General features: G+C 36.7%; 41 protein-coding genes (1 of these 41 running past the window's edge). 17 read left to right on the forward strand and 24 right to left on the reverse strand.

Annotated elements, in window-relative coordinates:
• A protein-coding gene (gene lpoB / locus H7355_RS06580; RefSeq protein WP_186645927.1) for a penicillin-binding protein activator LpoB crosses the window boundary here: on the reverse strand, positions 1–206 show its start. 421 nt of this gene lie to the left of the window's left edge; only the first 206 of its 627 coding nucleotides appear in the window; the start codon lies at positions 204–206; its stop codon lies off the left edge, out of view.
• A 172-nt stretch (positions 207–378) separates the two neighbouring features.
• Here lpoB and nadB point away from each other — a divergent pair, with 172 nt between their 5' ends.
• The gene (gene nadB, locus H7355_RS06585) at positions 379–2016 is read left to right on the forward strand and encodes an L-aspartate oxidase (RefSeq protein ID WP_222435672.1); all 1638 of its coding nucleotides are present in this window, start codon (positions 379–381) and stop codon (positions 2014–2016) included.
• Positions 2017–2043: 27 nt separating this feature from the next.
• The gene (locus H7355_RS06590) at positions 2044–3126 is read left to right on the forward strand and encodes a glycosyltransferase (RefSeq protein ID WP_186645928.1); all 1083 of its coding nucleotides are present in this window, start codon (positions 2044–2046) and stop codon (positions 3124–3126) included.
• On the opposite strand, the gene H7355_RS06595 is transcribed toward H7355_RS06590, so the two are convergent.
• The gene (locus H7355_RS06595) at positions 3104–3826 is read right to left on the reverse strand and encodes a recombinase family protein (RefSeq protein ID WP_186645929.1); all 723 of its coding nucleotides are present in this window, start codon (positions 3824–3826) and stop codon (positions 3104–3106) included. The two genes, H7355_RS06590 and H7355_RS06595, sit on opposite strands and share 23 nt — an antisense overlap.
• A 171-nt stretch (positions 3827–3997) precedes the next feature.
• On the opposite strand from H7355_RS06595, the gene ettA reads away from it, so the two are divergent.
• The gene (ettA, locus tag H7355_RS06600) at positions 3998–5668 is read left to right on the forward strand and encodes an energy-dependent translational throttle protein EttA (RefSeq protein ID WP_186645930.1); all 1671 of its coding nucleotides are present in this window, start codon (positions 3998–4000) and stop codon (positions 5666–5668) included.
• Between the two features lie 63 nt (positions 5669–5731).
• On the opposite strand, the gene H7355_RS06605 is transcribed toward ettA, so the two are convergent.
• Positions 5732–5950 carry a hypothetical protein gene (locus H7355_RS06605; protein ID WP_186645931.1) on the reverse strand — a complete coding sequence of 73 codons (219 nt, stop codon included), beginning with the start codon at positions 5948–5950 and terminating at the stop codon, positions 5732–5734.
• A gap of 384 nt (positions 5951–6334) precedes the next feature.
• Here H7355_RS06605 and H7355_RS06610 point away from each other — a divergent pair, with 384 nt between their 5' ends.
• Entirely contained in the window at positions 6335–6934 is a 600-nt protein-coding gene (locus tag H7355_RS06610) for a helix-turn-helix domain-containing protein (RefSeq protein ID WP_186645932.1), read from the forward strand.
• 200 nt (positions 6935–7134) lie between these two features.
• On the opposite strand, the gene H7355_RS06615 is transcribed toward H7355_RS06610, so the two are convergent.
• Positions 7135–7668: a hypothetical protein gene (locus H7355_RS06615; RefSeq protein WP_186645933.1), complete on the reverse strand. Its 534-nt coding sequence runs from the start codon at positions 7666–7668 to the stop codon at positions 7135–7137.
• A 197-nt stretch (positions 7669–7865) separates the two neighbouring features.
• Between H7355_RS06615 and H7355_RS06620 the strand changes: the two genes are divergently transcribed.
• From H7355_RS06620 to H7355_RS06630, 3 genes are all read left to right on the forward strand, one after another.
• A complete protein-coding gene (locus H7355_RS06620) occupies positions 7866–8600 on the forward strand; it encodes an alpha/beta fold hydrolase (RefSeq protein WP_186645934.1) in 735 nt (244 codons plus the stop codon).
• Positions 8601–8735: 135 nt separating this feature from the next.
• On the forward strand, positions 8736–9140 hold the full coding sequence (locus tag H7355_RS15895) for an MbcA/ParS/Xre antitoxin family protein (RefSeq protein ID WP_222435673.1): 405 nt from the start codon (positions 8736–8738) through the stop codon (positions 9138–9140).
• Positions 9137–9892: an RES family NAD+ phosphorylase gene (locus H7355_RS06630; protein ID WP_186645935.1), complete on the forward strand. Its 756-nt coding sequence runs from the start codon at positions 9137–9139 to the stop codon at positions 9890–9892. Before H7355_RS15895 ends, H7355_RS06630 begins: the two co-directional genes overlap by 4 nt.
• A gap of 51 nt (positions 9893–9943) precedes the next feature.
• On the opposite strand, the gene H7355_RS06635 is transcribed toward H7355_RS06630, so the two are convergent.
• The 14 genes from H7355_RS06635 to H7355_RS06700 form a co-directional block, all read right to left on the reverse strand.
• A complete protein-coding gene (locus H7355_RS06635; RefSeq protein WP_186645936.1) occupies positions 9944–10258 on the reverse strand; it encodes a hypothetical protein in 315 nt (104 codons plus the stop codon).
• 47 nt (positions 10259–10305) lie between these two features.
• Positions 10306–10908: an adenylate/guanylate cyclase domain-containing protein gene (locus tag H7355_RS06640; RefSeq protein WP_186645937.1), complete on the reverse strand. Its 603-nt coding sequence runs from the start codon at positions 10906–10908 to the stop codon at positions 10306–10308.
• Positions 10909–11512: 604 nt separating this feature from the next.
• A complete protein-coding gene (locus H7355_RS06645; protein ID WP_186645938.1) occupies positions 11513–12679 on the reverse strand; it encodes a metallophosphoesterase in 1167 nt (388 codons plus the stop codon).
• 6 nt (positions 12680–12685) lie between these two features.
• On the reverse strand, positions 12686–14011 hold the full coding sequence (locus H7355_RS06650) for a type II secretion system minor pseudopilin (RefSeq protein ID WP_186645939.1): 1326 nt from the start codon (positions 14009–14011) through the stop codon (positions 12686–12688).
• Complete coding sequence (locus tag H7355_RS06655) at positions 14002–14757, reverse strand: PulJ/GspJ family protein (RefSeq protein WP_186645940.1); 756 nt, start codon at positions 14755–14757, stop codon at positions 14002–14004. The genes H7355_RS06650 and H7355_RS06655 overlap by 10 nt, the downstream gene beginning before the upstream one ends.
• Positions 14757–15371 carry a type IV pilus modification PilV family protein gene (locus tag H7355_RS06660; protein WP_186645941.1) on the reverse strand — a complete coding sequence of 205 codons (615 nt, stop codon included), beginning with the start codon at positions 15369–15371 and terminating at the stop codon, positions 14757–14759. Before H7355_RS06660 ends, H7355_RS06655 begins: the two co-directional genes overlap by 1 nt.
• Positions 15343–16179 carry a prepilin-type N-terminal cleavage/methylation domain-containing protein gene (locus tag H7355_RS06665; RefSeq protein WP_186645942.1) on the reverse strand — a complete coding sequence of 279 codons (837 nt, stop codon included), beginning with the start codon at positions 16177–16179 and terminating at the stop codon, positions 15343–15345. Before H7355_RS06665 ends, H7355_RS06660 begins: the two co-directional genes overlap by 29 nt.
• A 5-nt stretch (positions 16180–16184) precedes the next feature.
• On the reverse strand, positions 16185–16643 hold the full coding sequence (locus H7355_RS06670; RefSeq protein ID WP_186645987.1) for a type II secretion system protein GspG: 459 nt from the start codon (positions 16641–16643) through the stop codon (positions 16185–16187).
• A 53-nt stretch (positions 16644–16696) separates the two neighbouring features.
• Complete coding sequence (locus H7355_RS06675) at positions 16697–17926, reverse strand: type II secretion system F family protein (protein ID WP_186645943.1); 1230 nt, start codon at positions 17924–17926, stop codon at positions 16697–16699.
• 2 nt (positions 17927–17928) lie between these two features.
• Positions 17929–19746, reverse strand: a complete 1818-nt coding sequence (locus tag H7355_RS06680; RefSeq protein ID WP_186645944.1) for a GspE/PulE family protein — start codon at positions 19744–19746, stop codon at positions 17929–17931.
• Between the two features lie 20 nt (positions 19747–19766).
• Complete coding sequence (gene gspD, locus H7355_RS06685) at positions 19767–22373, reverse strand: type II secretion system secretin GspD (protein ID WP_186645945.1); 2607 nt, start codon at positions 22371–22373, stop codon at positions 19767–19769.
• Positions 22370–23371 (reverse strand): hypothetical protein, encoded by a 1002-nt coding sequence (locus tag H7355_RS06690; protein WP_186645946.1) that lies wholly within the window; start codon positions 23369–23371, stop codon positions 22370–22372. Before H7355_RS06690 ends, gspD begins: the two co-directional genes overlap by 4 nt.
• Positions 23372–24313, reverse strand: coding sequence for a PDZ domain-containing protein (locus H7355_RS06695; protein ID WP_186645947.1), 942 nt, complete (start codon positions 24311–24313; stop codon positions 23372–23374). It abuts the gene before it with no gap.
• Between the two features lie 19 nt (positions 24314–24332).
• Positions 24333–25946, reverse strand: a complete 1614-nt coding sequence (locus tag H7355_RS06700; RefSeq protein ID WP_186645948.1) for a SpoIIE family protein phosphatase — start codon at positions 25944–25946, stop codon at positions 24333–24335.
• A 175-nt stretch (positions 25947–26121) separates the two neighbouring features.
• Between H7355_RS06700 and H7355_RS06705 the strand changes: the two genes are divergently transcribed.
• The gene (locus H7355_RS06705) at positions 26122–28053 is read left to right on the forward strand and encodes a methyl-accepting chemotaxis protein (RefSeq protein WP_186645949.1); all 1932 of its coding nucleotides are present in this window, start codon (positions 26122–26124) and stop codon (positions 28051–28053) included.
• 132 nt (positions 28054–28185) lie between these two features.
• Positions 28186–29649 carry a sigma 54-interacting transcriptional regulator gene (locus H7355_RS06710; protein ID WP_186645950.1) on the forward strand — a complete coding sequence of 488 codons (1464 nt, stop codon included), beginning with the start codon at positions 28186–28188 and terminating at the stop codon, positions 29647–29649.
• A gap of 92 nt (positions 29650–29741) precedes the next feature.
• Here H7355_RS06710 and H7355_RS06715 read toward each other — a convergent pair whose 3' ends face one another.
• From H7355_RS06715 to H7355_RS06740, 6 genes are all read right to left on the reverse strand, one after another.
• On the reverse strand, positions 29742–31697 hold the full coding sequence (locus H7355_RS06715) for a sulfatase-like hydrolase/transferase (protein ID WP_186645951.1): 1956 nt from the start codon (positions 31695–31697) through the stop codon (positions 29742–29744).
• A 114-nt stretch (positions 31698–31811) separates the two neighbouring features.
• The gene (rpsR, locus tag H7355_RS06720) at positions 31812–32057 is read right to left on the reverse strand and encodes a 30S ribosomal protein S18 (protein ID WP_130607207.1); all 246 of its coding nucleotides are present in this window, start codon (positions 32055–32057) and stop codon (positions 31812–31814) included.
• A gap of 123 nt (positions 32058–32180) precedes the next feature.
• Positions 32181–35156, reverse strand: a complete 2976-nt coding sequence (gene mutS, locus H7355_RS06725) for a DNA mismatch repair protein MutS (RefSeq protein WP_186645952.1) — start codon at positions 35154–35156, stop codon at positions 32181–32183.
• Between the two features lie 70 nt (positions 35157–35226).
• Positions 35227–37056, reverse strand: coding sequence for a translational GTPase TypA (gene typA / locus H7355_RS06730; RefSeq protein ID WP_186645953.1), 1830 nt, complete (start codon positions 37054–37056; stop codon positions 35227–35229).
• An 89-nt stretch (positions 37057–37145) separates the two neighbouring features.
• On the reverse strand, positions 37146–38264 hold the full coding sequence (locus H7355_RS06735) for a glycosyltransferase family 4 protein (protein WP_186645954.1): 1119 nt from the start codon (positions 38262–38264) through the stop codon (positions 37146–37148).
• A gap of 27 nt (positions 38265–38291) precedes the next feature.
• Positions 38292–39515, reverse strand: coding sequence for a class I SAM-dependent rRNA methyltransferase (locus H7355_RS06740; RefSeq protein WP_186645955.1), 1224 nt, complete (start codon positions 39513–39515; stop codon positions 38292–38294).
• 183 nt (positions 39516–39698) lie between these two features.
• Here H7355_RS06740 and H7355_RS06745 point away from each other — a divergent pair, with 183 nt between their 5' ends.
• The 8 genes from H7355_RS06745 to H7355_RS06780 all read left to right on the forward strand — a co-directional run bounded on the left by H7355_RS06745 (position 39699) and on the right by H7355_RS06780 (position 47695).
• The gene (locus H7355_RS06745; protein WP_186645956.1) at positions 39699–40610 is read left to right on the forward strand and encodes a dimethylarginine dimethylaminohydrolase family protein; all 912 of its coding nucleotides are present in this window, start codon (positions 39699–39701) and stop codon (positions 40608–40610) included.
• Between the two features lie 216 nt (positions 40611–40826).
• Positions 40827–41795: a pyruvate dehydrogenase (acetyl-transferring) E1 component subunit alpha gene (gene pdhA / locus H7355_RS06750; protein ID WP_186645957.1), complete on the forward strand. Its 969-nt coding sequence runs from the start codon at positions 40827–40829 to the stop codon at positions 41793–41795.
• A gap of 26 nt (positions 41796–41821) precedes the next feature.
• Positions 41822–42799 (forward strand): pyruvate dehydrogenase complex E1 component subunit beta, encoded by a 978-nt coding sequence (locus H7355_RS06755; protein WP_130607221.1) that lies wholly within the window; start codon positions 41822–41824, stop codon positions 42797–42799.
• Positions 42800–42823: 24 nt separating this feature from the next.
• Entirely contained in the window at positions 42824–44062 is a 1239-nt protein-coding gene (locus H7355_RS06760; RefSeq protein WP_186645958.1) for a dihydrolipoamide acetyltransferase family protein, read from the forward strand.
• A 99-nt stretch (positions 44063–44161) separates the two neighbouring features.
• Complete coding sequence (locus H7355_RS06765; protein WP_186645959.1) at positions 44162–45484, forward strand: pseudouridine synthase; 1323 nt, start codon at positions 44162–44164, stop codon at positions 45482–45484.
• Positions 45481–45936, forward strand: coding sequence for an NfeD family protein (locus H7355_RS06770; RefSeq protein WP_186645960.1), 456 nt, complete (start codon positions 45481–45483; stop codon positions 45934–45936). Before H7355_RS06765 ends, H7355_RS06770 begins: the two co-directional genes overlap by 4 nt.
• Positions 45937–45957: 21 nt before the next feature.
• Positions 45958–46974 carry an SPFH domain-containing protein gene (locus tag H7355_RS06775; protein WP_186645961.1) on the forward strand — a complete coding sequence of 339 codons (1017 nt, stop codon included), beginning with the start codon at positions 45958–45960 and terminating at the stop codon, positions 46972–46974.
• Positions 46975–47248: 274 nt separating this feature from the next.
• On the forward strand, positions 47249–47695 hold the full coding sequence (locus H7355_RS06780) for a ricin-type beta-trefoil lectin domain protein (protein WP_186645962.1): 447 nt from the start codon (positions 47249–47251) through the stop codon (positions 47693–47695).
• Positions 47696–47972 lie beyond the last annotated feature (277 nt).

A 47972-nucleotide genomic window follows, 5' to 3' on the forward strand; every position in this document is an offset into this window, starting at 1 on the left:
CAATTGAGAATCCAAGGAGCTGCTGTCATATCTTTAACCATTTTTTTAACTGTTACAGTCGCGTCCGTTGGATTCCATTTATCATCTAATATCTGTGCTTGATCGGGATCTCCGTAATCTCCTTGAAAAGATGTACAGCCTACGAGAGGGAGAGTGCCTGCAATAATGAGAGTTGAAACAGAAAATAATTTTCTTAGATTTAACATCAAATATTCCTTTCTTAGATTCATTAAAAAATAACCAGACATATGGATAAGTATTTCTTAAAGCTTACATTTGCAAGTATATGCGTTTTATTTGCAAGCTTGCAAGAGCAGGCTATCACGCTTAATGTTCTTTTTCGAGGTTATGGAGTTATGTAGTACAAAGGATTGAATTATGAAGAAAAAATCTTCACTCCAGGTTTTAGAGCATGTGATGTTTGATTTTCTTATTATTGGCTCTGGGATTGCTGGTGCTTCTCTTGCGCTCAAATTAAGTGCGCAGGGGAAAGTTGCTTTGCTGTGTAAGGAGTCTTTTTTTGAATGCAACACACGATGGGCTCAGGGAGGCATTGCCTCTGTGTTAAGTGAAGAGGATAATTATTCTTTGCATATTCAAGACACACTCAATGCAGGTGTAGGTTTGTGCCATGAAAATGTAGTGCAAAAAGTTATTTCTTCAGGACCGCGCTCGATTCAACAATTGATTGCCCTTGGGGTGCAATTTACACAAAATTCTCAAAATAATCGCTTTGATTCAGAATTTCACCTGACAAAAGAGGGGGGCCACAGTGCCCGTAGGATAATCCATTCTGCAGATATGACGGGCATTGCTCTGCAAAATACATTAGCGCAGAAAGTGAATGAAAATAAAAATATCACTTTATTAGAATTTCATACAGCAATTGATCTCATTGTGACTGATAAAGTCGCACCCGATTTTTCGCGCAATCGTGCTTTGGGGGCGTATGTTTTAAATGACAGAAATAAAAACATTTTTGCTATTCTTGCCAAAGCAACCGTCTTAGCGACAGGTGGGCATGGAAAACTTTATTTATATACAACAAATCCAGATGTTGCGACTGGAGATGGGGTAGCCATGGCTTGGCGTGCTGGGGCAAGAGTTGCGAATTTAGAATTTATGCAATTTCACCCAACATGTTTGTATGATCCCAAATCGAAGAATTTTCTTATTTCGGAAGCATTGCGAGGAGAGGGTGCGCTTTTAAAAACGATCTCTGGTGAAAGATTCATGGAAGATATTCATCCTTTGAAGGAATTAGCGCCACGGGACATTGTCGCCAGAGCAATTGATGAGCAAATAAAAAAATCGGGAGCACCTTTTGTTCATCTTGATATATCTCATAAAGATCCACATTTTGTAAAAGAGCATTTTCCAGGAATTTATACAAAATGTTTAGAAATAGGCCTAGATATTACGAAAGATCCTATCCCTGTTGTTCCCGCTGCACATTATAGCTGTGGTGGAATAGTAACGGATATGCGAGGGAGAACTGGAATTAAATCTCTCTGGGCTTTAGGTGAAGTTGCATGTTCTGGTCTGCATGGAGCAAACCGTTTGGCATCGAATTCTTTGCTTGAAGGCGTTGTCTTTGCGGATTTTGTTTTCGAAGATATCGTGAGTTTAATAGCGGATTTAAATCTATATAAAAATCCTGAAGTACCAAAGTGGGAGCTTGGAACAGCCGCAGAGCCAGATGAAATGGTTGTTATCAGTCAGCTTTGGGATGAAATTCGAAGGACTATGTGGAATTATGTTGGTATTGTTCGCACAGAAAAAAGATTGGCCCGTGCAGCTGCACGGATTGATCAAATCTGCCAAGAAATTGAAACGTATTACTGGAATATTATTCCAAGCCGCTCGCTCATAGAAGTTAGAAACCTAGCGACAGTTGCGCAACTTACTGTTAAATGTGCAAGAATGAGGAAGGAGAGCCGAGGAATTCATTATTCTTTGGACTGTCCATTTGCTGATGATAAAAAATACAAAAAAGACACAGTTGTTTTAAGTTAGATTAATATATACTAAAGTGGAGTATAAATGACACAGATTTCTTTAATTATCCCAACTTACAATGAAAGTAAAAATATTCCAATTTTACTTGATAAACTCGATCTTTGTTTATCTGGAATAAACAAAGAAGTAATAGTTGTGGATGATAATTCTCCAGATAAAACTTGGGAAATTGCCAGAAATCTTTCGTCTCAATATCCTTGGTTGAAAGTTATTCGGAGAATGACTGATCGCGGTTTGAGTTCTGCAGTCCTCACTGGATTTGAACAAGCTGAGGGCAAAATACTTGCTGTGATGGATTCTGATCTTCAGCACGACGAAGAAGCGTTGGTTTTATTTCTTTCTGCCTTTGAAAAGGGTGCAAATATTGTTGTCGGTTCTCGGAAAGTCAATGGTGGGAGTGTCGAAAACTGGAGTCCTATTCGCAAATTTGTTTCATGGGTGGCGACTGTTATGGCTCGCATAGCGTTGCCTTGTAAAGTAACAGATCCAATGAGCGGATTTTTTGCATTAGACCGGACAATTTATTTAAACAATAAAAATAAAATAAATCCCCGTGGATTTAAAATTTTATTAGAATTTTTAGCGCGGGCTGAAAATGCTCAAGTGCAAGAAGTTGGCTATACTTTTAAAGGACGTATTCATGGAGAAAGTAAGTTATCGAGTCGCGTAATTTATGATTATATTTTTGCACTATATGAATTGAGTCTTGGCCAATATATTCCAACCCGTTTTATTAAATATGGAATTATTGGTTTATCAGGCTTAATTATAGCAACATTTGTGATTTTCTTTTGTCAGAAATTCACTGCACTTTCCGATGCAACTGCCGTTACTATTTCAATTGAGTTGAGTATCTTAACAAATTTCTTTTTAAATAATTTTTGGACATTTAAAGAAAATAAGCTGACTGGTTTTTGGAAAACTTGCAGAGGACTTATAACATTTCATGCAATATGTTTGGGTGGTGCGTTTATAAATCAAGCCATAGCAATAAAAATGTTAGGGTATGGTGTCGATGTTTATTTATCTAATGCTCTTGGTTACTTAGTCGCAGCTATTTGGAATTATATGATTAATGTAAATATCACATGGAAAGTGAAGAGCTAGTTATATTTCTGCGGGATTTTATTCTTGCATGGCAAGTTAAAAATTGAATTGTTCTAATAAAAGATTGGCAAAAAAGGGTTTGCGCTTCCCCTCTGTTGTAAACTTTTTTGCTTTCTTTTTTCTTGCTAATGTTACCTAAAATATTGTGAACACTTCCTCTTGAAACATTTAATATACGTGCAATTTCAGAATGGTTTTTTCCTTCTTGTTGTAATGCACGCATTTGGTCAGCACATTTGAGTGCTTTGCCCAATCTTTTTGTTTTGGGTTCATTTGATTTAGCTATTATTGATAAATGCTGTTTATGTTGATTATTTTTTTCTTTTTCAAATATAGCGAAAGCATTTAAAATTTCGCTAAAAGTTTTATGTGTAGGATTTGAGGAATCGAGTGATTCTGATAAAGAAACAAAACTAACACCATATTGGGTTAATTCATTTAAGCTTAAAATAAGGTCACAAGTTGTTTCTGCCCAGCAATTTAAACTCCAAACTAGCACGACATCAATTTCTTTTTCTTTGGCAAGTTGCATTAACTTGTTGCGCTCGCTGACCTTCTTTTTTTTAACTGCAGTGTGATCTACAAACTCGTTTATAAATTTCCACCCACGATTTTGGATGTAATTATGTAAACTGCTTATTTGCTTTTGAGGCATCTTGTATTCTACGGTATCATTTTTGCTGTAAATAGCTACTTTCATTTAGAGGCCCTCCCTTAGCAGAACGCAATATAATAAGGGAAAGTCGATATGGCAATTTCTATTAAAATACTTAATTCAAACAAAAATAAAAAGATATCATTGCAGAAGGTTGTGTTTTTGTGGATGATACTGTGCGTTTTGATTTTGCAACATCAAACTTAGGAAATTACTATGGCTAACTATATTTTCAATATGGTCAAACTCCGCAAAAACATTGGCGGAAAAGATATTCTTAAAGACATCTATTTATCCTTTTTCCACGGGGCAAAAATTGGTGTGATCGGCTCAAACGGTGCTGGTAAATCAACACTTTTGCGTATCATGGCTGGGGTGGACAAAGATTTTGCTGGGGAAGCTTTTCCACAAAAAGGTACAAAAATTGGGTATCTACCACAGGAGCCACAACTTGATCCCACAAAAAACGTTGTGGAAAATGTGGAAGAAGCTGTAAAAGAAATAAAAGATCTCATCCGCAAATTCGACGCGCTCAACGAACGTTTGGGAGAGCCGCTGAGTGATGATGAAATGAATAAAATCTTAGAGCAAACTGCTCTGTTACAAGATGAAATCGATGCCAAAAATGGTTGGGATATCGATCGCACCCTTGAAATTGCAATGGATGCCTTGCGTTGTCCGCCCCCAGACGCCGATGTGAAGACCCTTTCAGGTGGTGAACGTAGACGTGTTGCTCTATGCAAACTACTCCTCGAAAAACCAGATCTTTTGCTTCTTGATGAGCCAACGAACCATTTGGATGCAGAAAGTGTACAGTGGCTTGAACGTTACTTAAAAGAATTTACTGGAACTTTAGTGACGATTACGCACGATCGTTATTTCTTGGACAATGTGACGGAATGGGTGCTTGAACTTGATAAAGGCGAAGGCATACCGTGGCAAGGAAATTATTCTTCTTGGTTAGGACAGAAAACCACACGTTTATCTGAAGAAGAAAAGCAAGAGTCCGCTCGACAAAAAACTTTAAAGCGCGAACTTGAGTGGATGAATATGTCTCCGAAAGCACGCCAAGCAAAAAGCAAATGGCGTATTTCAGCATATAATGAGCTTCTTAAAGAACAAAATGATCGCAGTGAAGGTATTCGCGAAATTGTTTTCCCACCCGCTCCACGTTTAGGAGATAATGTTGTGGAAGCAATCGACATTACTAAAGCCTTTGGTGACAAAGTCTTATTTGAAAATTTAAATTTCAAACTTCCACCTGGTGGTATCGTCGGAGTGATTGGGCCAAACGGTGCAGGGAAATCGACTCTCTTTAAAATGATTGCAGGTATTGAAAAACCTGAACAAGGTGAAATTAAAATCGGTGAAACTGTAAAAATCAGTTACGTTGATCAACATCGTGAATATCTTGACAGTGATAAAACCGTTTTCCAAGAATTGAGTGGTGGGAAAGATCTTATTCAAGTAGGCAGTCGAGAAATTCCTGCGCGTTCTTATATTTCTTCCTTTGGTTTTAGGGGAGCAGATCAGCAAAAGTCAGTTGGGAAGCTTTCAGGTGGTGAGAGGAATCGATTGAATCTTGCAAAAATGGTAATGAATGGCGGGAATCTTTTGCTGCTTGACGAACCTACAAACGATTTGGATGTAGATACTCTACGTGCCCTTGAAGATTCACTTGTTTCTTTTCCTGGTTGTGCTGTGGTTATTTCCCACGATCGTTACTTTTTGGATCGTATTGCGACTCATATTCTCGCTTTTGAAGGAGACAGTAAAGTCGTTTGGTTTGAAGGGAATTACCAAGACTATATGGCAGATAAAAAACGCCGTCTGGGTGATGATGCTGTCAACCCAAAACGTATTAAATTTAAAAAACTTATTCATTAAAGAATTTCAATGAATAAAGTTTTAATGGGCACTTAACTATACATTAAGTGCCTTTTTTTATGTCTAATGCATTTTATTTGGGTCTGAATTTATTGTTTCTTCTGCTGATGCGTCATCATTCAAATCACTTTCCGATTTGCTGACTCTTTCGATCATATTAGAAATCTTTCCGCCAAATTCAAAATAGAGTTTTGTATCATTCATTCTGAGATCAGAGTTATTTAAATATTTAATCATATCTATTAAATCACTTCTGATTTCACGACAAAGATCGCTTTTCATATCATATCCTTTTTTAAATAATATAATAAATTTTTGTTGAGTTAAAATCATTTTAATTTTTTGCTTGTAATAGAATGCTTTTAATCTAAAATTAAGAAATATTAAATCGATTTAAACTTAATTATAAATGAATATGTAAACTTAATTATAGTAATAATTAAAAACAATTAGAAATATTTTTCGGGTAAATACGCTTTCACTGATGATCTCCTATACTGATAAGTTGCTATTTAAATTCATCCGTGTTAGCTTTTCTTTGCGAGAGAGGGTGCATTTACGGATGTACTCTTTTTTTGTATTGTGTCCTTTGCTAAGTGTGTTCACTATGAGAATATAAAAACTATATTAATTTATTATTAACATTAATTAAAATGGATTGCAATTATGTTAGAGAAAAAAAATGAAAACGAATTAGATAGACTCGAAAGCACTGTCCGCAAACGTTTCGCAACTTTATTGCGAAGAGAACGCACACGGATGAATTTAACACAGACAGAATTTTCCAAGCTGATGGGGTTTAAAGGATTTAACCTCTTAGCAAAGTACGAAAACTCAGATATAGTGAATATTCCTCTATCAACCTACTATAAATTTGCAGAAATCACCGGCCTCAATTTTAAATATGTTATCTGTGATATTTTCTTATCGGATGTAAATGAAAATCAATATATTCCACAGAAATTTATTGATTTTATTTTTGCCGATTTTATGACTTACTATAAAGCTCCAGACAGTGAAGATGTTGGTAAATTGCTCGATATGAAAAATGCTTTTCGTATCGCTCTGATGTGGGCGCGCCTCCCTGACTTCCGAAAACTCTGTGTCGAAGAAGTTATTTTAAAAGAATTGTATATTGAAGAAGATGATGTAAATGAACAAAAATTCTTACGCAAGAAAACGATGAGTATCTTTGATGTTATGTCCGGTCGTGTGTCAAAAAAGAAAGTGGATGTAAAGGTAACAGAAATTGAGGAGAGCAATTAAAGCATTTAAGTTTCCTTAAATGCTTGAGTGGGGAGGGGATTACTCAATACCGAAGGTGTTAAACCATACCGCCAGAGTTATGGCTTCAAAATACTTTTCATTTATGAACTATACCACTATTTGGGTTTAAATTCAAACTTGCATGAGCTGTCGAAATACTAAAAAGTGCAGCAATACAAACTAATACTATTCTCATAAAATTACTCCTTTTCTTCATAAAAGCTGTAACAAAAAGTTTCTAAAAATTCTATTTCACCATCTTTTATACTCTTAAGACTAGCGACTTTACTAATATATTTATTCCTTAGATCAATAACTTCTTCGAAATCTTTTCTTGAAATATTTTTAGTATTATAAAAAACTATGTCCGAATTTTTTGCATTTTTTTCATTGATTTTATCTATAGCCGATTGCATCCATTGTGGCGAAGATTTCAAAAGAGTTTGTTTATCAAATCTAAACAAAATATTACCATGCAATGCTCTGTAACCGCCAGCGACTTCTTCTATCAAACCATCATTTAGAAGGGCAGGAAGAATTAGAATTCTGATTTTATCACAGGCAAGGTCGGAGTGGCCTTTATAGATATCAAGATTTTCCTTAATGCTCTCATAAACATCGATAACAAGCTTAGCCTCATAATGTGTGATAGTTTCATAACAGCAAGGGGCATTCTCTTTTGTAAGAACATAGAAATTCTTTTTGATTTCTTCGTCTAGTTGATTATATTCCACTCTTTTCCCCTCCTCAATTTCCTCCAAGAAATATACCAATTGGCCAGTTATGTCAATGAAAGGTTTAGTAATTTCAAGTGTTGTTATGATTTAATTAATTTAAAATAAAAATAAAAATATTTTTGTTTTTCGAATTTCAGGCTGGTAAGTTGAAAATTTTTTACGCCTCGGTTAATTGGAAATTAAGGAGATATTTTATGATCACCCTGCATTTTATTCATGGTTTTTTAGGATTCCCTTCGGATTGGGAGATCTTTAGAGAAAATATAAAGGGCTATAATTATAAATTCCACGCCATCGCCGATTTTTTGCCAAAATACGAAAAGAATGAAAATTTTTCTTTTAGAGATTGGGCAAATTGTTTTAACCAAGAAATTTTTGCAAAGAAAAATAATTCTGAGAAAAATGTTTTGGTAGGTTATTCTTTGGGTGGACGCCTCGCTTTACACGCACTCATTGAAAATCATGACTGGGATGCCGCTCTGATAGTCTCGGCAAATCCAGGTTTATGCAGTGAAAATGAAAAATATGCACGCATACTGAACGATAAAAAATGGGCAGAGCGCTTTTTAAATGATGATTGGGATGCAGTGATGCAAGCTTGGAACGGGCAAGGTGTTTTTTCTGGGCTGAACAATAATATCGTACGTGAGGAAAGTCAGTATAACAAAGCAGAACTTGCTTGTGCTTTAACCCACTTTTCCTTAGGGCGGCAAGAAGATCTCCGCCCGAACATTGAGGCACTGCAAATTCCCCTTCTTTGGCTTGCTGGGGAAAAAGATACGAAATTCGTCAGTTTTGCTGCTGAAATGAGTGCACTTAATAACAAAATCGAAAGTTTTGTAGTGAAAGATGCTGGTCACCGTATCCCTTGGGAAAAACCTGTGGAATTCAGTGAAAAGTTGCTTGAATTCGTCAAACGAGTTGGGTGAAAGCCGACTTTGTATAGGTTTAGTAGCTGAAAATTTAGAGATTATTCTCTGTATGAAATCATACTACCATTAAAAAGAATGCTTTATTTATGGCGTATTTTGCTGTATGATTTCATACATGGAAGTGGAGGGAGTATGACTCAGCATTTAAGCGATAAAAAACAGAAACTTTCAGAAGAAGAAGTTCTTGGGCAAGCATTTTGGGCTTTGGTTCACCATTATGGCTTTACCCGTGAACAACAGGCAGGCCTTCTCGGCATACCTAACTACCGACAACGACTTAACAAACTCGATAATGAAAAAATAATTCCGAAAGACGTCGACAAAAAAAATCGCGTGGGTCTCTTGCTTGGAATCCATAAAAATTTAAGAATTTTATTTCCTTATAACAGAGAAGTCGTCTACGGCTGGATGTCGAAACCGCAGTCTGCACTTGGCGGGCTTGTGCCCATCGACTTTATTCTCGAGGATCCTACTTATTCCTATGAACGCATGGCTATTGTGCGCAGAAGACTCGACTATATGCGATGTGCTGTATGATTGAGACAGAAGAAATTTTAAATTTAAAAACTAATTTCCACGGAACGACTTTTAGAAATATTTATACCATTTTTACCTCGCAGAATTTATTCGACGATCTGATTGGCTCAGATGCAGAAAGTGAAGCAATTTTACAAAAATATGAAAATGCTACGAGTGGAATTTCCCACGTGCTACCGCAAAAAAATCGTCTATTTGACTATAGCCAAGCCCACCCCTCCTGTATTTCTGGAAGTTTTTTACCCCCTTATTCTAAAGGTCGCTTTGGCGACGGCAATGGCTATGGAGTTTGGTATTCCGCTCTCGATGAAAAGACCTCTATTTACGAATCTTTTTATCATCAATGGAAATTTGCCCAAGAGCAATTCACCCATTTTCCCAACGAGCGAAGAATAACCGTGGATCGCAAGATGTTTGCCTGTTCACTCACATGCGAAAATGTCTTCGATTTTAGCAAGTCTTTACATTGGCATAGTCAATTGACATCTGACAATTACGATTTCTGTCATGAACTCGGGAAAAAAATGAAACCACTGGGGGGAGAAATGTTAATAGTTCCCTCTGCAAGAAAAAGCGGTGGTTTTTGTACACCCGTTTTCAGTCCAGACGTTATAATAAGCGAAAAAACAATTTATTATTTAAAGTATTATTTTTATTGTGATGGCAGAGCTGAAATAGAAAAAATTTCCAGAGAAAAAGAAATAGTAGCTGTGCCGTCACGTTGGAAAAAAGAAATAGAGATTCAGCTTTGATAATATATTTTTAATAATAAATAATAAAATATCCAGTAATGAATCGATTTTTCAATCCCTAGGTTTTATAACATTATTTTCATCTATAAATCCTTCCATACGTGCAAGCTGTAAAAGCGTCGCAGAAAGTAGTTTATCCAAATTGTCTGCAGATGATTTTAGCCAATGATGTACTTTTGCATCATCGGGGTATAACTCAATACAGCTATGAGTGTAGTTTTTAAATGCTCTTACTTCCGTTAAAATTTGCAAAAGTTTTTCTGGGCATTTGCATTCAATCATGTCTGAATATTGATTTAATAAGTGAACTGTGTCATCAGTCAGTCTGCCATCTTCAGAAATTAAGCTATTTGTTTCCTCTTTCATAATGATAAAACTCTCCACATGATTTAAATTTAATTTTACATAAATTCTTATAACTTATTCTTAATTAAATTCGTTGGAACAAGCCAAAAAAGAGTGTGCTTCCCCTTTTTTCCTTTAAGAGTAGTGTCTCCGATTTTAAAAAAATCTAAATTATTTTTGCATAAATCATAAGTTGTTTGTGAAACCAATATATCGACTGAAAAAAATCGAGTCATGCGTTCAATACGTGAAGCTGTATTGACCACATCACCGAAAACCGAAAATTCGTTATATGTGCCTGCCTCAATTTTTCCAAAGACGATTTCGCCAGAATGAATTCCAATCCCTAATGATATTATGATTTGATTCAAAATATAACGGTTGCAATTGATTTTCCAAATTTCATCGAGCAACTTTAAACTACAGTAACAAGCTTTCATTGCATGGTCTGAGTTTGGGCTATTAACCCCAAAATGGGCAAGCAAACCATCACCCATAAATTTATCAACTGTACCACCGCACTTTGTTACTACGTTACTTAAAGTTTTTAATACATAATTTGCAAAAACAAAAGCTTCCTCAGGATCTTTATCATCAAATAAAGTAGTAAAATTCATGATATCACAGAACATTATCGTAGCCTCTACGCGTTTTTTTGTAATAGATGACATAAATTATATATCCTAAATTTAATTCATTTCTTACAGTGTGACTTCTTTGTATCTTAGCTCAATTCGGAAAGTGTCTCATTGCTTACGTGCAATCTTTGGCTATGTAATAATAAAGACACTTCCCCCCTGAATGCAAAAAATATTTTATGGGTGTATAGAGGGTATCGCATTGTATTTCAAAGTTAAAAGATATTTTATAAAGTTTATGCAAAAACAAACCTTCATCCGTGGATTGCTTTATTCTCTTGTATATTTTTTGTGATTTTATCAATTTATTCTTTTAAAAATGAAAATATAATAAAAATAGGATATTTTAACGCTTATCCTTTAGTTTTTAAAAATAACAATGAAGAAGTTGATGGGTTTGTGATTAATAAATTGATAAAGTCTCTAGAAGTATCAAACCAGTATAAGATCGAATTTATAGAATATTGATCCAAATATCATGCAAATCATAAACCAAAAAATTGCTAAAGAGAAAAACAGTTTGATTTCTTTTTGTGATTTAAAATTAAATAATCATTAAACTTCTATTAGAAAGAACTTAGTCTTTATGTAAAAGACAAATCTTTCTTATGGCCTCATTCCTTTCAGAAATTTAAAATTAATTATCTTGACTCGGATAAAACGTCATAAGAGTGATCTCACAGACAGTACCTAAACGCATGGGGGGGCCCCAAAAACCTGTGCCCTGATTTACATAAATATGTTGATTAGCATTGATTTTATACAAACCTTTATTGTACTTCTGATCCTTTAAAACAATATACTCAAGTGGCCAGATTTGTCCCCCGTGTGTGTGTCCCGAAATTTGTAAGTCAATAAATGGAAAATCGAGCATAAACTTAGAATCTTTTGGTTGGTGAGCGAGTAATATATTTAGAGAATTATCGACTTCATAACCATTTCTTTGTAAGTGATACACTGCGGAATGCAATCGTCTGTCATTGCGGCGTGGAATTTTTTCATGACTTAGCCAATGTCTGTCTTCTATTCCAAGAATATTAATATTAAGATCTTCAAACTTAAAAGAGTGAGAAGCATTCGAAATCACGTGCCAATGAAAGCGTTCTGATAAATGTTGTTTCCAACTTTTTGGACCACTATAATATTCATGATTACCCGTGATATAAATTACTCCTTGTTTAGAACGAAGTTCTGCTAATGGTGCTACTTCTTTTTTAAGTTGCTTTACTGAGCCATCCATAAGATCCCCTGTGATAAAGATAATATCAGGAGAAAGTGAATTTATTTTTTTTGTTAATTTTATCATTCTTTTTCTGCCAATAAGACCTGAAACATGAATATCACTTATAACAATAATACGGAGTTTTTTTAAACTTTCAGGTAAACTTTTTGTGATAGGTATACGGGCTTCAATTACAGACGGAGCTTTTAAAGCTTTACGCATAGAATAGAATGTTAGGAATAATCCACTTAGAATAACAAAATATGTTAGATATCTATCATCGTAATTCATGAATTTTAAAAATAAACTGATAGGTGATGTGATAAGACAAACAATTAAAAATAAAAAAGCAACACCCATCCATAGAAACATAAAAACTTCAAATATTTTTCGCAGAAAATGTGGGACAATCCTTAAGATTAAAAAACCAAAAAAAGTGAGAGACCATAGACAAAAAAAAGTCATGACCCAGAAGGGCGAATTGCCAAATAAAGGCGATATGAGGCGAACAAATAAATAATAATGTCCCATTACAGTTACTGAAAAAGCTAATAAAATTGCAAATAAAAGTTTTATTAGCATTTTAATTTATTTCCAATAGCTATAGATAATTTGAAAACTTGGATTTGAATTAATCGGAGTGTTTTGATTTTGCGGATTAGGCTTATTTGGGTCGTTTTTATTTGGGTCGTTTTTATTTGGGTCGTTTTTATTTGGATCATTTTTATTTGGATCATTTTTATTTGGATCATTTTTATTTGGATCATTTTCTTTATTTTGAGGATTGTCACCACTGCCAGAATTGTTACCTTGTGAGCCAGCTTGTTGGAAGACAACCACGAGAGTCCGCTCAATATCATTGACTACACCCCTTGATTCAACTTTGAAAATATTATCGGATGTTCCAAAAAGTTTATCTGTAATACTTTCGCTGTCCTTGTTTTCCTTAAAAGCAGAGATATTTGTTTGAAACCATTCTTTTATTCCAGATTTTTTAAAAGAATTCGAAGCTCGATAATTGTCAAATTTATCCCAATCTACGTCATTAATATCCATCCGCTCAGGAGTTAGGACACTTGCAATCAATTCTGTAGGAGCTGAATTGATATTTAAGTTGTTAAGATCACCAGTGAGTGGCCAAATTGTGAAATAAGGAGAAAACATATTGTAAATATCATCTAGGTGAAAGCCAGGGATACGCCGCAATTCTTCGAGGGACTCAAGTGCAGCATGTTTGGGTTGATATTTTGGAGCTATTGTGGAGTAAGCATTTTGTGTCGCTGATTGGAGGTACCCATCGGTTACTGAAAGTTTTATATATACACTCATATTATCGACAAGTTGTTGAGGAGTGTATCCAAGAGTTTCTAGGAATTTTTCAGAATCTTGTGTAGAAAAAATACGTAAAAGTGCCTTTTGCGTCTCTGAATAATTACGTCCTTGTAAGGAATTTACGTTTAATTTTGCATTTTCAGATGAAATATTAAGAACAAAATAACCTTTGACGACTTTCAGCGCCTCTCTGATCTCCGGAGAAATGGAGTTTGAAAGATTGACACCAGAAAGTTTATCGACACTATCAAAACTATTGGAACCAAGCGGCTGACCATTTAATAAACTATACATATCTTTTGGAATGGGAAGAACAGGATTGTCTTGGTATTTCGCAGCAAGAGCATTTAAACCAAGTAAAAATTTTGCAAACTCTATTCCTGTCAATGCAGTGGTCTGGGCATCGAGTTCATTTCTTTGTTCAATCGTGCTTTTTACACTGACTTGTGTTTGATAAACAATATCCGCAATGACACCGAGAATCATAGCAATAAAGACAAGTATAAAAATAAGAGCAAAGCCTTTTTGTTTCTTTATTATATATTTTTGCAATAGTTTTTTAACAAATAATTTTATTGCCATTTAAAACTTCCAGATGGATTGAGAACATTGGGTATACCATTCGTGCTCATAATATAAACTGTGGTATCTAACATATATGTTTTTCTATTTTGTTGACTGACCGGGTTTGCTGCACTCAGCTGCTTGTCAAGAGAACTTTCGGGTGAATAGGATTCAAGATGAATTTTGACAAGTTTTGGCAGTTTATTTTGTGTGTCATTTGCTGTTGTATCCCATTCTTGTCTATATTCATTGCCATTCCAAAAGAGTACATGAAATTCTTTGATATCAGGATCCAAAATTTCTTTTAAACCCACATCATCACGTTCAATGCTTTCCGACATGTCTGTATCGACCGCTCTTATAAGTTGATTTTTATTTGAGTTTTGTGGATCAGGACGAATAAAGTAACGAACAAAAGCAAGATTACTTTGAGTCGAGTTAGCTATATATGATTTAAAATTTGAGGTTGAAAATACTAAATTATTATTTCGGTAATAAAGTTGTGGTACTATTTGCCGTGCACCTAGATTCAATGAAGTTAAAGATTTTTGATCTGATATGTATGCACTTTGCAAATCTTCATATATTTTTTTCATTGCCATATTGATAGAATGTTTTTGGTTATTATAATCTGTTACTTTTTCTCTTGTACTGAGCTGGGTGGTTAATATATTAATTGTCATAACGCTTAATGCGGCTAAAATTGACAGAGCTAAAATAATTTCCAGAAGAGAAAAACCATGTTGATTTTTAAGCTTATGCATTATTTATTTCCTTGATCAGGAGAGTTAGATTTTTTATCATCACCTCCTAGATTAGGCAGATTAACACCCTTTAAAGCATCTTTGTCGATAAAGAAAAATCCTTCTGTGATGCTGCGTTGTGTGGATGCATCTCTCCAGTTCACAAGAATTGTTACATTATTAAAGAAACTTTGACTTTGTGCCCCTGCAGGTGCATCGAGTAACGGAGTGATACTAGAAAAAGTTGCGCTGACATCGCTTTGTTCATTGCCATCAGGTGAAATGAGATTATAAACACCCATCGCACTTAAGAGAAATTGGGAAGGTTTTACTTCTTTTAATTCTTTTTTTATAAGGCTGATTTTAAATTGTTCGTCTGTTGCCCAAGGGAACTCAGCTTCATTTGGAACAGCGTTGGAGCCTCCAGTGTCTAAGACGTATTGCAATTGAGAAATAGCAGAACGCATAGCCCATGAGGCTTTCATATTGTCACCTGATATTTGTGTTGAAGAAATTATAGATGACTGCAATCCAACTATTGTGCCAATAACTATTGAAAGAATACCAATGGCAAGAATGCATTCTAAGAGAGAAAATCCGCTTTCATTATTTTTTAGGTGGCGTAAAATCTGCATTTTGAAAGCCTTCAAGCAAACGAGTTTGTCCCGTGAGCGTGTTTATATTGAGTGTGAATTTGGGACCATTGGCTTCAAGCAATGATGAGTCTTCAGCGCTTTTTGAAGTCATTTGGAGTGATGTGGGAGTCAATGTTCCATTTGGTAAAAAATAAATATATGCAAATTCCGTTTTATTTTTATCTACACTTTTAGCTACATCTTCAAATTTAATTTCTTTACTGATTAAACCGCTGGTAAATTTTGCCACAACAACACGGCCGAGGAATTTTTGCTTATAAATAATAGAATCATTGATTTCTTGCCAAATGATGGGTCGTAAAATTTCGCGTTGAACCACAGGAATACTTCGAATTGAATAAAACTTTTTGTTACTTGAAGAGCTTGTTGTCATTTCTCTGTTCATCTGCTGTTTCGCTTTGTCATCCAAACTTTCGAGCAGTCTTTTTCTTCTATCACTTTTGAGCAAAGAGTCAGATTCATCAACATTGTCTATGGCAGGCGGACGTCCTTCAAACCCTAAAGGAGCTTGTTCAACCCAATACTCACTTTTTTTGATATCGATCACCATACGGTGCAACCTGCCAGAAAAAATAGCGCTATTGTAGGCTGAGCGCACTTGGGCAGTGAAGTTTCGCAGAGAACTTGACATTTGTGAATCTATTGAAAGAGTTAAATTGGGTAAAATCACCCCTGCAATAGCGCCAATAATCCCAAGGACTATGATAATTTCTATCAGCGTAAAACCAGAATCTGCTAGAACTTTATTTTTAGCGAAAAGAGAAAACGGTTTTTTTTTAGAGAACAAAGATTTCAGTTTGGAGCTCCTGCTTCGACTGTTTTACAATCAAGTTTTTTACCGTTTAGGTAACAAAGTGATTCATTGCTTCCTGGTTGACCGTCTTTACCATTTGAAATAATAAGTGGACCTTTATTTGTTAATTTATAATCAAAGGTATTATCCCATCCGTCATGTAAATCTTGCTCTACTGCTATAGGCGTTCCAGGATTTGTAGTGAGTGCCTGTAATCCTTGTGCAGTCGTTGGAAACTTACCAAAAGAGAGTTGATATTGGATTAATTTAGATTGCAGCGTGTAAGCTTTTGTATCTGTAATACCAGATTTTGCATTGTCTGTTCCCCCAGATATACGGCTAACGATAACCCCCATTAAGGTACCAATAATGGCAACAACGATAATTATTTCTAATATGGAAAATCCTGCTTGAGCAGCGAGTTGTTTTTTTATTTTTAAATATTTATTGAGATTCATAAATTGCGCACTCCAATTGGCTAAAAGAAATTTTATTATACTGAATAACCTTGCTAATGCAACCCATTCATAGCTTCAAGCATGGGACCCATGACGGACATCACCATTAAAAATACCATTCCTGCCATAAAAACCATAATAATTGGTCCAAGTAATTTTGTTGTGATTTCAACTTGATTATTTACATCTTCATCGTAAACCTCTGATATATTAAATAACATATCTTCAAGTTGCCCAGTTTTTTCACCTGTACGTAACATATGAATAACCATTGTTGGAAATCTACCAGTACGTTCAAGTGCTGTAGCAAGTTTATCTCCATCTTGAACTTTAACAATGGCTTCATCGAGTGCTTTTTCCATAACACTGTTGCCGACAACTTTGCGGGTGAGTTGAAGAGCTTCAACAATTCTAACACCACTCGATAAAACAGTGGAAAGTGTTTTTGAAAAACGGGAAACTGTTACCTTTTGAATGAGTGGACTGATGATAGGCGCTGTGTATAAAAATAAATCAATCTTATATTTACCTTTTTCAGTTTTTGACCAAGAAAAAATAGCAAAACCAATGACGATAAAAATAATGAGAAAAGGTAACCACCAATTTTGAAGAAAATTTGATAAGTCATTCATAATTACCGTATACCAAGGTAACGTTACTTTAATAGACGTAAAAGATTTTATCATTTCTGGCATGATTTTTACAAATAAGAAAATAGTCACTAAAATAGCAACGACAATCATAAATGCAGGATATGTCAAAGCGCCTACAATTTTTCTTCTAATTTCGATTTGATAATTAATAAACTCAGACAATCTCTGCATTACAAGCGGGAGTGCGCCTGCTTTTTCTGCAGCAGCAATCATATTTATATAAATAGAACTAAAAACTTTTGGATATGTTCTATGTGCATCAGAAAGAGATTTCCCTTCTGAGACGAGTTCACGAATGCGAATATAAATTGCTTTTAATTCTTCATTTTCAACTTGCTCGGAAACGGCTCTGAGAGCATCATTTATATCAACTGCAGAGCGCAATAGAATTGCAAACTGTTTCGTAGCAAGCGCAAGATCTTCAGGTTTCGGCGGTTTACGATTGAGTTTTGTTAGAAAACTTGTGCTTCCTTCAGCGGCATTTGCACGATTGTCCACCTTCATTTCAATAATATAAATGCCTTGCTTTTTTAACTTGATCCTGGCATCTCGTGGAGATTCCGCTTCAATAAAAGCTTTTATTTTTTTACCTGTTTTTGCATATTGACCTTTGTAAGAATACAAGGGCATGGCTATGATACCTCGTTATCGCTTTCGGTTTGAGTGGCAAAAAGAGCTTCTTCAAGAGTTGTTTCTCCTTTGAGAAATCTTTCTTGCGCAGAATCTCTAAGTGTCTTCATACCACGCTGAACACACATTCTTTTTAAACTAGCACCGTCCGAACTTTTCAGTACGAAATTACGAATGTGTTCATCGAAAACGAGCAATTCGTATATTCCTATCCGGCCAGAATAACCTGATGATTTACATGCTTGGCATCCGTTTTCTTTCGCTTTATAGAAGACCTTACCTTCTGTTTGCTTCGCACTCAAACCCAACAATCCAAGTTCTTCCGCTGTGTGGACGGTTTGAACGCGGCAGGTTTGGCAGACTTTTCGCACCAAACGCACAGCTAGAATACCAACAACAGCTGTTGTGATTTGGAAAGGTTCAATACCAAAGTCGACAAGGCGTGTGACCGATGCAGCGGTGTCATTGGTGTGCAATGTGCTTAACACAAGGTGACCAGTAATCGATGCCTGCACAGCAATCTGCGCCGTTTCTGAGTCACGAATTTCACCAATTAAAATGATATTCGGGTTTTGTCTGAGGATAGAACGCAAAGCGGCTGCAAAAGTAAGTCCTGCTTTTTCGTTGACTTCTACTTGGCTCACACCAGGAAGTTGAATTTCGACAGGGTCTTCAACAGTTATGATACTCACATCGGGTTTATTAATCGACATGAGAGCAGAAGCAAGAGTTGTGGTTTTACCTGAACCTGTTGGGCCTGTGACGAGCACAATTCCGTGTTTTTGATTGATAATGGTCTTGAAGTTTTTCAAGAGCATTTTGGGCATACCTATGTCATCAAGATCCGGCATACCACCCGACTTATCGAGAATACGTAAAACTATGCGTTCACCAAATTTAATAGGAAGAGTGCTAACGCGCACATCGATTTCTCGAGTTCCTACTTTTAGAGTGATGCGTCCATCCTGAGGTAAGCGGCTTTCAGCAATGTTTAATTTTGCTAGAATTTTAATACGTGTCGTGACGCTTGATTGATATTTTTTAGGAATCACTCTCACTTCACGCAGACGTCCATCAATACGAAAACGCACGGAAACACGATCTTCAAATGGTTCTATGTGAATATCGGATGCTTTTTCAGTGATACTGCGACGAATGATTGCTGTAACTTCTTTGCGTACAGGCGCTTCTTCATTGTCTTGTAAAAGATTATGTGCAACATCGAGACCTTCAATTCCACCAATATCATCATCAGCAGTCAGCCCTTTACCTTGATCTGCAAGTTCTTGGCGCTCAAAAACATTGTTAATTGCTCCTTCGATAAAATCACGAGGAGCGACTATTCTTTTTATGTTTTTATTTAAAATAACTCTGAGATCGTCAATGCTAATTGTATCAAGTGGATTGGATACAGCAACTGTTACGTTAAGATCGTCTTCTGCAATTGGTAAAATCATGTGCTGTAAACAAAAACTAATATTTAAATTGCGAATAATTTTTGGATTGATTTCGTTATAAGGGAAATGTTCTTGATATTCTAAATTGAGAAAAATAGCAAGAGCTTTGGCTTTATCTGTTTCTTGTAAAACATCGCTTTCAACTAAAATATCACCAATATGAATATTATTTGTTGCTTGTTCTTCAAGAGCTTCATCAATTTGTTTTTGTGTGACACGAAATTTTTCAATTAAAATATCTTCAAACGTTTTATTTTTATTTAAAAGTTCAGGATACTCTTCAACACTCTTTTTTAATGTAATTTTTGAAAGAATATCCTCTAAGTTAACAATATTTTCTTTTTCGGATGTCTTTGTAGGCATAAGGCTTTCTCACCTCCATCTTATTGGTATGGAGGTGGTGGTGGTGGAGGTGGTGGTGAAGGAAAGCCAAAGCCTCCCCCGCTTGTACCTGAATTTGAAGAAGGTGCGTTGATTGGGTTTGGATCTTCACTTGGTAAAATAACTCTTTTTGTAACAGGTGCAGGTTCGAAAGTTTGATTTTTCTCACTTTCAATTTGCTCTTCTGTTTTTGGTGGAGCTATAGGTGCTTTTCCTGCATCTTCGCTAGGAAGTTTAGAATAAAACTCTTCTTCTTTAAATTTATCACCATAAAAAGCTTTTAAAAATAAATCTCTGTCTTTGATTTTTTCTGAATAAATTTTTTCAAGATCATCAGAGTTACGGACAATATGAGGTGTGACAAATAATGTGAGACTTGTTTTTCTTTTCACTTTGTTGATTGTTTTAAAGAGCCAACCTAAAATGGGGATATCACCAAGTAATGGAACTTTTGCTTCAGTAATTTTATGGCTGTCTTGCGTGATTCCACCTAAGACTGCAGTTTGAGAGTTTTGCACAATGAGTGTGGATTCTGCAGAGCGTTTGCTAATGGGATTTGGATATCCATTTTCTCCAGCAGGACCAGCATCATCAAGCTGTAAATTGATCTTCATTGAGACAAAATCAGTGCGCGATATTTGCGGAGTGATTTTTAATGAAGTTGTTACATCATATTTGTTCACTGATTGAATTGTACCTTGGCCATTCGGATTCGAGGTATTTGTGACAGTGCTATATTGCTGGTTAGACTGAAAGTTTGCTGTTTCGTTGTCTGAAACCATCATACTTGGTGTTTGTAAAATATTGGTATTGGAGTCTTGTTTTAAAGCAAACAAAAGGGCGCCAGGAGTTAAAGTGAATGGTCCAAGATTTATTGATTTATTACTTAGAATTCCGAGCATGAATTGATTTCCTGCTCCTTTTAAGGCGTCTATATTTGTTGTTGTATTTGTTTGTTGTACGACAAATGGAGCCGCTTGAGCAGCATTAAAGCCAAAGGGCATTATATATCTGCCATCACTTACAGTAGCTCCACCTAGAGTTGAAGGTCTCCAATTAAAATCATTTCCAACTGCCATATCAACTATACTAGCTTCAACATAAACCTGTGCTCTGCGTTTATCCAGCTGGGCAATGATTCCATCGAGTTCGTCATAGGCGGATTTACTGCCTTGAATAACAAGTGAATTTGTTGCCTTGTCCGCCGTAACTTTCACACCGTTTAAATCGGCAACAGCTTGAGGTTGTGGTTGAGGTCCTGAGCTGGGGGCGCCTGGAGAAGGTGGTGGTGGTGGTTGAAAATAAGCTGGACGAAACGGAGAATTTTGCGGGCGTGTGTTTTGGGTCAACGCTTGTAATGTTTGAGCAAGTTTTTCTGCATCGGCATAGTCGAGAGGTCGTACACGCACCATAGTTTGTGAGTTTTGATCAACTGCAGGTTTGTCTATGCGTTGAACAAAACGTACAATATCGTCCAGGCCGTTTGCTGGACCAACGAGGATTATCGAGTTCGTTCTTTCGTCGGCAAGAACCTTTTGCAAACTTAAAGAAGGACCGTTGCGATTACCAAAAATATCGTTGACTTTTGCTACAGCGTCTTTGGCATCCATGTAATTAATAGGTACAATAGAAACCAGAGGTTGGTTGGTTTTTGAATCTAATAATTTGATCACTTCGAGAATACGTCGAATACGATTGCCTGTGTCAGTAAGAATGAGCGAATTCGTTGTAGTGAAAGCTGCGTATTGCGTAATGCCAAGCAGAGGTCTGAGTTGGTTGATCACACTGTTGGCATCGATGTATTTGAGAGGAACAACTTGATTGATAATTTCGTCGGTTGAAGGTGACCAGTTTTCCCCATAATACGTTTTTATGTTAGAAGATTTAGCATTGGCAATCGGAAGTATTTTGACAACAGATCCTGTTTCCACTGTAGTGAAACCAGAAATATTAAGAGCACTTAAAAATGCTTGGTATGCTTCTTCTTTTGTCACTGGTTCTGGTGAAATAATAGAAATTCTTGAAGAGCCAGCAACTCCTTGCGCAAGGACGAAGTTTTTGCCTGTCCATAGACCAATTGTTTTTATAATATCGCTTAAATTTGCCCCATTTGGAAAGTCGATACTTACGAGCTCTTTGCCATGAGGAATTTCATCAGCTGGATTGACTTTTTTATTTTTATCTTGGGATTTTGCTGAATTTGCTGCGCTATCCTTTTGTTTATCCTGAATATGTGGTGATGAAATGGGTGGTTGCGGCTGAGTTTGTACACCTGTTTGGGGACTTGGAAATTTTGCTTGGTTTGGTGCTTTATTTGTTTGAGAATCTTTAGCATTGCCGTTAGAGGGCAAAGTGGGTTGATTGGGTGCTTTGTTGGGCTGCGGATTTTTCGGGTCAACATTCGCAGGACTAGCTGGTTGATTCGAAGATTTATTGAGATCTTTCGGAGGAGAGGGTGGTAAAGGAGGAATAGGAGGCGTTTGAGCAACAACAGCACTATTGAAAACAAGACTCGCAACAGTTGTCATTAAACTAAAATTAATTTTCCTATTGTATCCTATCCTTAAAAAGCTTTTATTTTCTGTTCTTTTTTTCAATATCTGATTCATCGAACTGTTACCTTTTTAGTCATATGCATACCCGCTCTACTGATTTCAACAATAATATTTGTTTCGTCTTGCATAGCTTCATATAATTTAAAGCCCTGAGAGGGATCCTCAAGTTTAATTCCATTCACTGATGTGATTACGTCGCCATTTTCCAGATTCATTTTATCAAAGAGACTCCCTGCCGTGATTGCAAAAATTTTAAATCCAATTGTTTTGCCATTTGAAACTTCGGGAACAAGACGAGCTGAATTTAGGATTTTTGAAAATCCAGGTCCAATCTGATCGTCAACAAAATCTGATGTAAATTCATAAGTCTGTCCATCGCTATTGTTGTTTTTATCACTCTCTATTGGATAACGTGATTGCGTCCCAGTTGAAAGACAAATTTTTGTATTTGCTTGTCGAATTTGCACTGTTGAAGGAGTTGGTATTTTATAAACTTCATACGTTTCGTTATCAATGATTGTTTGTCCTTCATGATAGACGTCTGCTGTTTGAATTCTTGGGTCTTTAAAGGTAACAAGATTTGTTTTTGGATTACCTGTATATAAAATTCCAACAAGTTCAACTGGAAGTTTTTCATTATTTTTAGAACAAGCTATGGCATCAAAGTTTTGAATAAGTCCATTATTTTCTGCAGAGTCTTCTGGAGGTATTTCACCTGAAATATTAAAAATATTACGGTCAATTACTTTTTTTTGTATTTGGGGATAAGTAACCTTTGCGGTTAAAATAAGAGGATTGTAGACTTGCTTTGAGTTGTTTTGCTTTGAGTTTGGTGATTCTATAAGATAAATTGATGCAAAAGTATTAACTATATTTGAGAGAATAATGCACGAGCCAAAAGTTATTAATAAGGTACGAACGAAAAATAAGTCATTTACATTTAAATTCGAAACAAGTGTTGGTACCTTAAATTTATTAAAAAAGTCAGGTTCCTTCAATTTAGCAAAGAATTTATTGTTCATTAAATTGTCAAATATTTTTAATTTTTGCATTTATTGTATATTCGCCTTTAACTCCGTTTGTTTACCACTTCTTAATATTTGCAATACGATTGTGTTTTCATTTCTCATTGAGTTAAGTGTTTGAATGGCGCGTGCGGCATCATTCAATTGAATATTGTTAATTGAATTGACAATATCACCATTTTGCAAACCTAACTTTGCATAAACACTATTGGGAGTAATATTTGTTAAAATAAATCCTTTAACTTGGCCTCCGACGAGATAAGGTGAAGCTTTTGCATCCTCAAGAGTCTTAGCAAAATTATTTGTCAAAATATTATTTACCCATTGTTTTGAAGCTGTTGAAACATTGCCATTTCGTTCAAAACCATTTTCCTTATAAGATGATCCATTGTTACTTTGCGATACTCTTGATTCTCTACTTTTTGGTGGAGTTGGATATACTAAATCAATATACTCAGGACAATTTTTATTGGTAATTAAAATTCTATTTTTTTGAATTCCGGTTAATCTTCCACCCATCGGCAGCTTGTCACCAATGACAAAACTGTTACTTTTTTTATTATCGGTGGAGCCTGAGTTTTCGAGTTGAACTATACTTGTTTCCGAAGTACCACCAAAAATGATGCCTGCAATTTTGTACTGGAGATCGGATTTAATTGGATTCTGTGAACAGACAAGTTGTCCATTGTCTTCTGCATCAGGAATAGCACCTGTTACATTAAATAAATTTCTTTTAAGAATGGAATCTACTGTTTGAGTTTCGGTTAAGGTATCAGTGTTATTTATTTCTGTCTGCTGAGTATTTTTACTGTTTTTGGATTGAGAAAGCCCCGTGAACGTAGTGACAACTCCCAAAGCAAAGGAAATGCCGACGATTGAATAGACATAGGGCACTACTTTTTCTGCGGGCGGAATGACTAAGTCTGACGAGAATATCCTATGTTTGAATTTTGCTACAAAACTCTTCATTTTTAAATAGTTCTTAACATTAAAGTTGATTTATCCTTGTTACGACTATGGTTATGTCATCTTCAAGTGGCTTACCTGAACCATAAAATTCCAAAGCATCTTGAAGAAGATGTTCTATAAAAGCAGCGCAATTTTCAGAGTTATTTTTGTCTATAAACTTTCGCAATCTCCTTTTGCCATATTCGTCATCTTGCTCATTTTTATTTTCTATCAGGCCATCTGTATAAAAAAATACAAAGTCGTCTTTTTCAAGTGGAATTTCCTTCTTTTCAAAACTTTCACCATTTGTATTACCGAGTCGGTGACCACTTGCAACTAAACTTATAACTTTTTTATCTGCTCGTACAAGCATTGGAAAATTATGTCCAGCATTTGAAAAACGTATGACTCTTTTTTCGAAATCAAAAACACAAGAAAAACAGGTCATATTGTAACGCACGTCATTGCTATTGCCCATGCTCGAAAGCACTGTATCAAATCCTACGAGAATGTCATCTACATCAAGATTTTCTCCCGCAAAAAGTTTGCTTTGAACTGCGACAAAATAACCAGACACTGCTGCAGTTACCATAGCACTTGCGGTACCGTGGCCAGTAACATCTGCAATAAAAACGAAAAACTTATCTTTTAATGAAACAGTGTTCCACCAATCTCCTCCACAAAATGCTGCAGGAATTGCAGTGCCTGCGCATTCAACATTGGGATGAACAGGAGGTGTTTGTGGGAGAAATGTTTTCTGCACCAATTGACTTGTTGCAAGTTCCATTTCGAGAGTTCGTCGTTGCCCTTCTTTTTCTTCTATTTCTTTTTTAATTTGATCGTAACGTTTTCCAAGTTCATCATTGGCTCTACCCAGCTCATAATTACTTTTGTTTAATTGATTAAATAAACGAACCGTTTCAGCTTGGTTTTTCGCAATCATTGTATAACCAAGAAGCGATCCAGTGGTACTTTCAATTTTTACACCATTGATTGAAAATGGTAAAAGTTCTCCTTCTGATGTCTGAACAAATACTTCAACATCTCTGACAAAACCTTGTGTTGTGAATTGAATTTCAAGCTCTAAATAATAATCCACTAAACTTTCTGCGTGCGGAAATAATTTCCTTATATGTTGTCCTATGAGTTCTGCTTGCACGTATCTTGTGGTTTCACAAGCGGATTTATTTGCTTTCATAATAATTCCGTCTTGGTTTAAGAGAAACATCATTTCAAACATATTATCAACGACTTGGTCGATAAATCTTTGATGCTCTAAAATACCTCTTGCCACTTCAAGTAGTTTTAAATGCGATTCAGAAGTAAAACTATTAAGTTGTTCTTCAGGTAAAAGATCAAGATTTTGGATTGATACCATTTGTATCGTTTGTAAAAGTTTTTGAGTGGGTTCCGTGAATTCTTCATGCCATTCATGAATTAAATCATTTGATTTTTTAAATATATGATAGGTAAAAATACCAGATATTATTGTAAATATTATCATGAAAATATTGAGAACTAAATTAACAATAATGACATTTCCAATAATACCAAAAAGAATAATAAAGCCAATATAGGCATAAACGTTTTGAACGATATTCAAAAGCTTTTTTGTCCACTTTTGGATGATGTCGTCTATCGTTATGTTACTCAATGGTATTTTCTCCTGTTTCCTAATTTTATCAGTTTCAATGTGGCTGAGATGTCAGTTAAATGAAGCTTTGAAATCTTCTTTCACTATGTCAATACTGTGGCTCTCTATATTAGTGTTACATTATCCGAAGTGACCTTAGTAAAAAGATTTAGTTGAATGCGACTTGGAGTGCTTCATGGAAGAAATCCGATTTAAACCCACAGTTCTTGTCTTGCTCGCCATCATTGGTGCAGTTGTGATCGCAGCAACAGGTTTTCTGTCCACAGATTGGATGCTTACGACAGCTGTCGGTGTGGTGCTGTTTCTTTTGTCTTATGTCTGGTTTTTTGCAGTAAGAAAAAGAATAGATGAGATCTTGACGCATGATTTAGACAAAATTGCTAATGAAGCAGCTCGTGCAATCCGTGAAGAATTGGAATCGAAAGGGGTAAATGCTTCTGAGCGTAAAGTTTACGATAAAGAAAAGACTCTTGACAATCGTGAAAAATCATTCGAAGGCAAGGAAAAGTCACTTGAAAGCAAAGAAAGAGCGCTTGAAAATAAAGAAAAAGAATTGCTGACTCGTGAAAAGGATCTCTTAAGAAAAATCGAAGAATTAGAAAGTAAAAAGAAATCTTTCGAGCAAACAACAGCTATACCTTCTGTTTCTGTAGCAGCATCCTCACGCTCAAAAGATGGTACAAAAGAAGAATTATACGAGAGAGAAATAATTGCATTGAGACATCAGCTTTTACATATGGAAGAAGTCAATAATGCTCGCCTCTCTACATTGCAGCATGAATTTCAATCAAAAAATGTTCAAGCGCAGAAAAATATGGAGTTTTGGAAATCTTCAGCTGAGAGCATGAATAAAAAATTACAAGAACAAAAGAGAGAATTTGAGTCACTGGCAAAAACTCTGGAAAGCAGAGCCGTTCTATCTGAAGAAAGAGCTCTTGAGCAACAAAATAGATTGGCTAAATTGCAGCTTGAAAACTCACAAAAAGAAGTGGGTGTAAGTGAGCAAGTTCAACGACTTGAAGAGATCATTTCTCTCGTACCAGAAATGACCAATCAATTGCATAATGTAACACATCAGACAGAAAGAAGTGCGATTGAGATAGGAGATAAAGTTCGATTTATTTATGAAAAAGCTCAAGAACATCTTGAAGAGTCTAACGAGATATCTGCTCAATTTAGAGGTGGTAAAGGAAATAACAACAACACATCACTCAGTGAAGTGATTCAAAGCAGTTTATCTTTGTTACGTGAAATGATTGAAATGCTCGAACAAAACTCGAAATTGAATATGGATTATTCAAAAGCAATCGATACAATCCTTGTAAATACTGCAGAGATTAATAAGATCAGTGATGAAATTCAATATATCTCCGATCAAACAAACTTGCTTGCCTTGAACGCGGCAATCGAAGCTGCCCGTGCGGGTGAACATGGACGTGGTTTCTCTGTGGTTGCTGAAGAAGTGCGCAAATTGTCAGACCGAACTAGTTTAGCAAGTAATAATATTATTCAAATTGTCGGTAAAGTAAACTCAAGTGTAAGAGATATCAGTAGAAGTTTATTGGAAAACTTAAAGAAAAATACAGAGAAGAAAACACACGTCGACCATGCAGTGAACGAACTTGTCAGAACAGCTGAAGAGAGTACTGAAGTCTTTACCAAATTGATTTCAAATGCAGTGGCAAGTTCGGAAAGTGTTGCCAAAAATATCGATCAGATCATTCTCAGTCTCCAGTTCCAAGACATAACCAAGCAACAGATCGATCAAGCGTTGCAACCACTTGAGAGAATAAAGATAAATATCGAAGATCTGTTAAACAAAGCTCTGCAAAACGATGCGCTTGCCCTGAAAACTGCACACCAGGGTGGTAGTGGTGGAGGTGCTGCAAACGGTGGAGGCACTCCTCCACCTCCACCCTCGACTCCACCGGCTGGCACTCCTCCTCCATCATCAATGCCACCACCTAAAGCAAGTGCTGCTCCAAGTGGTGCAACGGCTGCGCCTCCGCCTCCTGCTAAACCTGCACCTGCGGTGAAACCAACTGAAACGGTTGCACAGGCAGAAGAGGATGAATCTCTTACAAAAGGTGATGTGGTCTTCTTTTAAGAAATTGCCGAAAAAACTCCCAATTGTGGTCTTGTTATATTTTTTACAAGGTGCAATAATAACAATCAGTCAACCCAATTACATATAAGTCCACAGCACCAGTGAATGCCTTAATGGCAAGGGGAGGAGATCGTGAACGGATCTTATGCGCTTATGGGGTCAAGTGCCATTATTCGCCATGTTCAGCATCTTGTGTATAAGGTTGCAGAGAGCAATTCTTCAATTTTAATCACGGGTGAACCAGGCACTGGCAAAGACGCAATTGCCAAGATCATTCATGAAAGGTCCCAGCGCAATAAGTTCCCTTTTGTGCCGATTAAGTGCGCAACAGGGAACGAAGAGTTTCTCGAAATTGAACTTTTTGGTTATGAAGCGGGCTATCTCCCGCAAAATGCGCAGGCGCGTGAAGGACATTTCCGCCAAGCGGAAGGGGGAGTTTTATATTTAGATGAAGTCAGTAAATTAAGCGACAAGCTGCAATTAGCATTATTTCGCGTGATCAATGATGGAGTTATTCGCAGTCTTGGAGGAAAAGCGGATATTCCAATTAATATTAGAGTTATATGTTCAACTTCAGTGGATTTAGAGCAATTAGTCAGAAGAGGTCTATTCCGTGAAGACCTCTTTTATAAATTATCAGCAACTTCGATTTATTTGCCTCCTATTCGTGAAAGAAGAGAAGATATTCCAATTTTAGCGGAATATTTTGTGCAAAAATTCAATCAATTAAAAACGAAGAAAATTGTGGGTATTTCCCATGACGCTATGAATGCTCTTTTGCAGAATGTTTGGACTCATAATATTCAGGAATTAGAAAATTTAATTGAACGTATTGTTGTCTTAAAAAATTCTGGGAGTATTGAAATCAGTGATCTGCCACCGCGATTGAGGAATTTAGTTACAGATAATATTGATGCCTTTTATGATAGAACTCATCAACCTGTAATGAATCAAAATAATATTATTCCGCAAAATAGTAATGTTTATCACAATACAAGCTCAACTCATATTTCACAATTTGCAAAAATAGGGTCACAAAACTCAGCAGTTCCTCCTTATGCTCAGTCGCAAAGAGAAAATGCAATATTAAATAATCATAACACTCACTATAATAGAAATAATCAAATTAATAATCAAACAAATAATAATTATTCGCAAGTTTCTCAGCAACAAAATAACTATAATCAAAATTATTCACAACCGCAAAATAATTTACAAAATAATAATCCACCGATCACCCGTAATTCAATGTTTGATGATATACCGAGTGAAATAGATCAATTTATTAAAAAAGAAATTGATCTAGGATCTGGAATTGACTTCTATCGTGTGGTTGAAGAATTTGAAAATAGATTGATTTCTGAGGCTCTCAGAAGGACAAATCATAATAAAAACCGCGCTGCACAATTGTTATCGATGAATCGAACGACTTTGGTTGAAAAACTTAAGAAACGGGCAACATCTTCTCCTATCAAATCTGAAACAGGTCGGGTTAAAAGAAATTCAGCTTTCACTATTTTTGATGGTCTTGGAAATGACAATCCTGATTTTGATACAATAGATTTTGTTAATTTAGGAACTGAGGATGGAGTGTGAAATCATTTTTCATTGAAATGTAAGGACTTTCTTTTCAGATAATAACTTCCATTTTTGAGATAAAAATAATTAGTAAAAATAAAACCGAAAAATCAATTGATTTTTCGGTTTCTTTCTTCAAATAGATTTTGAATATCTTGGTCAGCATCTGATAGACGAATCACGGATTTATCTGTAGAAACACTCACGCTATTTCTAGAAAAATCGACAAATAATGAAGTTAAATCGGGAAAAAACACTTCTGCTTCAGGAACATTGTCATTGGTCACAACAAAACCAGTCGATATGCGCAATCTATTTTCAGGGATTGGCTCTAATAATGACATCCCGTCTATTTTAGCGGCGGGTTTTTCAATATCCATAAGTTGCAATATGGTTGCGAATATATCAGATTGCGCCACTGGTGCATTTTCTTTGCTTTTAATTACTTCTCGATAATTATTTGGTGGGATGACAAAGAAAGCATTGTGTATAATGTTCGCATTGTAACCTTGATTAAAGGTAACAGTAGATTCATCATCGTTTTGATCTTTTTCTGCAAACATTTGTTTTATTTTACTTGCCCAGTCTGAAAAAATAGAATTATTTTCATCCGCATTTTTTACCGATGCGATTGCTGGATTTTTGTCATTACTTTTTTGATCTTCAGTTGTTTCTGAAAGCTTTTTATCCTCAGCAATTTCACCTTCAGATGTTTTGTTATCTTGGGCAAGAGCAACATTTTGGCCATGATCTGTTGTGTAAAAAATCCAAATATTAGGATCTTTTTTGCGTGCTGCATCTATTAAACGCTTTAAATAAACATCGGAATATACAATGGTATTATCATAGGCATTAGTTCCATTTGGACTATTTTCAGGAAAGAATTTTTTATATTCCTTTTCCGAGTGAATATTATAAGGATAATGACTTCCATCCATGTGTGCAATCAGCAAAAAGGGAGGGCGCATTTCTTGCAGATGGGGGAGAATGCTCTTATCAAGAACTTTCATATCATCCGCCCCCTTTGATACCCGCACACTCGTGCTAAAATCAGAGCCAGAACGGTAATAATCAGCAATGCCGTTGCCAGAAAGTTGATCAAAATTCTTCCAGCGCAGATCTTGAGCGCTGATAAATGCCGTGTCGTAATTACGTGCTTTCGCATATTCGAAAATATTTGGGGAAGCATAAATTGTCCCAAAAGGATCGATATTTTGTTTGCCCACAAGCATATAGGGAACAGAAATAAGTGTGTGAGGCCCTATGCTCACAGCATTTTGAAAGGGAAAAAGAATGCCATCATCGCGCAACTGGTCGAGATTCGGAGTGGTCTTGCGTGTGTATCCATATAAACTCATATGATTTTTTGCAACGGATTCACCAACAATCCATAAGATATTAGGTAATTTTTTTTCAGTGGGAGAGAGTGAAATTATCGGTTTGTCTTGTTTTAGTTTTTTAAAATACAGCGAACGACCCGTTTCTGGTAGAGCAGCATAAACTGAAACTAGGGCATTTTGAAAATCTAAAATAAGGTACCAACTCACTCCACAAAGAATAACGATAGGTACATAAAGAACAAAATAAAGTACCATCTTTGTTCTACGAAATTCTAATTTCTTTTTCTTAGGTAAAAATAAACAAATGATTAAAATAGAGAATAGAAAAAATAAGAAAAGTTTTATAAAATTGATATTTTCTAAGCCAAGTTGGCTAGTCATAAGGGGATTGCTAAAGAAAAAGCGAATGCCGTATGCACTTAAAGGAGCATTATAAAAAGCATAATGAGCTGTCTGAATACCAAGAGGAACAATTACTAATAAACTTCCCAGTAATTTTGCAAAGAATTTACCTTTAAATAGAAGATCTATAAATAATACAAATAAGATAAGAGCAATAATACTTAAGAAGTAGTTTGCAATGTATCGTGCCCCAAGTATATCGTGGATAAAATTAAGGGGTTTTTTAATGATAAAAATATCATAAAGAATAAAAATAGATACTATCAGTGAAATTCTTTTAAACGAACTCATTCTCGTAATTTTATGGGAAAGGATTGAAATCATTTTAAAGTCCTAAAAAAATACACAGAAACATAAAGAACAATTTATAATAAAACAAAAAACCGTATCTTCAAATCGAGAAGATACGGTTTTTCAAAACCCGTTTAAATGGATTCTTTAGCGAGCATCGCTGCCTTGGCCATAGCTAAGTATAGCCATAGTACGAGCACGTTTAACAGCAACTGTGAGTGCACGTTGTTGTTGTGCGCTGGCACCGCTGATGCGACGTGGAACGATTTTACCGTGTTCAGTTACGAAACGGCGAAGAAGTTGGGTGTCTTTGTAGTCAAAAGTGATTTGTGGATCGAGCGTTCTTTTTGGTCTGGAATAACGACGCTTTTTCTTACCTGTGGATACTGCCATGGTAAAACTCCTAATGAAGTTTGTTAAATAATATGCAGGCAGCAGCGTTGGGCTATTGTGCCAACGCAGCAACTCAACAAAACATGAGACCTCAAATAAGCACAGCTCAGCATGTGCGTCAAGTTAAAAGAGAGTTTGTTCGTGAGAGAGAAGGCGTTCTTTCAGTTTTTTGGCTGAATTTTGCTGTTTGGCAAGGATTTTTAGCAGATTAAGGTTTTGTTCCCCCGTATCTACTCCTGCGTGTTCCGTGGCAAAATCTTTAAGAGTATAAACAATTTCAAGAGCTTGGCGTGGAGAAATGCTATCGACATCAAGGGCTAAAAGAGCTTTGGCAATCAGAGCTTGTTTAGTGGAATTTGAATTTTCTTCAAACGATTTGGTGTTATTTAAATGTTTTTCTCTAAGAGAATCGGATGTTTTTTCTTGTTTCTCAGTAAGGGGTTCCGAGAGACTCTCAATGGGGACGTTTGTCTGAGCAGGAGATGAATTCTCTAATTTTTTTAATACTTTTTCAGCTCTTACAATGATTTCTGCAGGAATTCCGGCAAGCTCAGCCACATGCAAACCATAGCTTTTGCCTGCCCCTCCTGGGGTGTATTTGCGTGAAAAAAGGATTTCTTTTTTTTCTATATTAACGTCGTATTTTACTATGTTTTCTACTACAGACATATGCATAGGTGAGATGTTTTTATGACTTTCACATACCTCTTGTAGCTCATGATAATGAGTTGAAAATAAAGCGCGTGCCTGTACTTTTTCGCTCAAGTTTTCAAGGATAGACCAAGCGATGGAAAGGCCATCAAAAGTTGAGGTTCCCCGCCCAATTTCATCCAGCAGCAACAGGCTTTGTGGGGTCGCAAAACGCAACATATTGGCTGTTTCAAGCATTTCTACCATGAAAGTCGATTGGTTTTTGAGAGCATTGTCACCCGAACCAATACGGGTAAATATGCGATCAACAAGTCCTATTTCTGCTTGACGGGCTGGGACAAAGGAACCAATCTGACAAAGAACTTGGGTTATAGCCACTTGTCGCATGATTGTGCTTTTACCGGCCATATTGGGGCCTGTGATAAGGTGTACAAGAGGATTTTCACTTGCTTCTTCGTTTTTAATTCCAAGGGTAATGTCATTGGCAATAAAAGGTTCTGCACTCATCCCTAAATGAGCCAGAATAGGGTGAGTCGATTCAATTAAATTTGTTAATTTTTTATTTGTTATTGTGGGGCGGCACCAATTGAATTGAAGAGAAAGACTTGCAAAGGTAACAGAGAGATCGATCTCTGCTACAAGCTCGGATGCCTGAACTAAATATTGAGAATATTCTAAAATCTGAGTTCTTAAAAATTCCAATAATTCTTTTTCAAGCAGAATCCTTTCATCACTTGCGTTCAATGATTTTTCTTCAAGTTCTTTGAGTTCTGGTGTGATATATCGTTCACAATTGGTTAACGTTTGTTTGCGGATAAAATGCTTAGGTGCTTGTGAAATTTTTCCTTTTGATATTTCAAAATAATAACCAAATGCTCCTGTATAACCAATCTTTAACGTATTGATTTGGGAATTTTCTTTTTCTTTTTGTTCAAGTGCATCAAGCATTTTGGAAAAATTACTTGTGAGAGCAATTGCTTCATCCAGTTTTTTTGAATAGCCCTCCTTAAAAATAATTCCACCTTTGCCTACAAGGGCTGCAGGTTCATTAGCGAGAGAATTAATAAGGAGATCTTTAAGAGGCTCTAAATTAACTAATAAATTGTTGTTCTTAAATGGATTGGTATTTAGCTTATTTAAAATATTTTCAAGTTTAGGGAGAGCAAGCAACGTTTGTCTGAGCCAAGCCATCCCCCGTGCATCTAGATTTTTCTGTGCAGCGCGTGCAAGGAGACGATCGATGTCTGCGGTGCTCCGCAGGTTTTCTATGACTTCAGTCATGGTTCCTGTATTATTTATATATTCTTGAATATTTTGATGTGCCTGTTCTATTTCTTCTAAATATTTAAATGGATAATTGAGCCTACGAAATAATTTACGGCTGCCAGCGGCCGTTGTGCATTTATTTAAAAAATGGAACAAGCTCCCTTTTTTTTCTCCACTTGCTGTATGAAAAAAATCTAAATGTTTACGTGTTCCTTCATCAATTATGAGATGAGATCTTAAGTCATAATAAGTGATTATTTGTATATTTTTTAAAACAGATTTTTGTGTTGATTTTAAATAATGTAAAATGGCGCTTACTGATTGGAGGCCGTTTGTAATGCTATTTAAGCCAAATGCATTTAAATCTTTTTCTTTAAAAAATTCGAGGAATATTTCTTTGCAATTATCTGCCGAGCGCAAAAGCCAATTTTCAATCACATTCACAGAAGTGTAGTTATTTTTTTGGATTTTTTTTACTATCTCTTTAAGTTGATTTTCGATATTTTTAGGAACAAGAATTTCGCGAGGAGAAATTGTTGCAATTTCTTGGTTTAATAAAAGTTCATTCAAGTTATGTGTTATGCGAAATTCACCTGTTGAAACGTCAACATAGGCAAGCGTAAAAGTTTTTTTATTCTCAATGACGCTTGCAAGGTAACAACCAAAAGGGGTCTCCTGTGAATTGTCATCATCTTCTAAATCGCCAGGAACTGCCGGAGTGGCAATTCGAGTGATTTCTCGCTTGACAATTCCCTTCACTTGTCGCGGATCTTCGACTTGGTCACAGACAGCAACTTTAAATCCAGCTAAAACGCATTTTTTAAGAGCATTTTTGTATCCAACAACAGGGGAGCCTGCCATGGGAACAGGGTTATCGCTCGATTTGTCTCTTGAAGTTAAGGTCAGTCCGCAAATATCAGATACGATGATGGCATCAATTCCAAAGAGTTCATAAAAATCTCCCATACGGAAAAACAATATTGCATCGGGGACTTCGTCTTTCGCTGCCCGAAATTGCTTCATCATCGGGGATTCGAGTTGGCTTAGAGAAATACCTGAAATATGTTCAGTGCTTAGTTTTTCTAGTGCAGGTTTTAAATGAGGGGGAAGCTCTTTGCCATGAGCAAGCCAATGTTTGAGAAGAGAGTCGGACGCAGGAGAATTCATTTGTTCAGTTGTCATTGCAGGAAGCCCTTTTAAGTACAAGAGTCACAGGCAACGACTATAGAATATAAAAAAAGGAGAGTAAAACTTACTCTCCTTTTTCTCTACGGGAAACACTGCGCTGATTGGAAGCGAGGATACGTTTACGAATACGAATATTCTTTGGTGTGATTTCTATCCAGTCGTCGTCTTCAACCCAGTCAAGAGCTGTTTCAAGGCTCATTTTTGTTACAGGGGAGAGTTTAGTGGAGTCATCGGAGCCAGAAGCACGCATATTTGTAAGTTTTTTCTCGCGTACGGCGTTTACATCTAGGTTCGAGTCGCGGTTGTGTTCTCCGACGATCATGCCTTCGTAAACTTCTTCACCTGCAGCAACGAATAAACGGCCGCGTTCTTCAAGTCCAGAGAGTGCATATTCTGTTGTCTTACCAGAACGGTCTGCAACAAGAGCGCCATTGACACGGGAAAGGAAGCTACCACGGTTTGTTTCCCAGCCTTCAAAGTAACTGGACATTAGTCCTTCACCTTTTGTGTCTGTAAGGAAAGTACTGCGGTAACCTAACAACCCACGGGTAGGAATGCTAAATTCAATACGTGTACGGCCATTGTTAAACGCTTGCATGTTTTCAAGGCGGCCTTTACGGATAGAAAGTTTTTCGGTCACTGCGCCGACACTTGCATCTGGCACATCGAGGACAACTCTTTCAACAGGTTCAAGAGTTTCGCCATTTTCTTTGCGTGTGATCACTTTTGGACGCGCAACCATACACTCACCACCGGCACGGCGGAGATTTTCCATAACGATGGCAACTTGCAATTCACCACGGGCTTTTAAGATGAAAACTTCAGGAGAGTCTGTATTTTCAATCTTTAATGCAACGTTGTTCATAGCTTCTTTGAGTAAAAACTCTCCAAGCTTACTACTTGTGAGGTAAGTACCTTCACGGCCTGCCATAGGTGATGTGTTTACGCTGACTTCAACTCCCACTGTGGGTGGGTCAACTTCAATGCGTGGGAGTGCTTCTGGGTTAGTTGCGTCGGCAATCGTGTCACCAATTGCTAAGTCATTTAAACCAGTTGCGACGATTGCAATGTCACCAGCTGAGACAGAATCAACGTCGATTTGCTCGAGGCCTCTGTATGCTCTTACTTTAATGATTTTAGCAGGTTGTTGTTTCCCATCTTTGTTGATAAGAACAATGCTTTGATTTGCTGTAAGAGTTCCACGCTCAACACGACCGATTGCTAAACGACCTAAGAAGTTGTTATAGCTTAAGTTATTGATTAATAATTGAGCTCCGCCTTCAAGTTGAACGCGTGGTGGTGGCACATGCTCAAGCACAGTGTCGAATAAATCTTGGAGATTTTCAGTTTTGATATCCTTTGATTTACTTGCCCAGCCATTGCGACCTGAAGCATATAAAATAGGAAAATCAAGGTGATGATCTTCTGATGAGAGTTCCAAGAAAAGATCTTGTACCATTTCAGAAACTTCATCAACGCGTGCGTCGGAACGGTCAACTTTGTTAATTACAAGGATCATGCGGAGGTTGCGTTGTAAAGCTTTTTGCAACACAAAACGTGTTTGTGGCAAAGGGCCTTCTGCTGCGTCAACAAGCAAAATAGCTCCGTCAACCATCATCAACGTACGTTCCACTTCACCACCAAAGTCAGCGTGACCAGGGGTGTCAACGATGTTAATACGAACATCTTTGTACACCATCGATGCATTTTTAGCTGCAATTGTAATTCCGCGTTCGCGTTCAAGGTCCATGCTGTCCATCACGCGTTCCGCAATGGATTGGTGAGCTGCAAATGTACCTGATTGTTGAAGAAGTTTGTCCACAAGCGTTGTTTTGCCGTGGTCAACGTGTGCAATAATTGCAATGTTACGCATATTTCCGTTAATCGTTGTCATAAAAAGCCTTTCAGAGTTTTGGATCTAAATCTATCCAAGAAAGTTTCCGTACTGTTGGTATTCACATTTTTAAAAAAAAGCAAATCAAATCAATACAACTTATCATAAAGTTCAAGGGTTTCTTGAGCCATATTTGACCAAGTGTATTTCTGAGCCAGTTTCAATCCATTTTTGACTCGAATATGAATGACTTCGTTATTTTCACTGAGGGCTTCTTTGATACCTCGTTGCAGGTCAGGAATGCTTTCTGGGTTCACATACGTGGCCGTGTCTTGCATAATTTCGGGTAATGAAGTTGTGTGGCTGACAACAACGGGGACTCCGCAGGCGGCCGCTTCGAGAGGCGGGAGACCAAATCCTTCATAAAGAGAGGGAAAAATAAATGCAGAACTCAAAGCATAAAGAAGGGGAAAATCTTCTTCTTGTACATATTTTAAAAAGTAAATTTTGTTTTTTTTGTTAAATCGTTTTGCCAGCTCAATATTTTTTTCATTCGAATCGGATAAAATAACCAATGGGAGATCGAAACCTCCTAAACAATAAGCTTCTGTGAGTTTTTCCAAGTTTTTATGTGGTTTTTGATTTCCACTGGCAAAGATATATTTATCTGGTAAATTATATTTTGTTAAAAATTCTTTTATTCTTTCCTGGCAAAATTCATTTCGTTGTTTAAAATTATTGTACACACCGTTGTAAATAACTTTAATTTTCTCGTCAGATATTTGAAAATATTTTATAATTTCTTGTTTTGAAAAATCGGAGACTGTCACAATATATTTAGCTTTGCTGAGTCTTCTTTTTAAAAAGAAATTATAATAGAGTTTTTGTTTTAGTGTATAGTTTTTTGCTAAAGCGACGTGATTCATATCATGAATTGTAGCAATGAGTGCAGTGTTACCTATCAGAGGAACGATAAAATGAGGAGCATGGAAAAAATTTGGCCGATATTTTAAAGTGTAAAAAAACATTTCCAATTGCCCAAAAATATTATAAAGACCAGATCTTAATTTTATAAGTTTAAAATTACTCGGAAGCTTGAGTTTATAAAAAGGTGAGTTTTTATTAACAAGTAGGTAAAAGTCAATTTCATTATTATTCTTATGAATTAAATTATAAATAAGTTCACGGGTGTGACGCGCAATGCCATGCTCGATCCCTTCAACAACAACACGAGTGTCGATCATAATTCGTTTTTTAAATGAATTCATTTATTTTCCCCATGCTTCAAAATTATTTTAAAGCACTCTCTTTTTAATAAAGTAACACTTTAAATATTCAGAAGAATCTGGAGTTGCCAAACGCGTGTGACACGGGGACTGCTCTCCCTTATGGAGGAGCACCCAGTTTTGAGCACTCAGACCAAGCGATACACTTTCTAAAAAGTCTTGGTCTTCGATATGACGGCTGCAACTGCATACAACTAAGATACCATTTTCGTTTAGTAAATTATGAGCAAGCCGGGTCATTTTTGTATACGCTCTTTTTGCTTCTGCTACATTTTTTTTCGCTTTGGCAAATGCAGGTGGATCGGCAATGATAAGGTCAAATTTTTGTGTTGATTTATTTAGATTTTGCAAGTGTTCGAACATATCTCCATGTAAGGTGCGTATAAGTGGAGCGTGTAAAGCATTTTGTTCGACGTTTTTTTGTGCAAGTTGCAATGCCCAAGCGTCTTGATCGATCAAGGTGAGGTCAGTGACCCCTGCTTGTGCAGCAATGGCACTCCAAGCTCCTGCATAGCTACAAATGTCTAAACTTTTTTTAATATTATAAGATTTGAGGAGTTCTGCAAGATATTTTAAGTTATTTCTTTGGTCTAAAAATAAACCTGTTTTTTGTGCTTTGTTTAAGGAAAAATTCATGGTTAAATGCGCAAAAAAGCAGCTAATATCGAAGGAAGAATCGATTTTTGGCTTTTCAATCCAACGGGTTCTCTCGGGCAGTTGTTCGAGTTTACGAATTTGTCCTGTGCTTCTTTCAAAAATAGGCAAATCACTCACTCTCTTTAATGCTTCAACCACATATGGAACTAAAAAATCACCAACGGCAGCAGAGCTTTGTAGCACGAGAACAGATTTATAATCATCAATAGCTAAAGCAGGGAGACCATCGTTGTCACCATGAGAAAGTCTGTAAGCTTCTTTGTTTGCAAATGTGAAAGTATTTTTTTCATTTTGTAGCTTTTTTATATATACTGAGAGTTGTTCAATAAAAGCTTCAGAAGATATGCTATTGTTTTCTACTTTATCCATAATACAATCAGGTAACAAGCGGATAGAGATTAAACTCGTTTTATTATAAATACCTATTTTTTTTGTGCCTTTGAGTGTAACTAAAGATATTTTTTCGGGATTGAGTAATTTGTCATCTAAATGTTTAACCTGATTACTAAAAATCCATGGACTTTTAAAATATTTATACTTAGTGTCAATGATATCAATTTCTAAGATCTGAAACAAAATAGAGACTCCTTTGTCAGTTTATATTTCAAATGAACTATAATGTTTTCAAATGAAAATAAAGATATAAGCTTGTTTAACTTTTTTTGTAAAATATTTGAATCCAATTTACCATTGTTGTAATACATTCTCAGCTTTCCAAAATGAGTAAAGAAAGCGTACTTCTTTTTTTTGAGGTGCCATATGCATAAAGTGATACAAAATGTATCTCAGTTAACTTGTTCCCTAGATTCTGTTCCCGCAATGCCTCTTGCAAATAAAGTCATGATGGTCGATCCCGCTTTTTTCAATGTCGACACTCCGATCAATGCGCATATGGTAAAAGAAGATGGTTCATTGCATAAACTTGATAAAAATAAAGCTCAAGCGCAATGGCAAAATTTGAAAAATGCATATGAACAAATTGGTTTTAATGTGTTTGTAGTTGAACCTGTTAAAGAACTTCCAGATATGGTTTTTTGCGCAAATCAAAGTTTTCCTTATGTTGATGCCTGCGGAAATCCACATGCTGTGCTTTCGAATATGTTTAACGATCGCCGCAACCAAGAAGTATCCTTTATCAATTCTTTTTTATGTCAGCATCATTATCAAACTCATCGTATTGCTTCACGGACGGATGGGTTTTTCTTTGAGTCAATGGGTGATGCTCTGTGGATTCCTGGAAAACGATTTATTTTGGGAGGCTACGGATTTCGTACAGATAAAAGAATTTATGATATTTTAAGTCAAACGGCTCAAGCTCCGATCGCTATTTTTGAACTGACTCATCCCAAGTTTTATCATTTGGACACATGTTTGAGTGTTTTAAACGCAAACACTGCCCTAGCTTGTAAAGAGGCTTTTACGGATGAGGGATGGGAACTGCTTGCACGCATATTCAGCCAAATTATAGAAGTTCCATTGTTAGAAGCTGATTCCCCTGGTTTTGCATGTAACGCACATTGTCCAAATGGTAAGCATGTGATTATCCAGTCAGGTTGTATTGAGACAGAAAAACTGATTAGAGACAAAGGTTTTATTCCTGTTGCAGTCGATACATCCGAATTTATAAAGTCCGGTGGTTCTGTATTTTGTATGAAATTGATGTTTTTTTAAATTTATATAAAAGTTTCTATTCAAATATCTTTGGGACTAAAGGAATCGATTGCATAAGGCATTTTATTTTATTCTTTTAAGAATGCCTATTCTTGCAGTCCCGTTTTTTCTGTCATAGCGTATAGCTTGTGTGTTTGGGATTTCTCTCAAACGAATCCTATCAGTGATTGTCATTCAAAATTTTTTCGATTCTTCTTTTTTTGGAGAGTTTCATAGATGACTCAAAAATTATCAAATCAGCTTCTTGTAGCTTTTTATAAAGAAATGCTACTCGGCCGTCGCCTTGAAGAGCGCATCGGACAGCTTTATGTTCAACAAAAATTTAGTGGATTTTGTCACCTTTATATAGGTCAAGAAGCTGTTTCGACCGGCTGCTTAAATGCCATTCGCAAGGGTCAAGATTATGTCATAACTGGCTATCGAGATCACGTTGCTCCTGTGGTCTTAGGTATGGATCCAGGTGTTATGATTGCTGAACTTCTTGGCAAAGTCACAGGATGTGCTCGTGGAAAAGGCGGATCCATGCACATGTTCTCTGAAAAACTTCGGTTTATGGGTGGACATGGCATTGTGGGTGGACAAGTTCCTCTCGCAGCAGGAGCAGGCTGGAAAATCAAATACAACAAGGAAGATCTTGTTTCTCTTTGCTTTTTAGGCGATGCCGCTTCGAACCAAGGCCAGTTCCATGAAGCACTTAACATGGCAGCTATTTGGGATCTTCCTTGCATATTTATTATCGAAAATAATAAATATGGCATGGGAACAGCTATTTCTCGCACATGTTCATTGACGAATCTTTCTGACAGAGCGAAAGCTTACAATATGCGGCAAGCTGTTGTTGATGGCAGAAATGTCGTGAACACATATAACCAAATGAAAGAAATTGTCGAAGAAACCCGTAAAACCTCAAAGCCAATTCTCGTTGAGATTCAAACCTATCGTTTCAGAGGCCACTCTGTGTCTGACCCAGGCAATTACCGTACAAAGGAAGAAGTTGAAAAAGAACGCGCACGGGATTGTCTTGTCTTGCTCAAGGAAACTATGCTTGCACAAAAAGCTGCAAAAGAAGACGACTTTGAAAAATTTGAAGAAGAAATTGCAGATAAAGTAGATGCGGCTGTTGCCTTTGCAGAAGATTCACCAGAACCAGAACTCGACGAACTTTATAAACATGTTCTTGTTTAATAACTAGAATTTGAGGTTTTAAAAACATGGCTATTTTAACTTTAAGAGAAGCGCTCAATCAAGCAATGAGCGAAGAAATGGAACGTGATCCTAGTGTATTCCTGATGGGCGAAGAAGTTGCTGAATATGATGGAGCTTATAAAGTTTCTAAAGGAATGCTTGCTAAATTTGGTCCTATGCGTGTCGTTGACTCCCCTATTTCCGAAGCTGGTTTTGCTGGTTTGGGCGTGGGCGCAGCTATGTGTGGACTTCGTCCGATTATCGAAATGATGACTTGGAATTTTGCAATCCAAGCTTTCGATCAAATTATCAATCACGCAGCAAAAATGCTCTACATGAGCGGCGGACAATATAAAGTTCCGATGGTTATCCGTGGACCACACGGTGCAGCACACATGTTATCTGCTCAGCACAGTCAATGTGTAGACCATATGCTCGTAAACTGTCCTGGTCTCAAAATTATCAGTACAATCGACCCTGCTGACGCAAAAGGTCTCATGAAATCCGCTATTCGTGATGACAACACAGTTCTCTTTTTAGAAAGCGAAATGCTCTATGGCCGCTCAGGTGAAGTTCCTGATGGCGAACATATTGTGCCCATTGGTGTCGGTGTGGTGAAACGTCCAGGATCCGATGTGACTTTAGTTGCTTGGAATAAAATGGTACTTTTAGCACAAGATGTAGCGACTGAGCTTGAAAAAGAAGGTATCAGCGTCGAAATTATCGATCCTCGTACCCTTATGCCTCTCGATGAAGAAATTATTTTCAATTCCGTTCGTAAAACAAATCGTCTCGTTGTGCTTGAAGAGGGTTGGGGAGTTGCATCTTTTGGCTGCCACATCGTCGATCGCGTTGTGAAAGAATGCTTTGATGACCTCGATGCTCCGCCAGAAAGAGTGACAAATCTTTTTGTACCAATGCCTTATAATGAACGCCTCGAACACGAAGTTATGCCAACTGCAGAAAGAACCATTGCTGCAATTAAGGCTGTTTTATATAAATAAAGATATTTTTTTGGAGACATCATTATGGCTACAGTAATGGAAATGCCAAAACTTTCTGACACTATGTCTGAAGGCTCTGTGGCGCGTTGGTTAAAAAAAGAGGGCGATAAAGTAACGGCGGGTATCCCTGTTATCGAGATCGACACAGACAAAGCAACGATGGAATATGAAAGTCCAGCTGGTGGAATTTTGCTCAAAATTCTCGTGGGCGATGGACAAAAATGTCCATTGCAAGCTCCCATTGCTGTCATTGGTAAAGCCGATGAAAAATGGGAAGAGGCTCTTGAAAAATACAACGCTAAAAAAGGTGGAGCTCAATCTGCGAGCAAAGCTGAAGCTCCAAAAGCAGCTGCACAACAAACTGCCGCTCCAAAAGCACCAGCAGCAAGTGCTTCTGTCTCCCAAACAGAAGTCAAAGCAAGTCCGCTTGCGAAAAAAATCGCAGCCGACAAAGGGATTGATCTCAAATCCATTCAAGGAAGTGGCCCAAATGGCCGCATAGTGCAAAGAGATTTAGCTCAGACTTCTTCTTCTGCTGCAATGCCTTCTGCGCATGGTATAGCCGCTGGTGCTGTGGTCAAAATTCCACACACCAATATGCGTAAAACCATTGCTCGTCGTTTAGCAGAAAGCGTAAACACAGCTCCGCATTTTTATCTTTCCATCAGTTTGAATATGACAAATCTATTGGCGTGGAGAAAATCCATCGTCGCTAAATTGCCTGACGAGCAAAAGTTTAGCGTTAACGACCTTGCTATTTTCTTAACTGCGCGTGCACTCAAACGGCATCCAGAAGTGAATTCCTCTTGGCAAGACGATTGCGTTCTTCAGTACGGCGACGTGCATATGAGCGTAGCGGTCGCTTTACCAAATGGGCTTATGACTCCAGTGGTAAGACATGCCGATAAGCTTACAGTCGTGCAAATTGCTCAAGAGACAAAACGTCTCGTTAAAATAGCAAAAGATGGGAAACTTCAGCCAAATGATTATGCAGGTGGAACATTTTCTGTTAGTAATTTAGGGATGACTGGAATTGAAGAGTTCACTGCAATAATCAATCCTCCTCAAGCCGCAATTCTAGCAATTGGTTCGACAATTCCAACTCCGGTTGTGCTTGCAAACGGTACAGTTGGAGTAGAACAAAGAATGAAAGTGACTTTGAGTTGTGATCACAGAGTTATTGACGGAGCTGTTGGAGCTGAATTTTTAAAGACTTTAAAACAGTACTTTGAAGATCCTGCGACAGCGCTATTTCTAGGTTAAAAATAAGATTTTTTTAAACTAAAATGACAGAACTCAAATCAGTTGTGGACAACTGGTGAAGGGCTTCTGTTTTTTTTTTCATGTTGGGAAACATTATCAATGAGTAAAGAAACAAAAGTAGAGATGATCCGTTTAAATGTAATGTTACAAGAATTGGGCGCTGCCTCCAGACGAAAAGCAGATGAACTTATTGAATCTGGAAAAGTAAAAGTTAATGGTAAAATTGTTAAAAAGCTTGGGGTTAAAGTAGAAAGTAATTCCTCTATTACAGTTGATGGCAAATTATTAAAAAATGCCCCACCCAAAGTAACATATATTTTAAATAAACCTTTTATGACTATCACGAGTCGAAAAGATGAAAAAGAAAGACCCACAATATTCGATCTCCCCGATCTGAAAAAAATATCCGCAAATGTGCAATCCGTTGGTCGCTTGGATTACCGCAGTGAAGGTTTGATCGTTTTGACCAATGATGGTGATCTAGCACTCGCATTGTCGCATCCGAAGTATTCTGTGGAAAAAACTTATGCGGTTTTATTGTCATCACCGGTAAATATTGAAGATGCTGAAAAATTGAAAAAAGGTGTAGAACTTGATGATGGTCCTGCGAAAGCTATTTCTGTCAAAATAGGTAATAAAGAGCCTTTAGGTAACAGCGTTGGTCAGTGGCTTGAGTTGGTTGTAACTGAGGGCCGCAACCGTTTGGTCAGACGTATGATGGAGGCTTTAGGACTCAGCGTTGTGCGACTTGTGCGTGTTGCAATTGGCGATCTTCGCTTGCCTGGAAAACTCGAACCTGGAAAAATGCGGCCTGTGACCGAACAGGAAAGCAAATATTTAAGCGATATTAAACTCGAGATGTTGAGTGAAAATAAAAAGAATAAAAAACCCGCAGTGAATTTACCAAAAGAAATTCTCGATGCCCGTAAATTAAAACGTAAAATGAAATTAAACGATGCCGATTATGCGCGCGAAGCAGAACGGCGTGATATGCGCTCATCTCAAGTTATTCGAGCTCGTAAAATAAAAGAAAATGAGCAAAAAAATGAAAAGCGAAATTCTTGGCACAATGAAGAAAAAGTATCTTCCAATAAAGAAACAGAAAGAAAACATTATCAGAAGGATCATTCTAAACAGAATGAGCACGTAAGCGATAAATACAAGCATAATTCTGAGAATAAACACTCACGCAATAGCGCGCCCAATCAAAAGGAAGAGCAGAATAAAAGGGCGAACGATAAACGCGCTTATGTTAAACGCTCCGATGATAAACGTGCACAAGAAAGACATTCTCGCGACAAAAACTCTCACGATAAACAGAGAAATGATACAGCAAAAAAAAGATTTGGACGTGTAATTGAAAATGAGGAGAAAAAAACTATAACTAAGAAGTCTAATTCTAAAAAAAGGGAGTCTGAATGAATATTGAATTATATTGGATTTATTTTTTAATCGGAATTATTTTTATTATTTTAGAAGTTTTTTCTTTAACATTTTATCTTTTACCGATTGGCTTAGCTGCGCTTATAACGGGCATTTTTGCAATAATTTCTGAGAATATTTATATACATGGCTGCGTTTTTGTATTATCAAGTATTCTGTTGTTATTTTTTATTTCCAAATGGCGTAAATCTCGTTTTTTAAAACCAAAAGACTCGCATTTTCAAGTTGGTTTGGTAGGACAGATTGGAATTATCGTTGAAGAGTTTCAATCCCCTCAGAACACAGGTAAAGTAAAAATCTTTTCTGATGTTTGGGAAATACATTGGGATTCTCAACACGAAAAAATAATTGCAGAATTAAAAATGGGTGAGCGTGTTAAGGTTACATCTGTTCTTGGTAACAAAGTTATTGTAGAAAAAGCGAAAACTTAATATTAAAATAGGGGTTCAATAATGGTCGAAATTTTCGTATTATTAGCAATTGTAATTCTCGTTATTTTTATTTTCTCAAAATATGTTATAGTTATTAGGCAACAAGAGTGCATTATCGTTGAGCGATTGGGTAAATTTCACGCTGTGCTAAACTCCGGCCTCAATGTCCTTATTCCATTTGTCGATCAATCCCGCACGATTCTATGGAGCCGCAATGGCATGATCACAAATGTCGATCGAATTGATATGCGTGAAGTTGTGATCGATATTCCTGCACAACAGGTGATAACAAAAGACAACGTTGGTATTAATGTCGACGCCATTATTTATGTGCAAATCACCGACGTAAAACGTGCAGCTTACGAAATTCAAGCACTCCCGATCGCAGTTGCACAACTCACCCAAACGACTCTCAGAAGTTTGGTAGGCGAAATGGATCTCGATCACACCTTGAGCAGTCGAGATGTTATCAACTCTCGTTTAAAAATAGTTCTCGACGAAGCGACCGACAAATGGGGACTAAAAGTCAATCGGGTTGAACTTAAAAATGTCACCCCCCCACCTGAAGTGCAAAATGCAATGGAAAAGCAAATGCAAGCCGAGCGTGAAAGACGTGCCAATGTCCTCACTGCAGAAGGCTCTAAGCAAAGCCAAATCTTGAATGCAGAAGGTGAAAAACGAGCGCGTATCGAACATTCTGAAGGTGAAAAACAAGAAAAGATCAACCAAGCTTTAGGAGATCAAGAGGCGACCGTTGCCCGTGCATTAGGACAGGCAAAAGCAATCGAATCTGTAGCTGCCGCTCAAGCTAAGTCCATCCAATTGATTAAAGATGCCTTTGGTGGACCTGAAGTTGCTGCAAACTATTTAGTTGCCATGGAATACCTCAAACGTTTTGGTGAAATGACTCAGAAGAATACAGACAAAGTCTTTATTCCATATGAAGCCACTGCGGTTTTATCTTCTTTGGGTTCCATCGGAGACATTATGAAAAAGGTAACAGGGGACGAGAATCTGAAATTGCCTAAACATAAATAATTTTATATTTTAAAATGTTAATTTTAAAATTTTTATATTTTCATCACATATATTATTATTAATTCATCTCATTCATAAATCTCTGTTGCAATTACCATACAAGTGAATACAAATTCTTCCTCTACCAGATTTTAAACTTTATGAATGAAAGCTGGGGTGTTGATTGTAAAAGGAATTTTTGATAAATTGACTTTATATCAAGCTCTAAGAGAAAAGTACAAAAATTTGTATCAAGTTATATTGATTTAAATCTAAGTAGAAGAAAGGATTTTCAATGCTATTAAAAAAATTAATTGGAATCAAAAGTTTTTATTTATTTAGTTTATTATCTATTTCTTTTTCTGCAAATGCTTTTACTATTCATGGTTTGGGCGGAAGATGTCTCGATGTGCTAGGTTATTTAACTGCAAATAATGCTCCTGTACAAATCTATGATTGTCATGGAGATATAAACCAAAATTGGGAAATAAATAATGGCCAAATTGTTGGGATAGGTGGAAAATGCTTAGATGCACTTTATGGGAATTCTGCAACGGGAACGTTGGTCGTAACGTCTGATTGCAGAGGAATTGCGAGTCAAAAATGGGTTTTAAAAGATGGAAATATCATTGGAATTGGTGGAAAATGTTTGGAAGTATTGGGTGGATTTAATATCAAAAGCACTCCTGTTGTCTTAGGTGAATGTCACGGTGGAGCAAATCAAAAATGGTGGTTTCAATAATTTATTCTTTGTTGAAGTATTAATAAATGAATATTCTAACTGATACCTACTCAATAGCAATTTATTAAGGTATTGCTAGACTATAATAATCTTAATGAATTCCAAGCATATATGAGTGACGTCCTCCTCCCACTTCTGTGAGAGGAGGACGTGTGCGCCGTGCAAAGGGCGATAGGTTTGGTGGTGTAAGTCCACACAACGAAGGAATAACGTAACCACGTTGTAGCGAACATTGAGTGTAATTTAGTGATGAATTGCACTAAGCGTATGGAGCGAA

Source organism: Fluviispira vulneris (genome assembly GCF_014281055.1).
Taxonomy (GTDB): Bacteria; Bdellovibrionota_B; Oligoflexia; order Silvanigrellales; family Silvanigrellaceae; genus Silvanigrella; species Silvanigrella vulneris.

Coding starts and splice junctions, on each gene's coding strand:
- H7355_RS06770 (WP_186645960.1), top strand. CDS start 45,481: ATGAATATTGAATTATATTGGATTTATTTTTTAATCGGAATTATTTTT.
- H7355_RS06655 (WP_186645940.1), bottom strand. CDS start 14,757: ATGCATAAGCTTAAAAATCAACATGGTTTTTCTCTTCTGGAAATTATT.
- H7355_RS06695 (WP_186645947.1), bottom strand. CDS start 24,313: ATGAAGAGTTTTGTAGCAAAATTCAAACATAGGATATTCTCGTCAGAC.
- H7355_RS06705 (WP_186645949.1), top strand. CDS start 26,122: ATGGAAGAAATCCGATTTAAACCCACAGTTCTTGTCTTGCTCGCCATC.
- H7355_RS06590 (WP_186645928.1), top strand. CDS start 2,044: ATGACACAGATTTCTTTAATTATCCCAACTTACAATGAAAGTAAAAAT.
- H7355_RS06745 (WP_186645956.1), top strand. CDS start 39,699: ATGCATAAAGTGATACAAAATGTATCTCAGTTAACTTGTTCCCTAGAT.
- H7355_RS06675 (WP_186645943.1), bottom strand. CDS start 17,926: ATGCCCTTGTATTCTTACAAAGGTCAATATGCAAAAACAGGTAAAAAA.
- H7355_RS06780 (WP_186645962.1), top strand. CDS start 47,249: ATGCTATTAAAAAAATTAATTGGAATCAAAAGTTTTTATTTATTTAGT.
- rpsR (WP_130607207.1), bottom strand. CDS start 32,057: ATGGCAGTATCCACAGGTAAGAAAAAGCGTCGTTATTCCAGACCAAAA.
- gspD (WP_186645945.1), bottom strand. CDS start 22,373: ATGAATCAGATATTGAAAAAAAGAACAGAAAATAAAAGCTTTTTAAGG.
- H7355_RS06715 (WP_186645951.1), bottom strand. CDS start 31,697: ATGATTTCAATCCTTTCCCATAAAATTACGAGAATGAGTTCGTTTAAA.
- H7355_RS06735 (WP_186645954.1), bottom strand. CDS start 38,264: ATGAATTCATTTAAAAAACGAATTATGATCGACACTCGTGTTGTTGTT.
- H7355_RS06620 (WP_186645934.1), top strand. CDS start 7,866: ATGATCACCCTGCATTTTATTCATGGTTTTTTAGGATTCCCTTCGGAT.
- nadB (WP_222435672.1), top strand. CDS start 379: ATGAAGAAAAAATCTTCACTCCAGGTTTTAGAGCATGTGATGTTTGAT.
- H7355_RS06680 (WP_186645944.1), bottom strand. CDS start 19,746: ATGCCTACAAAGACATCCGAAAAAGAAAATATTGTTAACTTAGAGGAT.
- typA (WP_186645953.1), bottom strand. CDS start 37,056: ATGACAACGATTAACGGAAATATGCGTAACATTGCAATTATTGCACAC.
- H7355_RS06670 (WP_186645987.1), bottom strand. CDS start 16,643: ATGAATCTCAATAAATATTTAAAAATAAAAAAACAACTCGCTGCTCAA.
- H7355_RS06755 (WP_130607221.1), top strand. CDS start 41,822: ATGGCTATTTTAACTTTAAGAGAAGCGCTCAATCAAGCAATGAGCGAA.
- H7355_RS06660 (WP_186645941.1), bottom strand. CDS start 15,371: ATGCAGATTTTACGCCACCTAAAAAATAATGAAAGCGGATTTTCTCTC.
- H7355_RS06635 (WP_186645936.1), bottom strand. CDS start 10,258: ATGAAAGAGGAAACAAATAGCTTAATTTCTGAAGATGGCAGACTGACT.
- pdhA (WP_186645957.1), top strand. CDS start 40,827: ATGACTCAAAAATTATCAAATCAGCTTCTTGTAGCTTTTTATAAAGAA.
- H7355_RS06610 (WP_186645932.1), top strand. CDS start 6,335: ATGTTAGAGAAAAAAAATGAAAACGAATTAGATAGACTCGAAAGCACT.
- H7355_RS06650 (WP_186645939.1), bottom strand. CDS start 14,011: ATGGCAATAAAATTATTTGTTAAAAAACTATTGCAAAAATATATAATA.
- H7355_RS06760 (WP_186645958.1), top strand. CDS start 42,824: ATGGCTACAGTAATGGAAATGCCAAAACTTTCTGACACTATGTCTGAA.
- H7355_RS06605 (WP_186645931.1), bottom strand. CDS start 5,950: ATGAAAAGCGATCTTTGTCGTGAAATCAGAAGTGATTTAATAGATATG.
- H7355_RS06775 (WP_186645961.1), top strand. CDS start 45,958: ATGGTCGAAATTTTCGTATTATTAGCAATTGTAATTCTCGTTATTTTT.
- H7355_RS06640 (WP_186645937.1), bottom strand. CDS start 10,908: ATGTCATCTATTACAAAAAAACGCGTAGAGGCTACGATAATGTTCTGT.
- H7355_RS06765 (WP_186645959.1), top strand. CDS start 44,162: ATGAGTAAAGAAACAAAAGTAGAGATGATCCGTTTAAATGTAATGTTA.
- H7355_RS06690 (WP_186645946.1), bottom strand. CDS start 23,371: ATGCAAAAATTAAAAATATTTGACAATTTAATGAACAATAAATTCTTT.
- H7355_RS06595 (WP_186645929.1), bottom strand. CDS start 3,826: ATGAAAGTAGCTATTTACAGCAAAAATGATACCGTAGAATACAAGATG.
- ettA (WP_186645930.1), top strand. CDS start 3,998: ATGGCTAACTATATTTTCAATATGGTCAAACTCCGCAAAAACATTGGC.
- H7355_RS15895 (WP_222435673.1), top strand. CDS start 8,736: ATGACTCAGCATTTAAGCGATAAAAAACAGAAACTTTCAGAAGAAGAA.
- H7355_RS06645 (WP_186645938.1), bottom strand. CDS start 12,679: ATGCTAATAAAACTTTTATTTGCAATTTTATTAGCTTTTTCAGTAACT.
- H7355_RS06630 (WP_186645935.1), top strand. CDS start 9,137: ATGATTGAGACAGAAGAAATTTTAAATTTAAAAACTAATTTCCACGGA.
- mutS (WP_186645952.1), bottom strand. CDS start 35,156: ATGACAACTGAACAAATGAATTCTCCTGCGTCCGACTCTCTTCTCAAA.